The organism is Sphingobium sp. WTD-1 (assembly GCF_030128825.1).
Lineage (GTDB): Bacteria > Pseudomonadota > Alphaproteobacteria > Sphingomonadales > Sphingomonadaceae > Sphingobium.
In genome coordinates, this window is sequence record NZ_CP119127.1 from 4,658,403 (window position 1) to 4,715,349 (window position 56,947).

Annotated in this window: 51 protein-coding genes (1 of these 51 running past the window's edge); 19 read left to right on the forward strand and 32 right to left on the reverse strand. The window is 65.9% G+C overall.

The features are described from left to right. Nucleotides 1-1,283, reverse strand: the 5' portion of a protein-coding gene (locus tag N6H05_RS23145) for a leucyl aminopeptidase (RefSeq protein ID WP_284111844.1). The gene continues 163 nt to the left of window position 1, outside the view; only the first 1,283 of its 1,446 coding nucleotides appear in the window; it begins with the start codon at nt 1,281-1,283; its stop codon lies off the left edge, out of view. A gap of 179 nt (nt 1,284-1,462) precedes the next feature. On the opposite strand from N6H05_RS23145, the gene N6H05_RS23150 reads away from it, so the two are divergent. From N6H05_RS23150 to rsmA, 4 genes are all read left to right on the forward strand, one after another. Further along, the gene (locus N6H05_RS23150; RefSeq protein ID WP_284111846.1) at nt 1,463-3,727 is read left to right on the forward strand and encodes an LPS-assembly protein LptD; all 2,265 of its coding nucleotides are present in this window, start codon (nt 1,463-1,465) and stop codon (nt 3,725-3,727) included. Nucleotides 3,728-3,813: 86 nt separating this feature from the next. Further along, complete coding sequence (locus N6H05_RS23155) at nt 3,814-5,178, forward strand: peptidylprolyl isomerase (RefSeq protein WP_284111847.1); 1,365 nt, start codon at nt 3,814-3,816, stop codon at nt 5,176-5,178. Further along, nucleotides 5,156-6,181: a 4-hydroxythreonine-4-phosphate dehydrogenase PdxA gene (gene pdxA / locus N6H05_RS23160; RefSeq protein ID WP_284111848.1), complete on the forward strand. Its 1,026-nt coding sequence runs from the start codon at nt 5,156-5,158 to the stop codon at nt 6,179-6,181. Before N6H05_RS23155 ends, pdxA begins: the two co-directional genes overlap by 23 nt. After that, nucleotides 6,171-7,025 carry a 16S rRNA (adenine(1518)-N(6)/adenine(1519)-N(6))-dimethyltransferase RsmA gene (rsmA, locus tag N6H05_RS23165; protein ID WP_284111849.1) on the forward strand — a complete coding sequence of 285 codons (855 nt, stop codon included), beginning with the start codon at nt 6,171-6,173 and terminating at the stop codon, nt 7,023-7,025. The genes pdxA and rsmA overlap by 11 nt, the downstream gene beginning before the upstream one ends. Nucleotides 7,026-7,725: 700 nt before the next feature. On the opposite strand, the gene N6H05_RS23170 is transcribed toward rsmA, so the two are convergent. Beyond that, nucleotides 7,726-8,208 (reverse strand): hypothetical protein, encoded by a 483-nt coding sequence (locus N6H05_RS23170; RefSeq protein WP_284111850.1) that lies wholly within the window; start codon nt 8,206-8,208, stop codon nt 7,726-7,728. A gap of 171 nt (nt 8,209-8,379) precedes the next feature. Between N6H05_RS23170 and betI the strand changes: the two genes are divergently transcribed. From betI to ahpF, 3 genes are all read left to right on the forward strand, one after another. Next, on the forward strand, nt 8,380-8,982 hold the full coding sequence (betI, locus tag N6H05_RS23175; protein ID WP_284111851.1) for a transcriptional regulator BetI: 603 nt from the start codon (nt 8,380-8,382) through the stop codon (nt 8,980-8,982). 134 nt (nt 8,983-9,116) lie between these two features. Further along, complete coding sequence (ahpC, locus tag N6H05_RS23180; RefSeq protein ID WP_004210655.1) at nt 9,117-9,680, forward strand: alkyl hydroperoxide reductase subunit C; 564 nt, start codon at nt 9,117-9,119, stop codon at nt 9,678-9,680. 187 nt (nt 9,681-9,867) lie between these two features. After that, nucleotides 9,868-11,448, forward strand: coding sequence for an alkyl hydroperoxide reductase subunit F (gene ahpF / locus N6H05_RS23185; protein WP_284111853.1), 1,581 nt, complete (start codon nt 9,868-9,870; stop codon nt 11,446-11,448). An 88-nt stretch (nt 11,449-11,536) separates the two neighbouring features. On the opposite strand, the gene N6H05_RS23190 is transcribed toward ahpF, so the two are convergent. Beyond that, entirely contained in the window at nt 11,537-12,112 is a 576-nt protein-coding gene (locus N6H05_RS23190) for a hypothetical protein (protein ID WP_284114302.1), read from the reverse strand. A gap of 164 nt (nt 12,113-12,276) precedes the next feature. Between N6H05_RS23190 and N6H05_RS23195 the strand changes: the two genes are divergently transcribed. Beyond that, a complete protein-coding gene (locus N6H05_RS23195) occupies nt 12,277-13,698 on the forward strand; it encodes an APC family permease (RefSeq protein ID WP_284111854.1) in 1,422 nt (473 codons plus the stop codon). A 4-nt stretch (nt 13,699-13,702) separates the two neighbouring features. Here the strand turns inward: N6H05_RS23195 and N6H05_RS23200 are convergent, their stop codons facing one another. From N6H05_RS23200 to glmM, 5 genes are all read right to left on the reverse strand, one after another. Then, complete coding sequence (locus N6H05_RS23200; RefSeq protein ID WP_284111855.1) at nt 13,703-14,341, reverse strand: L,D-transpeptidase family protein; 639 nt, start codon at nt 14,339-14,341, stop codon at nt 13,703-13,705. A gap of 79 nt (nt 14,342-14,420) precedes the next feature. Next, nucleotides 14,421-15,020 carry a ribonuclease HII gene (gene rnhB / locus N6H05_RS23205; protein ID WP_284111856.1) on the reverse strand — a complete coding sequence of 200 codons (600 nt, stop codon included), beginning with the start codon at nt 15,018-15,020 and terminating at the stop codon, nt 14,421-14,423. Next, nucleotides 15,013-15,774: a bifunctional hydroxymethylpyrimidine kinase/phosphomethylpyrimidine kinase gene (gene thiD / locus N6H05_RS23210; RefSeq protein WP_284111857.1), complete on the reverse strand. Its 762-nt coding sequence runs from the start codon at nt 15,772-15,774 to the stop codon at nt 15,013-15,015. The genes rnhB and thiD overlap by 8 nt, the downstream gene beginning before the upstream one ends. Then, nucleotides 15,771-15,995, reverse strand: coding sequence for a DUF1272 domain-containing protein (locus tag N6H05_RS23215; RefSeq protein ID WP_004210980.1), 225 nt, complete (start codon nt 15,993-15,995; stop codon nt 15,771-15,773). Before N6H05_RS23215 ends, thiD begins: the two co-directional genes overlap by 4 nt. Nucleotides 15,996-16,121: 126 nt before the next feature. After that, nucleotides 16,122-17,462: a phosphoglucosamine mutase gene (gene glmM / locus N6H05_RS23220; protein WP_284111859.1), complete on the reverse strand. Its 1,341-nt coding sequence runs from the start codon at nt 17,460-17,462 to the stop codon at nt 16,122-16,124. Nucleotides 17,463-17,555: 93 nt separating this feature from the next. Here glmM and N6H05_RS23225 point away from each other — a divergent pair, with 93 nt between their 5' ends. Continuing rightward, nucleotides 17,556-18,923, forward strand: a complete 1,368-nt coding sequence (locus N6H05_RS23225; protein WP_159365475.1) for an alanine/glycine:cation symporter family protein — start codon at nt 17,556-17,558, stop codon at nt 18,921-18,923. A gap of 160 nt (nt 18,924-19,083) precedes the next feature. Here N6H05_RS23225 and N6H05_RS23230 read toward each other — a convergent pair whose 3' ends face one another. The 8 genes from N6H05_RS23230 to N6H05_RS23265 all read right to left on the reverse strand — a co-directional run bounded on the left by N6H05_RS23230 (nt 19,084) and on the right by N6H05_RS23265 (nt 25,601). Then, entirely contained in the window at nt 19,084-19,266 is a 183-nt protein-coding gene (locus N6H05_RS23230; protein ID WP_284111860.1) for a CsbD family protein, read from the reverse strand. A gap of 87 nt (nt 19,267-19,353) precedes the next feature. Beyond that, nucleotides 19,354-21,906 (reverse strand): DUF3857 domain-containing protein, encoded by a 2,553-nt coding sequence (locus N6H05_RS23235; RefSeq protein WP_284111861.1) that lies wholly within the window; start codon nt 21,904-21,906, stop codon nt 19,354-19,356. Between the two features lie 51 nt (nt 21,907-21,957). Then, on the reverse strand, nt 21,958-22,155 hold the full coding sequence (locus tag N6H05_RS23240) for a hypothetical protein (RefSeq protein WP_284111862.1): 198 nt from the start codon (nt 22,153-22,155) through the stop codon (nt 21,958-21,960). Between the two features lie 148 nt (nt 22,156-22,303). Beyond that, nucleotides 22,304-22,840 (reverse strand): 30S ribosomal protein S9, encoded by a 537-nt coding sequence (gene rpsI / locus N6H05_RS23245; RefSeq protein ID WP_004210975.1) that lies wholly within the window; start codon nt 22,838-22,840, stop codon nt 22,304-22,306. Continuing rightward, nucleotides 22,840-23,319, reverse strand: a complete 480-nt coding sequence (rplM, locus tag N6H05_RS23250; RefSeq protein ID WP_004210974.1) for a 50S ribosomal protein L13 — start codon at nt 23,317-23,319, stop codon at nt 22,840-22,842. Before rplM ends, rpsI begins: the two co-directional genes overlap by 1 nt. 130 nt (nt 23,320-23,449) lie before the next feature. Next, nucleotides 23,450-24,241 carry a hypothetical protein gene (locus tag N6H05_RS23255; protein WP_284111864.1) on the reverse strand — a complete coding sequence of 264 codons (792 nt, stop codon included), beginning with the start codon at nt 24,239-24,241 and terminating at the stop codon, nt 23,450-23,452. Beyond that, on the reverse strand, nt 24,238-24,561 hold the full coding sequence (gene cutA, locus N6H05_RS23260; protein WP_284111865.1) for a divalent-cation tolerance protein CutA: 324 nt from the start codon (nt 24,559-24,561) through the stop codon (nt 24,238-24,240). Before cutA ends, N6H05_RS23255 begins: the two co-directional genes overlap by 4 nt. Then, nucleotides 24,558-25,601 carry a COX15/CtaA family protein gene (locus N6H05_RS23265; protein ID WP_284111866.1) on the reverse strand — a complete coding sequence of 348 codons (1,044 nt, stop codon included), beginning with the start codon at nt 25,599-25,601 and terminating at the stop codon, nt 24,558-24,560. The genes cutA and N6H05_RS23265 overlap by 4 nt, the downstream gene beginning before the upstream one ends. Nucleotides 25,602-25,735: 134 nt before the next feature. Here N6H05_RS23265 and N6H05_RS23270 point away from each other — a divergent pair, with 134 nt between their 5' ends. After that, nucleotides 25,736-27,778, forward strand: a complete 2,043-nt coding sequence (locus tag N6H05_RS23270) for a hybrid sensor histidine kinase/response regulator (RefSeq protein WP_284111867.1) — start codon at nt 25,736-25,738, stop codon at nt 27,776-27,778. A gap of 7 nt (nt 27,779-27,785) precedes the next feature. On the opposite strand, the gene N6H05_RS23275 is transcribed toward N6H05_RS23270, so the two are convergent. Both N6H05_RS23275 and N6H05_RS23280 read right to left on the reverse strand, forming a co-directional pair. Then, the gene (locus tag N6H05_RS23275) at nt 27,786-28,418 is read right to left on the reverse strand and encodes a 2-dehydro-3-deoxy-6-phosphogalactonate aldolase (protein ID WP_284111868.1); all 633 of its coding nucleotides are present in this window, start codon (nt 28,416-28,418) and stop codon (nt 27,786-27,788) included. A 3-nt stretch (nt 28,419-28,421) separates the two neighbouring features. Further along, nucleotides 28,422-29,324 carry a 2-dehydro-3-deoxygalactonokinase gene (locus N6H05_RS23280; protein WP_284111870.1) on the reverse strand — a complete coding sequence of 301 codons (903 nt, stop codon included), beginning with the start codon at nt 29,322-29,324 and terminating at the stop codon, nt 28,422-28,424. Nucleotides 29,325-29,459: 135 nt separating this feature from the next. Between N6H05_RS23280 and N6H05_RS23285 the strand changes: the two genes are divergently transcribed. The 5 genes from N6H05_RS23285 to N6H05_RS23305 all read left to right on the forward strand — a co-directional run bounded on the left by N6H05_RS23285 (nt 29,460) and on the right by N6H05_RS23305 (nt 35,660). Next, nucleotides 29,460-31,262 (forward strand): IlvD/Edd family dehydratase, encoded by a 1,803-nt coding sequence (locus tag N6H05_RS23285; protein ID WP_284111871.1) that lies wholly within the window; start codon nt 29,460-29,462, stop codon nt 31,260-31,262. Between the two features lie 154 nt (nt 31,263-31,416). After that, the gene (locus N6H05_RS23290) at nt 31,417-32,994 is read left to right on the forward strand and encodes an aldehyde dehydrogenase (NADP(+)) (protein WP_284111872.1); all 1,578 of its coding nucleotides are present in this window, start codon (nt 31,417-31,419) and stop codon (nt 32,992-32,994) included. After that, nucleotides 32,991-33,971, forward strand: a complete 981-nt coding sequence (araD1, locus tag N6H05_RS23295) for an AraD1 family protein (protein WP_284111873.1) — start codon at nt 32,991-32,993, stop codon at nt 33,969-33,971. Before N6H05_RS23290 ends, araD1 begins: the two co-directional genes overlap by 4 nt. After that, entirely contained in the window at nt 33,968-34,891 is a 924-nt protein-coding gene (locus N6H05_RS23300) for a Gfo/Idh/MocA family protein (RefSeq protein WP_284111874.1), read from the forward strand. The genes araD1 and N6H05_RS23300 overlap by 4 nt, the downstream gene beginning before the upstream one ends. Before the next feature lie 16 nt (nt 34,892-34,907). Next, the gene (locus tag N6H05_RS23305) at nt 34,908-35,660 is read left to right on the forward strand and encodes a FadR/GntR family transcriptional regulator (RefSeq protein ID WP_284111875.1); all 753 of its coding nucleotides are present in this window, start codon (nt 34,908-34,910) and stop codon (nt 35,658-35,660) included. On the opposite strand, the gene qhpE is transcribed toward N6H05_RS23305, so the two are convergent. The 9 genes from qhpE to N6H05_RS23350 form a co-directional block, all read right to left on the reverse strand. Beyond that, complete coding sequence (qhpE, locus tag N6H05_RS23310) at nt 35,661-36,323, reverse strand: subtilisin-like serine protease QhpE (RefSeq protein WP_284111877.1); 663 nt, start codon at nt 36,321-36,323, stop codon at nt 35,661-35,663. It abuts the gene before it with no gap. Then, nucleotides 36,316-38,010 (reverse strand): ABC transporter ATP-binding protein, encoded by a 1,695-nt coding sequence (locus N6H05_RS23315; protein ID WP_284111878.1) that lies wholly within the window; start codon nt 38,008-38,010, stop codon nt 36,316-36,318. The genes qhpE and N6H05_RS23315 overlap by 8 nt, the downstream gene beginning before the upstream one ends. Further along, nucleotides 38,007-39,026, reverse strand: coding sequence for a hypothetical protein (locus N6H05_RS23320; protein WP_284111879.1), 1,020 nt, complete (start codon nt 39,024-39,026; stop codon nt 38,007-38,009). The genes N6H05_RS23315 and N6H05_RS23320 overlap by 4 nt, the downstream gene beginning before the upstream one ends. Beyond that, complete coding sequence (locus N6H05_RS23325) at nt 39,023-40,114, reverse strand: YncE family protein (protein ID WP_284111880.1); 1,092 nt, start codon at nt 40,112-40,114, stop codon at nt 39,023-39,025. Before N6H05_RS23325 ends, N6H05_RS23320 begins: the two co-directional genes overlap by 4 nt. Nucleotides 40,115-40,122: 8 nt before the next feature. Then, nucleotides 40,123-40,503, reverse strand: a complete 381-nt coding sequence (gene qhpC / locus N6H05_RS23330; protein WP_017501471.1) for a quinohemoprotein amine dehydrogenase subunit gamma — start codon at nt 40,501-40,503, stop codon at nt 40,123-40,125. After that, nucleotides 40,500-41,948 carry a quinohemoprotein amine dehydrogenase maturation protein gene (gene peaB / locus N6H05_RS23335; protein WP_284111881.1) on the reverse strand — a complete coding sequence of 483 codons (1,449 nt, stop codon included), beginning with the start codon at nt 41,946-41,948 and terminating at the stop codon, nt 40,500-40,502. Before peaB ends, qhpC begins: the two co-directional genes overlap by 4 nt. Continuing rightward, on the reverse strand, nt 41,945-43,681 hold the full coding sequence (gene peaA / locus N6H05_RS23340) for a quinohemoprotein amine dehydrogenase subunit alpha (protein WP_284111882.1): 1,737 nt from the start codon (nt 43,679-43,681) through the stop codon (nt 41,945-41,947). The genes peaB and peaA overlap by 4 nt, the downstream gene beginning before the upstream one ends. 176 nt (nt 43,682-43,857) lie before the next feature. Further along, on the reverse strand, nt 43,858-46,041 hold the full coding sequence (locus tag N6H05_RS23345; RefSeq protein WP_284111883.1) for a xanthine dehydrogenase family protein molybdopterin-binding subunit: 2,184 nt from the start codon (nt 46,039-46,041) through the stop codon (nt 43,858-43,860). After that, on the reverse strand, nt 46,038-46,505 hold the full coding sequence (locus N6H05_RS23350) for a (2Fe-2S)-binding protein (protein ID WP_284111884.1): 468 nt from the start codon (nt 46,503-46,505) through the stop codon (nt 46,038-46,040). The genes N6H05_RS23345 and N6H05_RS23350 overlap by 4 nt, the downstream gene beginning before the upstream one ends. A 187-nt stretch (nt 46,506-46,692) precedes the next feature. Between N6H05_RS23350 and N6H05_RS23355 the strand changes: the two genes are divergently transcribed. After that, nucleotides 46,693-48,519 (forward strand): DUF885 domain-containing protein, encoded by a 1,827-nt coding sequence (locus N6H05_RS23355; RefSeq protein WP_284111885.1) that lies wholly within the window; start codon nt 46,693-46,695, stop codon nt 48,517-48,519. Between the two features lie 85 nt (nt 48,520-48,604). Here N6H05_RS23355 and N6H05_RS23360 read toward each other — a convergent pair whose 3' ends face one another. The 3 genes from N6H05_RS23360 to N6H05_RS23370 form a co-directional block, all read right to left on the reverse strand. After that, nucleotides 48,605-49,012 carry a hypothetical protein gene (locus N6H05_RS23360; protein ID WP_284111886.1) on the reverse strand — a complete coding sequence of 136 codons (408 nt, stop codon included), beginning with the start codon at nt 49,010-49,012 and terminating at the stop codon, nt 48,605-48,607. Nucleotides 49,013-49,094: 82 nt separating this feature from the next. Continuing rightward, nucleotides 49,095-49,862: an energy transducer TonB gene (locus N6H05_RS23365; RefSeq protein ID WP_284111887.1), complete on the reverse strand. Its 768-nt coding sequence runs from the start codon at nt 49,860-49,862 to the stop codon at nt 49,095-49,097. Nucleotides 49,863-49,866: 4 nt separating this feature from the next. Next, on the reverse strand, nt 49,867-51,960 hold the full coding sequence (locus N6H05_RS23370; protein WP_284111888.1) for a TonB-dependent receptor domain-containing protein: 2,094 nt from the start codon (nt 51,958-51,960) through the stop codon (nt 49,867-49,869). Between the two features lie 135 nt (nt 51,961-52,095). Here N6H05_RS23370 and N6H05_RS23375 point away from each other — a divergent pair, with 135 nt between their 5' ends. Next, on the forward strand, nt 52,096-52,902 hold the full coding sequence (locus N6H05_RS23375; protein ID WP_284111889.1) for a DUF4198 domain-containing protein: 807 nt from the start codon (nt 52,096-52,098) through the stop codon (nt 52,900-52,902). 17 nt (nt 52,903-52,919) lie between these two features. Further along, entirely contained in the window at nt 52,920-53,411 is a 492-nt protein-coding gene (locus N6H05_RS23380) for an EF-hand domain-containing protein (protein WP_284111890.1), read from the forward strand. A gap of 84 nt (nt 53,412-53,495) precedes the next feature. Here the strand turns inward: N6H05_RS23380 and N6H05_RS23385 are convergent, their stop codons facing one another. Both N6H05_RS23385 and N6H05_RS23390 read right to left on the reverse strand, forming a co-directional pair. Beyond that, a complete protein-coding gene (locus N6H05_RS23385; RefSeq protein WP_284111893.1) occupies nt 53,496-53,774 on the reverse strand; it encodes a DUF2218 domain-containing protein in 279 nt (92 codons plus the stop codon). A 4-nt stretch (nt 53,775-53,778) separates the two neighbouring features. Then, nucleotides 53,779-54,447: a PadR family transcriptional regulator gene (locus tag N6H05_RS23390; protein WP_284111894.1), complete on the reverse strand. Its 669-nt coding sequence runs from the start codon at nt 54,445-54,447 to the stop codon at nt 53,779-53,781. 295 nt (nt 54,448-54,742) lie between these two features. Here N6H05_RS23390 and N6H05_RS23395 point away from each other — a divergent pair, with 295 nt between their 5' ends. Further along, a complete protein-coding gene (locus N6H05_RS23395) occupies nt 54,743-56,938 on the forward strand; it encodes a TonB-dependent receptor (protein ID WP_284111895.1) in 2,196 nt (731 codons plus the stop codon). Nucleotides 56,939-56,947 lie beyond the last annotated feature (9 nt).

The window sequence follows — 56,947 nt, forward strand, 5'->3', positions numbered from 1 at the left end:
GCAGCGGTGATCGAGCCAGCGAAGCGCGGGCCGATATTCTTCATGTCGGCGATCGGGCTGTCGATCAGCTTGTCATAGGCCTCCGACAGCGGGAAGCGCCACAGCTTCTCGCCGCTGGTCTTGCCCGCCGCCAGCAGATCGTCGGCCAGCGCATCGTCGTTGGCGAACAGGCCGCCATGCTCGCTGCCGAGCGCGATCATCATCGCGCCGGTCAGGGTGGCGAGGTCGATCACCACTTCGGGTTCATAGGTCTTCTGCGCCCAGGTCACCGCGTCGCACAGCACCAGCCGGCCTTCCGCGTCGGTGTTCAGCACCTCGATCGTCTGGCCCGACATCGACGTCACGATGTCGCCGGGGCGCTGGGCATTGGCGTCGGGCATATTCTCGACCAGGCCACAGATGCCGACGACACGGGCCTTGGCCTTGCGACCGGCCAGCGCCTTCATGGCACCAGCGACGGCGCCGGCGCCGCCCATGTCCCACTTCATGTCTTCCATGCCCGGCCCAGGCTTGAGCGAAATGCCGCCGGTGTCGAAGGTCACGCCCTTGCCGACGAACACCACGGGCTTATCGGCGGCGCCATCGGTGCCGTCCCATTCCATCGCCAGCAGCCGCGCCTCACGCGCAGACCCCTGCGCCACGCCCAGCAGCGCGCCCATGCCGAGGTCCGTCATCGCCGCACGGTCCAGCACGGTGATCTTGACGCCGAGGTCAGCCAGATGCTGGCAGCGCGCGACGAAGCTTTCGGGATAGAGGATGTTGGCCGGTTCCGACACCAGTTCGCGGGTGAAGGCGACACCGGCGGCGACCGCCGACAGCTTGGCCCATTCGGTCTCGGCGCCGGTCGCGACGATCGTCACGGTCGCCAGCGTCGGCTTGGCTTTTTCGGGCTGACGCGTGCGATAGGTGTCGATCCGCCAGCTGCGCAGCAGCGCGCCCAGGCCCAGCCGGGCGGCATCCTCGCCACTGACGCCGGCCGGGAATTCGACCGCTGCGTGGGTCGCGCCGCTGGTTGACAGCTTGGCGGTCAGCGCGCCGCCAGCCCGCTCCAGGTCGGCCGCGCTGCCATTGCCGATGCCCAGCAGCAGGACGCGCAGCACCGCGCCGCCTTCCTCGACGAAGCTCTCGACGCTGCCGCCCGCCTCACCGGCGAAGCGCGCGGCGGCGGCGCCGGCGACCAGCGTGGCCGATGCGGCGAGCGGCAGGCTGTCGACAGTCCCCTTCGCCACGGCAAGGACCAACGTGTCGACCTGGGGGCGCGTGGGGCTGAATTGGATGTCCATCTGGGGGCCTTTTCTCTGGAATGCCGTGTCGTTCTTGTTTCAGCCAGATAGTGCGGCTTTGCCGCTCTGCAAAGCCATTCGGCGGATTTCCGCCGTCCCGAATGCGAGCAGCGATTGCGGCGCGAGCCAAGCAGTGCGATAGGCAGGGACCAGAAGTGCCCACAAAGAGGCCCCTACGCTTGCAGATTTCCGTGTTTCCCCTGTCGTTCAAACAGGCGCTGCTTGCCGGCGCTGCCTCGTCCTGCCTGCTCGCGGCGCCGCTGGCCCATGCGCAACAGGCGCCCGAGCCCAAGCTGAACGAGCCCCAGACGCCGATCAGCGCGCCCGACGCGCCGGTGCCCGACAATGACCAGGAAATCGGCTTCGCCGCCGATACGCTGGAATATGACACCAACAGTCAGGTCGTGACCGCCACCGGCAATGTCCAGTTGCTGCGCGACGGCAACCGGCTGCGCGCCGACAAGATCGTGTGGGACCTCAACACCGGCAAGGTGGAGGCGCAGGGCGCCGTCTCGGTGATCGATCCGGACGGCAATGTCGCCTATGGTGATCGCTTCGATGTCACCGATACGCTGAAGGATGGCGCGGTCGACAATATATTGCTGGTCCTCCAGAAGGGCGGCCGCATGGCCGCGACCAAAGGCGAGCGGGTCAATGGCGTCTATACGCTGCACCACGCCGCCTATACCGGCTGTCCGGTGGAGGGCAGCGACGGCTGTCCCAAGGAACCGACCTGGCAGATCAACGCAGTCAAGGTCGTCTATGACCCGACCAAGCAGCGCGTCTCCTACACCCGCGCCAATGTCGAGCTGTTCGGCCTGCCGCTGATCCCGGTGCCGGGCCTGTCGCATCCGGTCGGCGACGATGGTGGCAGCGGCCTTCTGGTCCCCAATATCCGTTATGACCGGGTCAATGGCTTCGAGGTTGCGGTCCCCTATTATCTCAAGCTCGCACCCAATCGCGACCTGACCGTCACGCCGCACGTCTACAGCGATTCGCTGCCGATGATCGAAGGCAATTTCCGTCATCTCTACGATCGCGGCGCCTATCAGATCACCGGCTATGCCACCTATGGCAGCCGGTCGAGCGGCATCACGCCGACCGATTCGCAAAAGGATATTCGCGGCGCGATCGACGCCAGCGGCGGCATGCAGCTGTCGCCCGAATGGAGCGTCAACGGGTCGATCCGGGTCGCCACTGACCGCACCTTCCTGCGCCGCTACGACATCAGCCGCGACGACCGGCTGCGTTCGACCCTGGGCGTCCAGCGGATCGGCGAGAACAGCTATTTCTCGCTCGCCGGCTGGGCGGTGCAGACGCTGCGCGTCGATGACCCCCAGGGCCAGATGCCGATCGCGCTGCCGGTCATGGACTATCGGCTGCGGATGAAGGATCCGCTGCTCGGCGGTCAGATGCAGTTCCAGGCCAATACGCTGGCGATCACCCGGACCGACGGTCAGGACACCCAGCGCGCCTTTGCCGCGTTCGAATGGAATCTACGCAAGCTGACCGGCCTTGGCCAGGAGGTGAATTTCACCACCTATCTGCGCGGCGACGTCTATCACAGCAGCAACAATCTGCTGACCGACACGATCAGCTATGCCGGCGATCCGGGCTGGAAGGCGCGCGGCATCGCCGCCGCCGCGGTCGACATGCGCTGGCCCTTCATGGGCGAGGCCTTCGGCGGCGTGCAGCGCATCGCCCCGCGCGTCCAGATCGTCGCCTCGCCGCACCTCGCCAACCTGTCGGTGCCCAATGAGGATGCCCGGTCGGTCGATCTGGAGGACAGCAACCTTTTCGCGCTCAACCGCTTCGCGGGCTATGACCGGTTCGAGGATTCGAGCCGCATCACCTATGGCCTGGAATATAATCTGGCACTGCCCGACTTCACGCTCGACGCCAATGTCGGCCAGAGCTACCGGCTCGACAACCGCGCCAGCATCCTGCCCGACGGCACCGGCCTGTCCGACCGCATGTCCGACATCGTCGGCCGCTGGACCGTCCGCTACAAGGATTTCGTCAGCTTCACCCAGCGTTTCCGGGTCGACAAGGACAATCTGGCGGTCCGCCGGAACGAGGTCGACGCGACCGTGGGCAGCAAGAAGACCTATGCCCAGATCAGCTATCTGCGCCTCAACCGCAACGCCAATATCACGCTGGAGGATCTGCAGGACCGCGAGGAACTGCGCCTTGGCGGTCGCATCCAGTTCGCCCGCTTCTGGTCGGTGTTCGGTTCGACCGTCATCGATCTTACCGGCGCGCAGGAAGATCCGGGCACCACGGCCGATGGCTATGAGCCGGTGCGCCAGCGTCTGGGCGTTGCCTATGAGGATGATTGTTTGACGCTGGGCTTTACATGGCGGCGCGACTATCAGACCAACGGTGACGCGCGCGCCGGCAACAGCTTCCAGCTGCGGCTGGCTTTTCGCAATATTGGCATATAAGGAACTGCCTTCCCGCCGTCCGCTCAGGACCGGTTAAGGCGGAACGGGGCATTGGCTCCCGACCGTATTGGAGATTTTTGCCGACGATGCTTTCTGTCGTTTTCTCGCCCAAATCCGTTCGCTCGGGCCTGCGCACCCTGCTTCTGTCCACCGCCCTTCTGGGCATGGCGGCGCAGACCGTGTCGGCCCAGGCCGTCGACGATGACGCCGATCAGGGCCTGAACCTGCCCAAGGACGTCACCATCTTCGGCAAGAATGATCCCAATGTCCGCAAGGCGACGGCGATCGTGAACGGCCGCATCATCACCGGCACCGATGTCGATCAGCGCCTGGCTCTCATCATCACCGCCAATGGCGGCAAGGTGTCGGCCGAGGAAAAGGAACGGCTGCGCGTCCAGGTTTTGCGCAACCTGATCGACGAAACGCTGCAGATTCAGGAAGCGGCGGCCAACGACATCAAGATCGATCCGGCCGAAGTGAACCAGAGCTATGAGCGCGTCGCGGCCAATTTCCGCAAGTCGCCCGACCAGTTCAACCAGTATCTGCGCGAACAGGGCAGTTCGGCCAACAGCATCAAGCGCCAGATCGAGGGCGAACTGGCCTGGAGCCGCCTGCTCCGCCGCAACATCCAGCCCTTCGTCAACGTCTCCGAAGACGAAGTGAAGTCGGTGGTCGATCGCCTCAACGCCGCCAAGGGCAGCGACGAAGTGCGGATCAGCGAAATCTATCTGTCCTCGACGCCGGAAAACCGCGACCAGATCACGGCCAACGCGCGCAACATCATCGAACAGATCAAGCAGGGCGGCAGCTTCGCCGCCTATGCCCGCCAGTTCTCCGAAGCCTCGACCGCCGTCGTCGGCGGCGATCTCGGCTGGGTCCGCCCCAGCCAGCTGCCGACCGAACTGGCGCAGGCCGCCACCGAATTGCAGGTCGGCCAGCTCGCCGGCCCGATCGAGACGGTGGGCGGCATGTCGATCATCTATGTGATGGACAAGCGCAAGGTGCTGACCGCCGATCCGCGCGATTCGCTGCTCAGCCTCAAGCAGCTGTCGGTCCTCTTCCCGGCCGGCACCAGCAAGGAAGCCGCCAGCCAGAAAGCCGCGACCTTCGCCGCCGCGGTCAAGGAGATCAAGGGCTGCGGCCAGGCGAACGAGATCGGTGCCCGCATCGGCGCCGATGTGGTCGACAATGACAATGTGAAGCTGCGCGACCTCCCGCCGCAGCTGCAGGACATTCTCGTCAATCTGCAGGTCGGCGAATCCACCCCGCCCTTCGGTTCGATCAACGATGGCGTCCGCGTCCTGGTCGTCTGCGGCCGCGACGAACCCGCATCGGCCAACGCCCCCAATCCCGAACAGATCCAGGCCCAGCTGGAAGAGGAACGCGTCAACAAGCGCGCCCGCATCTATCTGCGCGATCTTCGCCGCGATGCCGTTATCGAATATAACTGATCCGGGCAGCCTGCCGCCCTTCGCCGTCTCGCTCGGCGACCCGGCGGGCATCGGACCGGAAATCGTCGCCAAGGCGTGGGTCATGCGCGAAGCGCGTGGCCTGCCCGCATTCTTCGCCGTCGGCGATGCCGCATCGTTGCGCGCGGTGTGGCTCGGCCCGATCGAGATCGTCGGATCGCCCGAGGAAGCCGCGCAGGTGTTCGAGCGCGCCCTGCCCTGCATGCAGGTGGCCGAAGCGGGCGAGATCGTGCCCGGCACGCCCAGCATCGACGGCGCCCGCACCGCTTTCCAGGCACTGGAAGTCGCGGTCGGTCTGGCCCGCACCGGATCGGCCGCCGGCATCGTTACCGCGCCGGTCGGCAAGGAACAGTTGTACGGCGTCGGTTTCACCCATCCGGGCCAGACCGAATTCGTCGCCGAACGCTGTGGCGTCTCGGCCCAGAACGCGGTCATGATGCTCGCCGGCCCGTCGCTCAAGGTGGTGCCGATCACCATCCATATCGCGCTGGCCGATGTGCCCTCGGCGCTGACCATCGACCTGATCCGCGCCCGCGCCCTCACCACGGTGAAGGGATTGCAGCGCAATTTCGGCATCGCCCGCCCCCGTCTCGCCGTGGCCGGCCTCAACCCGCATGCCGGGGAGAATGGCGCACTCGGCCGCGAGGAAATCGAAGTGATCCGCCCGGCGATCGAGGCGCTGCGCGCCGAAGGGATCGACATTGTCGGCCCGCTGGCGGCCGATGGCATGTTCCATGCCCGCGCCCGCGAAGCCTATGACGCGGCGCTCTGCATGTATCATGACCAGGCGCTGATCCCGATCAAGACGCTGAACTTCGACGATGGCGTCAACATCACCCTGGGCCTGCCGATCGTGCGCACCTCGCCCGATCATGGCACCGCCTTCGGCATTGCCGGCACCGACAGCGCCAATCCCGGCGCGATGATCGCCGCCCTCAAAATGGCGGCCGAAGCCGCCCGCGCACGGATTGCCTATGCCGGCTGACGCCCGCCCCACTCTGCCGCCGCTGCGCGACGTGATCGCCGCCCATGGTCTTCAGGCCAGCAAGGCGCTCGGCCAGAATTTCCTGCTCGACGAACAGTTGCTCGACCGGATCGCCGCCATTCCCGGCAGCATCCAGGATCAGCCCGCGTTCGAGGTCGGCCCCGGCCCCGGTGGCCTGACCCGTGCGATCCTGCGCGCCGGCGGCAAGCTGGTCGCGGTCGAGCGTGATCGTCGCTGCCTGCCTGCACTCGCCGAACTGGAACTGGCCTTCCCCGGTCAGTTGCGCGTCATTTCCGGCGACGCGATGGAGGTGGATGCCCGTGCCGAGGCCGGCGATGGCGCCCATATCATCGCCAACCTGCCCTATAATGTCGGCACCGCCCTGCTGGTCGGCTGGCTGTCGGCGCTATGGGCGCCGCTGCCCTGGTGGTCCAGCCTGACGCTCATGTTCCAGATGGAAGTGGCCGAACGCATCGTCGCGAAGCCGGGCACCGACCATTATGGCCGCCTCGCCGTGCTCGCCCAGTGGCGCAGCGACGCGCGCATCGCCATGAAGGTGCATCGCAGCGCCTTCACCCCGCCGCCCAAGGTGATGTCGGCCGTGGTCCACATCACCCCCAAGCCGGCGCCCGAAGGCGTGCAGCTCAAGATCCTCGAACGCCTGACCGCAGCCGCCTTCGGCCAGCGCCGCAAGATGCTGCGCCAGAGTCTCAAGTCTGTCCCCGGCGCGCTCGACGCACTGGAGGCGATCGGCATTGACCCGCAACGCCGCGCCGAAACCGTCAGCGTCGAAGAATTCGTCACCCTCGCCCGCCAGCTTGACCAGGCAGCGACCAGCGCCTGATCCCGCTGCCGCGCACTGCGAGCAAAGACCAGAGACGGAGCAGAAACTGAACGTCTCTGGCACAGTCACCCCTGCGGAGGCGTGAATGACGAAGTTGGGTAGGTAGCGGAATGGCCGCTGAAGATTACACGGACCCAAACACGTCTCCGATGAAGCCTGTCCATCCAAGAACAGCGATCGTAGCTATGGCGGGGAGTAGCCACGCCCACGCCCAAGCATAACGCCGCATACTTCCCTCGGGGGTTCGCCAGTAGGCAAGCGCGAAGACTGGCGACCAGACGATCAGCGCAGGAAGCACAAAGAGCAGCAAAAGCCAAAAGACGACCATCGAGCTACGCTGCCATCAATTTGGAATGTCCGCAAATGGTCGTCAGCCGTCAAACCCGACATCGTCAGCCAAGCGCAGTGAAGTCCTGTCCTACTCGCCCAATCTCTGATCTACCATGGGCGATGCACCAGCACCGCGCCCTTCCCTCGCCCCGACCGCAGCCCACAACAGGCGGGACCCATGTGTCGCCTCCCTGTCGCGTCGGCATGACCCGACAGGCGCGTCGGTGCAACGCTGTCCTGCCCAACTGTCGTGCGACCGTCGCGTCATGGGCGCGTGGCAGGCGCGTATCCGGTGCAGACGGCCCCAAATGCCGCACGACACTGTGAACTTCGGCGCTGTCGCGTCGGCATGACCTTTGCCGATCCCGGCTTATCGGCAATAGCCTTCCTCGCCCGGCTTCACGATCAGGCAATCCTGCTTGTCGGCGAGATATTTGAAGCCCGTCTCCGCCCCCGTGCCCGGTCGGATGGCAAGGTCGCGGCCATCGCGCGCGAAGCGGATCGTCGCGCCATCGGCCAGCCCGCTATAGGTCGCTTCCCGGTCGAGATTATCCTTGTTGGTCAGCGCATAATGGCCCGGCTTGCCGTTGGGGGCGAGCTGGATGTCGAGGAACAGCCCTTCCGGCCCGGTCCAGCGCCCGACCCACTCGTCGGTTGGCAGCGCCGCGCCCGCATTGTCGGGGGCCGCGACAGAGTCTGTATCGTCGATCGCTTCGGCATGGGCCGGCACGCTCGCATTGTTCGCCACCGCTTCATTGTCCACGCCCTTGGCGCAGCCACCCAGCAGCAATACCGCGCCCAGACCGGGCAGGATCAGGCGAAGGGCAGACGTGGTGGCGGGCTGTCGGATCATCCATGGTCTCCTTGCTGTCATGACGACACTATGCGGGGCAAACGGGCGAACCGGCCGGATCGATCCCCAATCGGGTCGAACGGCGCTTGCCAGCGCCCGTCATTTCCGCACAGTGAGCGACAACAGAATAGCATGTTCGGGGCGCCGGGTCGTCCCATGCCGGGGGGGCAAGTGAGAGCGAAATTCGTACGGGAGTCCGCCGATGTCCGGCGGCAGGCACTGATCGACGCAACGGCAAAATGTCTGGCGGAAAAGGGCGTGGCGGGCACGTCCGTCCGTGCCATCTGCGCCGCCGCGGGCGTATCGTCCGGCCTACTGACCCATTATTTCGAGGGCGTCGACGCGCTGATCCTCGCCACCTACCGCGATGTCGGACAGCGCGTATCCCAGGCTATGGATGCAGCGATCGCGGGCGCGGGCGACGATCCGCTGGACCGGCTGCGTGCCTTTCTCCAGGCCAATTTCCGCGCGCCCGTGCTCGACGCCGATCTGCTCGCCACCTGGATCGCCTTCTGGAGCCTGATCAAGTCCAACGCCGATGTCGCGGCCGCTCATGCCGACATCTATGCGGCCTCGCGCGCGCAGCTGGAGGGGCTGGTCACCGCCGCCGCGCCGGCCTTCTCCCCTGCGCAGGTACGGCTCAAGGCCATCGGCCTCACCGCGCTGGTCGACGGGCTGTGGCTGGAATATTGCCTCGACCCCACCAGTTTCAGCGCGGCGGAGGCACAGCAACTGGTCGAACGGGCCATGGTGCATGCCCTGCGGGATCAATGACCCGTTCGATTAATCGGATAGCGTGTGATCGCTTTTATCTATCAACATGTCCGAGAAAACCAATTTCCCCCGAATCATCCGCTTCCCTAAACAGGCTTCGCAACAGCAACCCTAATCAAGGAACTGGATAGCCCATGGCTCTCATCAACACCCCCCTGCAGCCTTTCAAGGCAACCGCTTTCAAGGAAGGCAAGTTCGTCGACGTCACCGATGCCGACGTCAAGGGCAAGTGGGCCGTCTTCTTCTTCTACCCGGCCGACTTCACCTTCGTCTGCCCGACCGAGCTGGAAGACCTGGCCGACATCTACCCCACCCTGCAGGGCATGGGCGTGGAAGTCTATTCGGTGTCGACCGACACCCATTTTTGCCACAAGGCCTGGCACGACACCTCGCCGGCCATCGGCAAGATCAACTATTACATGCTGGGTGACCAGAACCACGACATCTCGAACCAGTTCGGCGTGCTGCGCGAAGGCGTCGGCCTGGCCGACCGCGGCACCTTCGTGCTCGATCCGGAAGGCGTGATCCAGCTGGTTGAAATCACCCCCGAGGGCGTGGGTCGCAACGCGGCCGAACTGCTGCGCAAGATCAAGGCGCTGCAGTATTGGACCAGCCATCCGGGCGAAGTCTGCCCCGCCAAGTGGGAAGAAGGCGCGGAAACCCTCGCCCCCTCGCTCGACCTCGTCGGCAAGATCTAAGCATCTTTAGGTGCTGACAGGCCGCCGGGCTCGCCTCCGATGAGGGAGCCCGGCGGACCTTCAAAAAAATTTCTACAGACTTATCTCTATTTCAACGGGGCTTTTGGGTCGCACCAATTCCCCGGACGGGCCGTCACGTCCTCCCGATCGGGACGGCCCGCCATCTTTTCCACGGAGCCAGACAGACATGTTGGACACAAATCTCAAAGGGCAGTTGAAAGCCTATCTGGCGAACATCACCCAGCCGATCGAGCTGGTGGCTTCGCTGGATGAAAGTGCCAAGTCGCGCGAAATGAACGAATTGCTGGCGGAAATCGCCGAGCTTTCGGACAAGGTCAGCCTCGCCACCGGCAATGACAAGCGCAAGCCCAGCTTCATGATCCGCCGCGTCGGCACCGATATCGGTGTGACCTTCGCCGGTCTGCCGATGGGCCATGAATTCACGTCGCTGGTGCTCGCCCTGCTGCAGGTCGGCGGTCACCCGTCCAAGGCTGCGCAGGATCTGATCCAGCAGGTCAAGGATCTGGACGGCGACTATGCCTTCGAGACCTATTTCTCGCTGTCGTGCCAGAACTGCCCCGACGTGGTGCAGGCGCTGAACCTGATGAGCGTGCTCAACCCGCGGATCAGCCATGTCGCGATCGACGGCGGCCTGTTCAAGGATGAGGTCGACGCCCGCAAGGTCATGGCCGTGCCGACCATCTTCCTCAACGGCGAACCCTTCGGCCAGGGCCGGATGGAGCTGGAGCAGATCGTCGCCAAGATCGACAGCGGTGCCGAGGCGAAGGCGGCCGAGAAGATCCGCAAGCAGGATCCGTTCGAGGTGCTGGTGGTCGGCGGTGGTCCCGCTGGCGCGGCAGCCGCGATCTATTCGGCGCGCAAGGGCATCCGCACCGGTGTCGCGGCCGAACGCTTCGGCGGCCAGGTGCTCGACACCATGGATATCGAGAATTTCATCTCGGTCAGCCGTACCGAGGGGCCCAAGCTCGCCTCGGCGCTGGAGGCGCACGTCAAGGATTATGACGTCGAGATCATGAACCTGCAGAAGGCGGCGAAGCTGATCCCGGCCAAGACCGAAGGCGGCTATCATGAGATCGTGCTGGAAAATGGCGCGTCGCTGAAGGGCCGCACCATCATCCTGTCGACCGGTGCCCGCTGGCGCCAGATGGGCGTGCCGGGAGAGGACGAATATCGCAACAAGGGCGTGGCTTATTGCCCGCACTGCGATGGTCCGCTGTTCAAGGGCAAGCGCGTGGCTGTGATCGGCGGCGGCAATAGCGGCGTCGAAGCCGCGATCGACCTGGCCGGCATCGTCGCCCATGTCACCCTGATCGAGTTTGACAGCCAGCTGCGCGCCGACGCGGTGCTGCAGCGCAAGCTCGCCAGCCTGCCCAACGTCAAGATCATCACCTCGGCGCTGACCACCAAGGTGAACGGCAATGGCGAGCGGGTGACCGGCCTCAGCTACAAGGACCGCAACAGCGGCACCGAGCATGATGTCGAGCTGGAAGGCATTTTCGTCCAGATCGGCCTCGTGCCGAACACCGAATGGCTCAAGGACACGATCGCCCTCTCGCCCCGTGGCGAGATCGAGATCGACGCGCGCGGCGAAACCAGCCAGCCCGGCATCTTCGCCGCCGGCGACTGCACCACGGTGCCCTACAAGCAGATCGTCATCGCCATGGGTGCGGGGTCAACCGCAGCCCTGTCGGCCTTCGACTATCTGATCCGTCTGCCCACTGCCGAGGAAGCGGCCGAAGCAGCCTGAAAAATGCCCGCCTGAACCAGTCCCCCCCTTCTGGTTTTCAGGCCAGCGAAGGCCGGTCCGTTCCCCTGACGGACCGGCCTTTTTCCTGTCAGGGAACGCCGATCACCGTTTCGGGCTGCTCGGGATAGGCACGCAGCAGCGCGTTGCACAGCGCCGTGGCGGCGCTATCCCGCTTGTCGGCCGGGCGCACCGTCACCGCGCTGCCGCTCCAGATCACGGCCGCGTCGCCGCGCCGGTGCAGGCGCATCTCCAGCTCGGTGCGTTCGAGCGCGACATGGCGCGTCTTGCCGGACGGCACCGCCAGCGAGAGGCTCGATCCCACCGCGCCGGACACGCCGCCGGGCATCAGGTCGGAATTGCTCTTCTCGACCTTGCCGGTCCCCGTCCCGACCTCGGACGCGCGAATGACCAGTTCCATGACCAGCGCGGCATGGCCATCGTCCAGCAAGGTGAAGCCCTTGTCCGACAGGGCCAGGGTGGCCGCATCGACAAAGGCGTCCGCCGCGCCCGCCTGCCCGCTCGCATCCTCCCGCATGGACACCGATATGGTGCCACCGCTCGGCACATCCGCCGCCGATGCCATCGTCGGCAACAGCATCGCCGCCGCCACCATCAGCATGGACCGCGCCCATTTCCGCGCACCAGGCAATCGCTTCTGATCCATCAAGGCTCGATCATCCATCCCAAGCCGAACAGGTCGGCGGCCAACAACTATATGCCTAGCCGAGCGGCGGCCCGCCGACAATCGCGCGCCCTCACCGGTCCCGCCGCGCCATTCTCACACGATATTCATTTGCCTTCCCGCGCCCGGCATGACAGCGGCGGAGCATGACGAACCGATCGCCCCGCCATCCGCTCCTGATCGCGCTGCTGCGCTGCAAGCCGGTGCTCGACTTCATCGGCGACGATCCCGACGCGAAGCCCCTCGCCCGCAATATCGGTCTGTTCCAGCTGACCATGCTGGGCGTCGGCGCGACCATCGGCACCGGCATCTTCGTCGCCCTGACCACCGCCGTGCCCGAAGCGGGGCCGGCGGTAACCCTGTCCTTCGTCATCGCCGGCATCACCGCCGCGCTGACCGCGCTCTGCTATGCCGAAATGGCCTCGGCCGTGCCGGCGTCGGGCTCCTCCTATTCCTATGCCTATGCGACCATGGGCGAACTCGCCGCCTTCCTGATCGGCAGCTGCCTGCTGCTGGAATATGGCGTCTCCGCCTCCGCCATCGCCGTGGGATGGGGGCAGTATCTCAACGAACTTCTCTCGATCAGCACCGGCTGGCGCCTGCCCGACATCATCGCCCGGCCGCCGGGTGCAGGCGGCATCGTCAACCTGCCCGCCGTGCTGCTGGTGGGCCTGTGCCTCATCCTGCTGCTGCGCGGCACGCGGGAATCGACCACCGCCAACGCCATATTGGTGGTCGCCAAGCTCGCCGTGCTGGCGCTGTTCGTGGTGGTCGCGCTCGCCCATTTCCAGCCGACCAATTTCCACCCCTTCGCGCCCAAGGGCATGGTCGGCATCGGCGCTGCGGCCTCCTCCATCTTCTTTTCCTATATCGGCATCGACGCGGTCTCGACCGCGGGCGAGGAAGTGCGCAATCCGCGTCGCGACCTGCCGCTTGCCATCATCCTGTCGCTGCTGATCGTCACCGCCGCCTATATATTGGTCGCGGTCGCGGCGATCGGCGCCCAGCCCTGGACCGAATTTGCCGGGCAGGAAGCGGGCCTGGCCGTCATCCTCCACAACCTCACCGGCGCGGGCTGGCCGGCGGTGATCCTGTCACTGGGCGCCATCGCCTCGATCTTCAGCGTCACTTTGGTGGTGATCTACGGCCAGACCCGCATCCTCTATGCCATGGGCCGCGACGGGCTGCTGCCCGCCTTCTTCTGCCGGGTCGATCCGGTGCGCCATGTGCCGCGCCAGAATACATGGATCGTCGCGATCGGCGTCGCCCTGCTCGCCGCCTTCGTGCCATTGGACGTGCTGGTCAACCTTACCAGCATGGGCACGCTGATCGCCTTTGGCACCGTGTCGATCGGCGTCATCATCCTGCGCCGCACCCGGCCGGACCTGCCACGCGGCTACAAGGTGCCCTTCTATCCGATCCTGCCGATCGCCAGCACGCTCTTCTGCGCCTATCTGATCTTCGGCCTGCCGGCCGACACCTATGCGCTGTTCGCGGTCTGGGTTGGTGCGGCCGCCCTGCTCTATTTCGGCTATTCGATGCGGCGCTCGGCACTGGCCCAGCGCTGATCGGTCAGCGGCGCGATACGCGCGGCACGAAGATGATCGGGTCGATATCCAGCACCGGCTTTGCCGGCGCCGGCGCAGCGACCTTGGCCACGGCGTCCGCCGCCGCCATCTGCTCGATCGTCAGCGAGGGATGCAGCCGATCCCTGGTCACCGTTACCAGCCCACCCAGGCTGGTCATGCCGAACAGCTTCTGGGCAAAGGCATAGGGCAGGCGGATGCAGCCATGGCTGGCCGGATAGCCCGGATTATGCCCAGCATGCAGCGCAATGCCGTCCCAGGTCAGCCGCTGCATGAAGGGCATGGGCGCATTGCTGTAGAGATTGGACCGGTGCCACTGATTCTTCTGCAGGATCGGATAGTCGCCGGTCGGCGTGCTGTGCCCGGCCATGCCGGTCGACACGCTCGCCATGCCGACCAGCCGGTCGCCGCTATAGACATGGGCCATCTGCCGATCGATGCTGATGACCAGATGGATCGGCCCGTCGAGCGGCCCTTCTTCCAGCCAGCGATAGCCACCCGGCGCCAGCGCACCAGCCTTGGCCGCCGGCCGCGCGCGCTTGACCGGCGCAGCCGCCTGCACCGGCAGCGACAGCGCGCCGACAAGCAGGAACAGGCTGGAAAGGCCGGAACGGGCTAAGGACATGAATCCCTTCTTAAGCATGCGCCACACCCGCGCCAGCCCTCAAATCATGCCCATCCCGCCCCGCGACGGGACAGCATCGTCAGATCAGCAGCAGTTGCGCCACCGGCGAAAAACTGCGCCGGTGCAGCGGCGTCGGGCCATGCTCACGCAGCGCCGCCATATGCTTGGCACTGCCATAGCCCTTGTTGCTCTCCCAGCCATAATGCGGATGCTCGGCGGCGGCGGCGATCATGATCCGGTCGCGCTCTTCCTTGGCCAGGATCGATGCGGCGGCGATCGACAGGCATTTGGCGTCGCCCTCCACCACCGCGGTCGAGGGCCAGCGCCAGTTGGGACAGCGATTGCCATCCACCAACACATGGGCGCACTCCTGCCCCAGCGCCTCGACCGCGCGGGTCATGGCCAGCATCGTCGCCCATAATATGTTGAGTTCGTCGATCTCCGCGACACTGGCGATGCCCAGTCCCCAGCACAGCGCGCGGGCCTTGATCTCCCCCTCCAGCGCGGCGCGGCGCTTGGCGGTCAGCTTCTTGGAATCATTGAGGCCCTCGGGGCAATCCTCCTGTCGCAGGATCACGGCCGCCGCGACCACCGGCCCCGCCAGCGGCCCACGCCCGGCCTCGTCCACTCCGGCGACCAGGCCGGGATGATGGATCAGTTCATGCGCGAAATCAGGCATAGGCGTGGAAGCCGAAGGGATTGCCCATCGGGCCATGGCCTGCGCCCAGCCCCGGCGCCAGCGCCAGTGCCTCGCGCACATATTTGCGGCCACGCTCGACCGCTTCGATCAGGTCCAGCCCCTGCCCCAGGCCGGTCGCGATCGCGCTCGCCAGGGTGCAGCCGGTGCCATGGCTGTGTCGCGTGTCGATCCGCGCATTGCTCCATGCTTTGCGCACACCCCGCGGCCCGATCAGCCGGTCGGTCAGCATCGGCCCCTCGCCATGGCCGCCCTTGGCCAGCACATGGGTGGCAAAACGGATCGCGATTTCCTCGCCGCCCAGCGCCGCCAGTTCGGGGATATTGGGCGTCACCAGCGTGGCGATGGCCATCAGCCGCTCGAACGCCGCGATCGTAGCCTCGTCGGCCAACAGCGATCCGCTGGTCGCGACCATGACGGGATCGAAGACGATCGCCACATTGTCGAGCAGCGCCAGCCGCTCGGCCACCGCTGCCGCCGTCTGCGCCGAACCGATCATGCCGATCTTGACCGCGTCGACGCCGATGTCGCTGATCACGCTGTCTATCTGCGCCAGCACCATCTCGGTCGGCACCGGGTGGACGCCCTGCACGCCCAGCGTGTTCTGCGCGGTGATCGCGGTGATCGCGGTCATGGCATGGCCGCCCAGCAGCGTGACCGTCTTGATATCCGCCTGGATACCGGCGCCGCCGCCACTGTCCGACCCGGCAATGATTAGGATACGGGCCGGCGTCATCCCTTGAACTTGCGCTCCGTGGAGGCGGGGTTGTTCGCCAGCGCCTTGCCCATCCGGGTCGGCCGGTCCATCAGTTCGCCGCCGCAATTGGGGCAGCGATCGTCCAGCGCCTCGGCGCAGGGCGCGCACCAGGTGCATTCGAACGAGCAGATGAACGCGCCGGGCTCATCGGCCGGCAGGTCAGTGCCGCAGCGTTCGCAATCGGGGCGCATTTCAAGCATGGTTCATAACTCCGTTCGGGCTGAGCGAAGTCGAAGCCCTTGTCTGAGCGGAGGCGAAGACACCTCCCTGCGGTCGGCACTGCCCTTCGACTTCGCTCAGGGCGAACGGAATAATAGCGGCAAGCATCAGGCCGCCGCCTTCTCGACCGCGGCGCAGATGCGCTCGACCACGTCCTTGACCTGATCCTCGCGGTCGCCTTCCGCCATGACACGGATCACCGGTTCGGTGCCGGACGGGCGGATGACCAGCCGGCCCGATCCGTTCAGTTCCGCCTCGGCCTGGGCGATCACGCGCTGCACCGCTTCATCCTGCAGCGGCTTGCCACCGGCGAAGCGGACATTCTTCAGCAATTGCGGCACCGGATCGAACTGGTGCAGCGTCTCGCTCGCCGGCTTGCCCGACCGGACCAAGGCGGCCAGCACCTGCAGCGCCGCCACCGTGCCGTCGCCGGTCGTCGCATAGTCCGACAGGATCATATGACCGGACTGTTCGCCGCCGACATTGAAGCCGCCCTCGCGCATCCGCTCCAGCACATAGCGATCGCCGACCTTGGTGCGCTCCAGGCCGATGCCCTGCCCGGTCAGGAAACGTTCGAGGCCCAGGTTCGACATGATCGTCGCCACCAGCCCGCCGCCGCGCAGCGTGCCGGCGCGCGCGAAATTGGATGCGATCAGCGCCATGATCTGGTCGCCGTCGACAATCTGCCCTTTTTCATCGACCACGATCAGCCGGTCCGCGTCGCCGTCCAGCGCAATGCCGATGTCGGCGCCGGAGGAGACGACGGTTTCCTGGCACAGCAAGGGCGAGGTCGATCCGCAGCCGTCATTGATATTGGTGCCGTTGGGCGTGACGCCCACGGCGACCACTTCGGCGCCCAATTCCCAGAAGGCCGACGGCGCAACCTGATAGGCGGCGCCGTTGGCGCAATCGACCACGATCTTGAGGCCGTCGAGGCGCAGGTCGGCGGGGAAGCTCGACTTGACCGCATGGATATAGCGGCCACGCGCGTCCTCGACGCGGCGGGCGCGGCCGATATCCTTGGACGCAGCCAGCGGCACATCCTGGTTCAGCAGCGCCTCGATCTTCAGCTCATCCTCGTCCGACAGCTTGTAGCCATCCGGGCCGAACAGCTTGATGCCATTGTCATAATAGGGATTGTGGCTGGCCGAGATCATCACGCCCAGGTCGGCGCGCATCGAATGGGCGAGCATGGCGACGGCCGGCGTCGGGATCGGCCCGAACTGGACCACGTCCATGCCGACCGCGGTGAAGCCCGCGACCAGCGCATTTTCGACCATATAGCCCGACAGGCGGGTATCCTTGCCGATCACCACCCGGTGGCGATGGCTGCCGCGCTGGAAATGGGTGCCGGCCGCCATGCCGACCTTCATCGCCAGTTGCGGCGTCATCGGCCACTGGTTGGTGCGACCACGAATACCGTCAGTGCCGAAATATTGTCTGCTCATGCGATCCTGCCCCGGGGCGGCTATGGGTAAAACTCACCTCCCCCATAGCAATCTTTGATCGACTTTCCACCGCTGTCCCGGCATCGCCGCCGCATGGAAAATTTCAATGCCGCCGTCGATGCGCTGTCCAGCGCGGTCTTCTTCAAGGTTCCCCTGTTCGGCGCGCAGATCGAGCTGATCGTGCTCTATCTCGCGCTCCCCATGCTGTTCTTCACCATCTGGCTGGGGTTCCCCAATGTCACCCAGGTCGGCCGGGCGATCCGCATCCTGCGCAGCCAGCCGCATGAGGGCGAGGCGAAGGGCGATGTCAGCCAGTGGGGCGCGCTCTCGACGGCCCTGTCCGGGACCATTGGCCTGGGCAATATTGCCGGCGTCGCGGTGGCGCTGACCATGGGCGGGCCGGGCGCGATCTTGTGGATGTTCATCATCGGCTGGTTCGCGATGACGGTGAAGATGGCGGAGGTCACGCTGGGCCTCAAATATCGCGTCTTCGACGAACGCGGCCATGTCCATGGCGGGCCGATGTATGTGCTCAAAGCCGTCGGCGCAGCGCGCGGCTGGCCGAAGATCGGCCTGGTGCTCGGCGGCGCCTATGCCTTCTTTGCCCTGTTCGGCGCGATCCCGATGGTGCAGGTGAACCAGAGCTTCGCCCAGGTGAAGGTGGTCACCGGCATGACCAATGGCTGGGCCTATGGCGTGTTCATCGCGGCGGCCGTCGCGCTGGTGACGATGGGCGGCGCGGCCTGGCTGGGCGAGGTGTCGAAGCGCCTGACCCCGCTCAAGGTCACCGTCTATCTGGGCGGTGTCGCGGCGATCCTGATCCTCCATGCCGACGCTATTCCCGGCGCGCTCGCGCTGATCTGGCACGGCGCCTTTTCCAGCGATGCGGCCACCGGCGGGGCGATCGGCGCCTTTGTCGCGGGCATGCGTCGCGCGGTCTTCGCCAGCGAGGCGGGTGTCGGGTCCGCCGTCATGGCACACAGCCTGGCGCGGGCACGCCATCCGGTGTCCGAAGGCCTTGTCGCGCTGCTGGAGCCGCTGCTCGGCACGATGATCGTCTGCGCGCTGGGCGGGCTGGCGCTGGTCGTCGCCGGCACCTGGAACAATGGGCTGGAGGGCATCGCCATCACCTCGGCAGCCTTTGCCAAGGTGTCGCCCTGGTTCCCCTGGCTGCTCGCCGTCGTCGTCTTCCTCTTCGCCTATTCGACGCTGGTGGCCTGGGGCTTCTACGGCCTTCAGGCCTGGGGCTATCTGTTCGGCAATGGCCCCCGCGCCCAATGGGTCTACAAGATCCTCTATGTCGTCGCCCTGCCTCCGGCCGCCGCGATCGACCTTGGCCGGGTGGTCGGCATCGTCGATAGCAGCTTCTTCCTGATGGCGATTCCCAATGTCATCGCCCTCTATCTGTGCGCCGGCGAACTGCGCCGCGACGTGAAGGCCTATCTCGCCGATCAGGCTTAACTTCGCACATTTCCCGCACATTCTGACATAATCTTGCGGGGCCGCGATCCTATCGGAAAGCGGCCCCGTTCTTATAGCATGACCTTAACCAGATAGGACAGAAACGAAAAAGGCCCCGCCTGCCGGCGGAGCCTCTTCGTTCGTGCAGATGGTCGGGGCGTCAGATCTTGTCGCCGAGCGCACCCTTCACCGAGCCGGCCACATCCTGGGCCGTACCCTTAGCCTTCTGAATCTTGCCTTCGGCTTCCAGGCGTTCATTATCCGTGGCCTTGCCGATCGCTTCCTTCGTGGCACCGGCGGCCTTGTTGCCCGCAGCCTTCACCTTGTCGGTCATTTCACCCATATGGTTTCTCCTTGGAAGTGGCTTTCCCCCTGTCAACCATCGGACAGGGGGAAAGGTTTCCATCGAAACGCGGGCGTCATGACAAAATCAGGGCTTGATCCCGTAGCGGGCATAGACGGCGTCGATGCGCGGATCGATGCGGCGGGCGACCGCGATTTCCGCGTCCCCCTCGCTCGCCCGACCCAGCCGATGCAGCACGATGCCGCGCATGTATCGGCTCGGCTCCTTGCCCGGCTCCTGCGCGACGACGACATCCAGGTCGCGCAGCGCATCATCGAACCGGCCCATGCGGAACCACAGCATCGCCCGACTGTCGAGCGCGGCCATGCTACCCGAACTCAGCTCCACCGCCTTGGTGCAATCCTGCATCGCGCTGTCCAGCTCGACATTGCGCGATCCCTTGACCCAGCAACGCTCGTTGAACAGACCGGTCATGCCCGGCTTTTCCGCCAGTTGCGCATCGATGATCTCGATCGCCTTAGCCGGATCGCCATAGGTGCCGAGCAGCGTCGCCTTGAAGCTGCGATAGCTGTCGCGCGCCTCGCCACCGATCGCGATCTTTGCGTCGACCATGCCCAGTGCATCATCCAGCTTGCCGCTTTCCGCCAGATAGGTCGCGACCGTGCCGACCGCCGCGCCCGATGCCGGGTCGAGCTGGCGCGCCATCCGGCCATCGGCCAGCGCGCCGGTCACGTCGCCGGTCTGGAACCGGCGATAGGCACGCTGCAGATAGAGGTCGACGTCGGGCTTGATCCCGATCGCCTTGTCCAGATCGACCAGCGCATTCTTGTAATCGCCGATGCCCCAGCGGAAATTGCTGCGACTGGAATAGCCGGTCGCGTCCTCCGCATCGGCGGCGATCGCCTTGGCAAAGGTCGCCTCGACCGCCCTGGACTGCGGCCAGGCGGCGATGGTCGCCGGGCTGTAATCCCACAAATAGGTCGGTTTGGCCGGGCCGATCACATGCGGCGACATGGCCTGCACCGTGGCCAGCGCATCGCGCTCGTCGGGCAGGCGATCGGCCGCGATCTCGACGCCGGTGGCGTCGGTCCGCTCCTCGACGTCCAGCACCCCGTCCTTCAGCTGCACGGTCCGGCGCAGGTCATAGCCGGCCACCGTCTTGCTGAGGCCCTGCTCGCCCTCGATCGCATAGCCCTTGCCGCCCTGGGGCAGGCGCAGGCGCAGATGATAGCGGATGCCGATCGGTGCGCTCGTCGCCACCGGGATCGCCAGCCAGGCGGGGCGTGCCCGGTCCGGCGCGAAGCTGATCTCGTCGATCAGCTTGCCGGCGTCGCGGCGATAGCGCCGGTCGCTCAGCTTCCAGGGCGAACTGGTGACGCCATGGGCGGTGAAGGTGACGGTGGCCGAGGCCGCATCGGTGGTGACGCCGACCTGGCTATATTGGGCTGTGCCGACCTGCTCGCTGAAGAAGCCCTGCACCATCTCGTCGCGCCGCTTGGCATCCATCTGACCAAGGCCCGTGCTGATCATGGTGGCGATCTGCCCGCGCAGCACCGCCTTGGCATCGAACACGGTCGGCAGCTTCTCATGCCCACTCTCGTCCGCCTCGACACTGACGTCGATCGTCGGCCGGGCATTGGCATGGGTCTGGATCGGCATCAGCTCAGCGCCGGCGGCGCGCACCGGCAGCACCGATCCGAAGCGCGGCGTATCGCCGATATCCTCCAGCCGCGATCCCAGGCCGGTGCCGTCGAGCCAGTAGGACTGGCCATCGATCACCGCACGCACCAGCACATGGTCGAAGGCTGCGGCCGTGGGCAGCCGTTCCGGCACGGAATCGCCCAGGGTCGAACTGGCCAGCACCGGCTCCGCCTCGATCCCCAGCCCGCGCAGCAGCGACAGCAGCAGCAAGGTCTTCGCCTTGCAGTCGCCATAGCGCAGCGTCCAGGTCTCGGCCGGCTTCTGCGGGACATAATTGCCGCCGTTCATGCCGACCATCAGATAGCGGACATGGTCCTGCACCAGTTGCAGCGCCGCCGCCGCCTTTTCCTTGGGCGATCCCGGCAGCGCCTTGAGCTTGGCCAGTTCGCCCGCCAGCGGCGATCCATCGGCGATCAGTCCGTCGGTCGCATAGAGCGGCGCCATCGTCTTCGACACATCGGCCCAACTGGCGAAGGTCGACAGTTCGAACAGCGGCGGATGGGTGTAACGGGTCGGCGCGTCGGCCGGCATTTCCGGCTGCTTGGCCAGCGGCACGGCGAAGCTCAGCTCGGTGAGGCCACCCTTCTTGACCGGCTTGGCATCGACGCCGCTCGCCAGCAGCTTCCAGCGCGGCGCATCCGCGTCATCCCACAACAGGCGGACCCGGCCATAGCCCAGCCGCAACGGCGCGGCCGGCAGAGCCGAGACATTCTGGACATGACCGCCCAGCGCATCATCCTTGCTGGTGGTCGAATAGCGCAGCCGCACCACATCGCCCACCTGCACCCCCTCGACCGCCATGGTCGCGGTCAGGATACCGCTGATCTGCAGCGCTTCCAGCCCCTGCTCACGGCGCAGCACGGTGAATTTCTTGCCGCTGGCCAGCGCATCGATCACCTGATCGCCGCGCAGGATCGACAGTTCATGGATGATGAGGTCGCCCTTGTCCGGCGCCCAGGGCAGCGTCAGCGACGACAATTGGGTCAGCGCCTCGGCCGAACCGGCGCGGGTGGCGATGTCGGCATAGTTTTACAGCTGGCCCTTCTCGACCCGCTGCTGGCTGTCGAGGATCATCATCGAGGGCGGATCGCCATCGGCCGCGAGCTTGGGCATCGCCGCCTTGTCGATCCAGCCGGGCGCCGGCTGATACAGCGGCACCTCTCCGGCAAAGGCAGGCGCCACAACCGTCATGGCCGCCGAAGCCGCCAACCACCCGAAATGTCTCATTTCCCCCCGAACATCCTTTTGCACTAAGCCCCGTTTGACCGAAGGCTATGGCATCGCGACGAAGCGCTCAAGGGGAAGCATCACGCGCAAAGAAAAAGGGGCCGGAAAACCGGCCCCTTCTCGAAATTCGCGGCAGTCGCGAAGCGGATTAGCGCTTCGAGAACTGGAAGCTGCGGCGGGCCTTGGCCTTGCCGTACTTCTTACGCTCGACGACGCGGCTGTCGCGGGTCAGGAAGCCTTCGGCCTTGACCGCGCTGCGCAGCGCCGGCTCATACTTCGACAGAGCCTGGGCAATGCCGTGCTTGACCGCACCGGCCTGGCCCGACAGACCGCCGCCCTTGACGGTGGCGATCACGTCATACTGACCTTCACGGTCGGTGACGCCGAAGGGCTGGTTGATGACCAGACGCAGGGTCGGGCGAGCGAAATAGACTTCCTGGTCACGGCCGTTGACCGTGATCTTGCCGGTGCCGGGCTTCACCCACACGCGGGCCACGGCGTCCTTGCGGCGGCCGGTGGCATAGGCGCGGCCGAGGCCGTCGATTTCCTGGGCGCGCAGCGGAGCCGAGGGCTGGACCGGCGCGGCAGCGACGGGCGCTTCGCCTTCGACGGCAGCCGGGGCAGCGGCAGGAGCGGCAGTGGCCAGCGACGCGAGGTCGGACAGGGACTGACGGTTATCGGACATTATGCACCCACCTTGTTCTTGCGGTTGCGCGACGCGAAGTCGAGCACTTCGGGGTTCTGGGCTTCATGCGGATGCTCGGTGCCGGCGAAGATGCGCAGGTTGCGCATCTGCTGGCGGCCCAGCGGACCACGGGGGATCATACGCTCGACGGCCTTTTCCAGGACGCGCTCGGGGAAACGACCTTCCAGGATCTTCTGGGGGGTGGTTTCCTTGATGCCGCCGGCATAACCGGTGTGCTTGTAGTAAACCTTGTCGGTCAGCTTGCGGCCGGTGAACTTGACCTTGCCCGCGTTGATGATGATGACATTGTCACCGCAATCGACATGGGGGGTGAAGCTCGGCTTGTGCTTGCCGCGCAGGATATTCGCTACAGTCGAAGCGAGACGACCCACGACCAGCCCTTCGGCGTCGATCAGGATCCACTTCTTTTCGACCGTCGCCGGGGTTGCCGGCTTGGTGGTCTTCATCAGCGCCTTCATGGTGCCAATTCTCCAAGAATGAACAGTGAACCAGCCACCCGAGGGTCGCTGGAAGATGGGCGCTAATGACGTTTGGGGGCCGACAAGTCAAGAGATTCGGCGGCTTTCACGACGGGTAAAATAATACCACTCACTTGCCGGCGACGGTCAGGCTCCGCTTTTCGGTCAGCATCTGGGCGCCCAGCGTCAGCGTGCGTTCCTGCGCATCGACCAGCCCCGTCTGCGCCGACACCATATAATGCATCGCGACATGGGCGCCCTCCCCCTGCAGATCCTCCTGCAAGGTCAGGCGGTTGCCGTCATGTGCGGCAACGACAGACTCGCCCTCCACCGCGACGGCGCGGCCCAGTGGCGGGCCCGCCAAGGTGCGCACGCCACGCGGCTTTACATCGTCAACTTCGCTGTCAACGAACAGCAGCAACGGCTGCACCTCACCCGACAGCAGGGCCAGCCGTCCCTCGGGCGTGAGACCATCCAGCAGGGCCAGGACATTCTTCGCCGTGCGCTGCCCCGCACTGCCCTCCGGCGCCTTGGCGACCATGGCATTGAGCGCCTTTTCCATCGTCGCCCGAACATCATCGACATTGTCGAGGCCGACAATCTTGCCATGGGTATCGAGGCGGAAGCGATGCTCCACCCCGATCAGCGGCGACAGGGCGGCACGATAGGCATCGCCCCCCGCACCGGGCGCATCGCTGTCCAGACTGCGCAGCGTGACATGCAGAATATAACCATCCCCTGCCTTTTCGAAACGCAATATCCGGTCGGCCCGGAACAGGCTGTCGCGCCCGTCGACCGGGCGATGCTGGTCGATGCGATAAAGTAGATCCTGCCCGGTCGGCGGCGCGAAGCCGATCGCGACCGGGGCGGCCAGCGCCGGTGAGGCGAGCGCCAGCGACAGGAAGGCAATCACCCGCTTCATGCCAGTTGCTCCGCGACCCAGGCGGCAAAAGGCGGATGGGCGGCATCGACCGGCAGCGCCAGGATCGCCGGCACATCATAATCGTGCAACTGCGCGATCCGCGCCATCAGCGCGTCGCGCCGGTCGGCGTTGGCCTTGAATAGCACCGGGACTTCGGCGCCTTCCTCCACCTTGCCCTGCCATTCATAGATGGAGGTGCAGGGACCAAGGATATTGGCGCAGGCGACCAGCCTCTCTTCGACCAGCGTGCGGGCGACGGCACGCGCCTGCTCGGCCGATCCGAACAGGCTGTAGACCAGCGCCACTCGCTCCCCGCTCATGCCCGGTGCGATCCCACGGCATGGGCGCCCCAGGCAGCCGAGGCCACCACCAGCGCGCCGACCGCCTGGTGCAGCACGGCCAGCGGCAGGGCGATGCCGCTGATGACGGTGGCGATGCCCAGCAGCACCTGTGTGCCGACCGCCGCATTGATCGCGATCGACGCGCCGCGATGGCCCGCCGCCTTGGCCTTGCGCGCCAGCAGGATCAGCATCGCCGCCGCAACCCAAGCCCACCAGCGGTGGATGAAATGGACCAGATAGGGATCGCTGGAGACGGTCGCCCAGAGCGAGCCGAGCCATTGGATGCCTTCGGGTACCAGATGGTCGTTCATCAGCGGCCAGGTGCTGGAGACATAGCCGGCATCGAGGCCCGCCGTGAACGCGCCGAACATGAGCTGGACCAGCAGCACCAGCAGGGTCGCCAATGCAAAGGGCTGCAACGCGGCGGGCCGGGCATAGGGGTTGCGCACCAGCGCCAGCAGGTCGAGCGCGGTCCAGATCAACCCGCCGATGATGAAGAGCGCGGTCAGCAGATGCACCGCCAGCCGATAATGGCTGACATCGGTGCGCACCGACAGGCCCGACTTCACCATCCACCAGCCGATCGCGCCCTGAAGCCCGCCCAGCGCCAGCAGCGCAACCAGGCGCCAGCCATAGCCGGCCGGGATCGCCCGCCGCGCCGCGAACCAGATCAACGGCAGGGCAAATGCGACGCCGATCAGGCGACCGAGCAGCCGGTGCAACCATTCCCAGAAGAAGATGAACTGGAAGGCGGCCAGGCTCATGCCCTTGTTGATCTCCTTATATTCGGGGATCTGCTGATAATCGCGGAACGCCTCCATCCACTGGTCGTGGGTCAAGGGCGGGATCGCGCCGGTGATCGGCTTCCACTGGGTGATGGACAGGCCGGATTCGGTGAGGCGCGTGATGCCGCCGACCACCACCATGCAGAAGACCAGCGCCGCCACGATGAGCAGCCAGCGGGCAATGGCAACGGGACGCGGAGCCGCGCTGAACGCGGTCGGGGAAGAACGTGTCATGCCCGGTCCATGCGCCCATGGCGAAAGCTCCGCAAGAGGGGCGGACATGGACAAATGGTCATGGGGACGCCATCGCGACGGGATACAAATGCGTCCACGGGCGTCTCCCACCAACGCATTGCAACGACAGGGTTATGATGAGCCAGCAGAGGGACATTGCCGACATGATCGCCGAACAGGGGCCGATGGGCGCCCTGACCGCGACGATCGACGCGTCCTCGCCGCTGGGGCCGGCGTCGGACTGGTCGCCATCGCTCGTCTCGACAGTGCGGCTGATGCTGTCGTCGCGCGCGGAGATCGTGCTGTTCTGGGGGCCGGATTATTGCGCCCTCTATAATGAAGCCTATGCCCCCACGATCGGCGACAAGCATCCCCGCGTGCTTGGCCGCCCGGCCCGCGAAGGCTGGGCCGAGCTGTGGGATGATCTTGGCCCGCTGCTGCAATCGGTCCGGGACACGGGCGAAACCTTCCATGCCAAGGACCGCCCCTTCTATATCGAGCGCGACGGCGGCCGGGGCGAGGAGGTCTTTTTCGACATTTCCTATTCGCCGGTGTTCGAACTGGATGGGTCGATCGGCGGCGTGCTGTGCATCGTCAGCGAAACCACCGTCCGCGTGCTGGCCGAGCGCGAGGCGCGGGCCGACCGCAACCGCCTCTGGGCGCTGGCGCGCGACCCCTTCCTGATCGCCGACAGCAATGGCATCTGGCTGTCCGCCAGCCCTGCCTGGACCGAAATATTGGGCTGGTCGCAGGAGGAACTGATCGGCCGCACATCGGAATGGATGGAGCATCCCGACGATGTGAAGCGGACGCGCGGCGAGGTGCAGGATCTGGCCGACGGCCATCCGACCATGCGGTTCGAAAACCGGTTCCGCACCAAGCGGGGCGATTATCGCATCTTTAGCTGGACGGCCGTGCCCGAGGGTGACCTCATCTATTGCGTCGCCCGCGACGTGACCCGGCATCGCACCGATGCCCAGACCCTGGCTGAAACCGAAGCCGCGCTGCGCCAGGCGCAGAAGATGGAGACGCTGGGCCAACTCACCGGCGGCGTCGCGCATGACTTCAACAATCTGCTGCAGATCGTCACCGGCAATCTGGACCTGCTGCAACGCGCTCTGCCCGACGACCAGCCGCGCCTGCGCCGCGCGGCTGACAATGCCATGGCCGGGGCCGAACGGGCGGCGATACTGACCCAGCGGCTGCTCGCCTTTTCCCGTCGCCAGCCCCTGGCCCCCGACCGGGTCGACCCCAACAGGCTGATCGCCGGCATGTCGGACCTGCTTCATCGGACGCTGGGCGAGATGATCGAGGTGGAAACGGTGCAGAGCCCGCGGGTCTGGCCGGTCGAGATCGACGTCAACCAGATGGAAAATGCGCTGCTCAACCTCGCGGTCAATGCGCGCGACGCGATGCCGCAGGGCGGCAAGCTGACGATCGAGGTCGCCAACACCCATCTCGACAGCCATTATGCCGCGACGGAGCAGGAAATCACGCCCGGCCAATATGTGCTGATCTGCGTGTCGGACACCGGCATGGGCATGGATGCCGACACGCTGTCCCACGCGATCGAACCCTTCTTCACCACCAAGGAGGTGGGACGCGGCACCGGCCTTGGCCTGTCGATGGTCTATGGCTTCGTCAAGCAGTCGGGCGGCCATGTCCGGGTCTATTCGGAGGCCGGCCATGGCACGACGGTGAAAATCTACCTGCCGCGCTATCATGGCCTGCTGCCCGTTCCTGCCGAGGAGATCGTGCAGGCCCCGCCCCCGCCCTGTCCGCAGGCCGGGCAGGAGGTCATCCTGGTGTGCGAGGATGACGAGAATGTCCGCGCCTATTCGGTCGAAGTGCTGCGCGACCTGGGCTATCGCGTGATCGAAGCGGGCGATGGCCCGACCGCCCTCGCGGCGCTGGATGCCGCGGCCGAGCCGATCGACCTGCTGTTCACCGACGTGGTGCTGCCCGGTGGCATGACCGGGGCCGACATTGCCCGCGCCGCCAAGGCGAAGCAGCCGGGCCTGCGCGTGCTGTTCACCACCGGCTATGCCCGCAACGCGATCATCCATCATGGCCGGCTCGATCCGGGGGTCGAACTGCTGACCAAGCCCTTCACCTACAGGGCGCTGGGCGAGAAGATCCGCGACATGCTGGACCGGGTGGAAAGCCCGGTCCAGTAGGAAGCGCTCAGCCCTTCGCGCGCTGCCAGGCGGCGACCAGATCGACCGCGCGTTCGCGCACGGTGAGCGCATCGTCGCCCGGACGATAGAGCGCGCCGCCCACGCCGATCCCCTCGCAGCCACCGGCGAGCCAGTCACCGATCGTGTCCGCGCCGGTGCCGCCCACGGCCCAGACGCCGACATGCTTGGGCAGCACATCCTTGACCGCCTTGACATAGGCCGGGCCAAGTTGGGCGGCGGGGAACAGCTTCACCCGGCGTGCGCCGGCTTCCACCGCGCGGAACGCCTCGCTCGGCGTCATGAAGCCGGGCAGCAGTTCAAGACCGAGTTCGGCGCCGCGTGCGATCACGTCGGGCACCGTGTTGGGCGTCACCATGATGCGGCCGGCCGCACCTGCCAGCGCTTCAACCGCCTGGATCGTCAGCACCGTGCCGCCACCGATCAGCGCGCGGTCGCCAAACGCATTCTGCATTGCGGCGATACTGACCAGGGGATCGGGCGAATTGAACGGCACCTCGATCACGCGGATACCGGCTTCCACCAGGGCGGCGGCGATATCGAGCGCCTCTTCGGGCTTCACGCCACGCAGAATGGCGGCGATCGGCGGCGCGCCGTCGGCCAGCAGGTCGTCGAGGATCATGGGTCAGTTCTCCAGAAAGCCAAGGCCAGCCCGCGCACAGGCGTCGCCGTCCAGCGATTGCGAAGCGATGCCCTGCGCATCGAGGGCACGGGCATAGCGATCCGAAAGCCGCGCGTCACCAATCAAGACGACGCCGGTGTCGCCGGCCAGCGCGGCGCGCGCCTCGGCTATCTCGCAGCCGATGACGAGGCCCGACAGATAGCCCAGCGCCCAGTCGGCCGAGCGCCCGGCACGCAGCCGCATCGCCCGCGCCGCGAACAGCGAGGCAAGCAGCCGGCCCGCGCCGGCCCGCGCCAGCCCCTCGGCAAAACCGGCCGCTTCTTCCGCCGGATCGGCGTCAGCGGCAGCGATATTGGGACTGAGCGTCGAGCGATCGCGCAGCAGCGCGAACAGTTCGCCGGTCGGCACGGTGCGGAAGCGGATCACCCGGCCATCCTCCACCAGCGTCCATTTGCTGTGGGTGCCGGGCAGCACGATCAGATGGCGGCCGGTGGCGAGCCGGGGATCGAGCGCCATCGCGCCGAAAATCTGCGCCTCCTCGCCGCGCATCACATCGGCAATGCCGTCGGCGTCGGTGCAGGCCAGGCCCGCCATGATCGCCAGCGGCGCGCCGCGCCAATCGAAGCGCACGGCAACCTCTGCCCAGCTATCGGCATCGGCGGGACAATCGGCATAGGGCGCCTCGACCCAGCCGTCGCGCGCGCCGACCATGCCGCACAGGCGGATCGATGTCGGCAGGCCATCCTCCAGCCAGGGAGCGATCGTCTCGGCAAAGGCGGCTTCCGCCTCGCGGCCGACCACGCCGATGCCCGGCCCGTCGCGGCGCGCCACGATCCGCCCCGCTTCCACCCGGAACAGTCGCAGATTGCTGGTGCCCCAGTCACCGATCACTGCATATTCGCTCATCGATGACCCGTCCGATTTTTCGCGTTCAACCGCACTTTCCTTCTCTTTGCATCCTTGAAAAGTTATTTGTCTGAGTATATCGGAGAGACAAGCGCGTCAACGTGCCAAGCCTTTTCAAAGTGTCAGGATGCCCACATGAGCGATTCGTCCAAGCCTACTCCCAAGCTGCGTAGCCGCGCCTGGTTCGACAACCCAGACAATATCGACATGACCTCGCTCTATCTGGAGCGCTACCTGAACTTCGGCCTCAGCCTTGAGGAACTGCGCAGCGGCAAGCCGATCATCGGCATCGCCCAGACCGGCAGCGACCTGTCGCCCTGCAACCGCCATCACCTCGTGCTCGCCGAGCGCATGCGCGAAGGCATTCGCGAAATGGGCGGCATCGCCCTCGAATTTCCGGTCCATCCGATCCAGGAAACCGGCAAGCGCCCGACCGCCGGCCTTGACCGCAACCTCGCCTATCTGGGCCTGGTCGAAGCCATGTACGGCTATCCGCTCGACGGCGTGATCCTGACCAGCGGCTGTGACAAAACCACCCCGGCGCTGCTGATGGCCGCCGCCACCGTCAACATCCCGGCGATCGCTTTGTCGGTCGGCCCGATGCTCAACGGCTGGCACAAGGGCGAGCGTACCGGTTCGGGTACGATCGTCTGGCATGGCCGCCAGCTGCTGGCCGCCGGCAAGATCGACGATGAAGGCTTCATCAAGCTGGTGGCGTCGTCGGCGCCGTCGACCGGCTTCTGCAACACTATGGGCACCGCCAGCACCATGAATGCGCTCGCCGAAGCGCTGGGCATGATGCTGCCGGGCAGCGCGGCGATCCCCGCCCCCTATCGCGACCGTCAGGAAGCCGCCTATCGCACCGGCAAGCGCATCGTCGAAATGGTGCATGAAGATCTCAAGCCCTCCGACATCATGACGCTCGACGCCTTCCACAACGCCATCGTCGCCAACTCGGCAATCGGCGGTTCGACCAACGCGCCGATCCACCTGGCCGCCATCGCCCGCCACATGGGCGTCGACCTGCCGCTCAAGGATTGGGAAACCGTCGGTCACAAGGTGCCGCTGCTGGTCAACATGCAGCCGGCCGGCGAATATCTGGGCGAGGATTATTACCGCGCCGGCGGCCTGCCCGCCGTCATCAGCCAGCTGATCGACCAGGGCCTGATCAAGGAAGGCGCAATGACCGTCAATGGCAAGACCATGGGCGAGAATTGCAAGGGCGTGGAGATCGAGGATGAAAAGGTCATCCGTCCGTTCGGCCAGCCGCTCAAGCAGGAAGCCGGCTTCCTGGTGCTGACCGGCAACCTGTTCGACGAAGCGGTCATGAAGACCAGCGTCATCAGCGAAGAATTCCGCATGCGCTATCTGTCGAACCCCGACGATCCCGAAGCCTTTGAAGGCCCGGCGGTCGTGTTCGATGGTCCGGAAGATTATCACCACCGCATCGACGATCCGTCGGTCGGCATCACCGCCGACACGCTGCTGTTCATGCGTGGCGCCGGCCCGATCGGCTATCCGGGCGCGGCCGAGGTCGTGAACATGCGTCCGCCTGCCTATCTGATCACCGAAGGCGTGTCGGCCCTGCCCTGCATCGGCGATGGCCGTCAGTCGGGCACCTCGGGCAGCCCGTCGATCCTCAACGCCTCGCCCGAAGCGGCGGCGATGGGGGGCCTCGCGCTGCTGGAAACCGGCGACCGCGTCCGCATGGACCTGAAGAAGGGCGTGGTGAACGTGCTGATTTCCGACGAGGAACTGGAAGCCCGCCGCGCCAAGCTGATCGCCGAAGGTGGTTACAAATATCCCGCCTCGCAGACCCCCTGGCAGGAAATCCAGCGGTCTGTCGTCGGCCAGATGAACACCGGCGCAATCCTGGAAGGCGCGGAGAAATATCAGCGCATCGCCCAGACCAAGGGCCTGCCGCGCGACAACCATTAATCATCAGAGCCGTCAACGGCGCGTCATTCAAAGGAGGCAACAGGACGTAATTTCCCTGCAGCGATGCTCGAAATTGCGTCCCCTCGTCCCCATCTGACAGACGCGCCGTTCCGGCAAATATTACCCCCTTTCCACGACATTTCGGGAGATATCCATGTTCAACGGAGCCATTCTGGTCGGTGCTGCCGAGCGCACCGGTGGTGAGCCCTTCTTCGCGGTCGATCCGTCGACCGGCGCCAAGGGCGACGTCGCCTTCCACAACGCCTCGACCGCCGATGTCGCCGATGCCTGCGCGCTGGCCGACAGCGCGTTCGAGGGCTTCTCGACCCTGTCTCCCGAAACCCGCGCTTCCTTCCTGGAAGCCGTGGCCGACCAGATCATGGAAATCGGCGATCTGCTGATCACCACCGCCATGAGCGAAACCGGCCTGCCGCGTGGCCGCCTGGAGGGCGAGCGTGGCCGCACCGTCGGCCAGCTGCGCCTGTTCGCTTCCTATGTCCGCCAGGGCGACTGGCTCGACGTCACCATCGACAAGGCGCTGCCGGAACGCACCCCGCTGCCCCGCAGCGACCTGCGCCGCGTCAACCATGCCGTCGGCCCGGTCGCCGTGTTCGGCGCGTCCAACTTCCCGCTCGCCTTCTCGGTCGCGGGCGGTGACACCGCATCGGCCTTCGCCGCCGGCTGCCCGGTCGTCGTGAAGGGACACCCGGCCCACCCCGGCACCGGCGAACTGGTCGCCCGCGCCATTGCCGCCGCGGTCAAGGCCAGCGGCCTGCATGAAGGCGTCTTCTCCTACCTGCCCGGCACCACCAACGACCTGGGCGGCGCGCTGGTCGCCGATCCCCGCATCAAGGCGGTCGGCTTCACCGGTTCGCGCGGCGGCGGCATTGCGCTGATGAAGATCGCCGCCAACCGCGCAGAGCCGATCCCGGTCTATTCGGAAATGTCGTCGATCAACCCGGTCGTGCTGCTGCCGGGCGCGCTCGCGGCCCGCGCCGAAGCGCTGGGCACCGCCTTCGTCGGTTCGCTCAGCCTGTTCGCTGGCCAGTTCTGCACCAACCCCGGCATGGTGATCGCGCTCGACAGCCCCGATCTCGACCGCTTCGTCGCCTCGGCGGCGACGGCCCTGTCGGCCAACCAGCCCCATGTCATGCTGACGCCGGGCATCCACGCCGCCTATGAGAAGGGCGTCGAGGCGCTGGCCGGTGCGGAAGGCGTCACCACCGTGGCGCGCGGCGCTGAGGCCGAAGGCGTGAACCTGGCCCAGTCGGCCCTGTTCGCCACCAGCGGCGAGCAGTTCCGCGCCAACCCGGCGCTGTCGCATGAAGTGTTCGGTTCCTCGTCGATCCTGGTGAAGTGCGCCACGATCGAGGAAGTGATCGCCACCATCGCCCAGATGGAAGGTCAGCTGACCGCCACGCTGCAGATGGACGAAAGCGACACCGACAATGCCGCCAAGCTGCTGCCGACGCTGTCGCGCAAGGTCGGCCGCGTGCTCGCCAATGGCTGGCCGACCGGCGTCGAAGTGACCCATGCCATGGTCCATGGCGGTCCCTTCCCGTCGACCTCGGACGGCCGCACCACCTCGGTCGGCACGCTGGCGATGATGCGCTTCCTGCGTCCGGTCTGCTATCAGGACGTCGTCGACGCCGTGCTGCCGCCGGCGCTGCAGGCGGCCAACCCCTGGAAGCTCAACCGCCGCATGGAAGGCAAGCTGGAGCTGGCGCAGTGACCGTCATTTCGCTGGTTCAGTTCAACGAGGGTGGCGCGCGCGGCGTCGCTGCCCTCGACCAGACCGGCGCGGCGAAGCGGGTGACGGGCGCAAGCTCCACCCGCCAGCTGGCGCTGGACGCGATCGCGGCGGGCCAGGGCCTGGCTGCCTTTGCGGCAGGCAAGCTGGGCGACGCGGTGGACCTGTCCACCGTCACCCTGCTGTCGCCGATCGACCATGAGGATGCCGCGCATCTGCTGGTCGCCGGCACCGGGCTGACCCATCTCGGCTCGGCCGAAGGCCGCGACAAGATGCACAAGGCCGCCGCCTCGGGCGACCTGACCGATAGCATGCGCATGTTCCTGATGGGCGTCGAGGGCGGCAAGCCCGCCGATGACGGCATCGGCGCGCAGCCCGAATGGTTCTACAAGGGCGACGGCCAGATCCTGGTCGATCCGGGCCAGGACTTCACCATGCCGGCCTTTGCCGAGGATGGTGGCGAGGAACCCGAAGTCGCCGGCATCTACCTGATCGACGCCGACGGCACGCCGGTGCGTCTGGGCTTTGCGATCGGCAATGAATTTTCCGATCACATCACCGAACGCGGCAATTATCTGTGGCTCGCCCACTCCAAGCTGCGCCAGGCATCGCTCGGCCCGGAACTGCTGCTGGGCGACCTGCCGCAGGATCTGCGCGGCACCAGCCGCATCGTCCGCAATGGCGAGACGGTGTGGGAAAAGCCGTTCCTGTCGGGTGAGACCAACATGTCGCACACGATCGCGAACCTGGAACATCATCATTTCAAATATGGTCTGTTCCGCCGCCCCGGCGACATTCATGTCCATTTCTTCGGCACCGCCACCCTCTCCTTCTCCGATGGCTTCGCTACCCAGGAAGGCGATGTGTTCGAAGTCGAGGCCAAGCCCTTCACCCTGCCGGTCCGCAATGGACTCACGCGCGCAGCGGACGAGGGCAAGACCAAGGTAAAGGCGCTATGAGCATCAAGGCCGGCCTCGTAGGCCTGGGCAAGATTGCCCGCGACCAGCATCTGCCCGCGATCGCCAAGATCGAAGGCATCGACCTGGTCGCCGTCGCCAGCCGCAACGCGCAGGGTGAAGGGGTGAACAATTATCCCGATCTCGGCGCGATGCTGGCGGGCGAGCCCGACATGGACGCCGTCATCCTGTGCCAGCCGCCGCAGGTCCGCTATCAGGCGGCCCGTCAGGCGATCCTGGCCGGCAAGCATGTCTTCCTGGAAAAGCCGCCCGGCGCGACCGTGTCGGAAGTCGACGCGCTGATCGCGCTGGCCAAGGCCAATGGCGTCACCCTCTATGCCAGCTGGCACAGCCGCTATGCTGCCGCCGTCGCCCAGGCCAAGGACTGGATGGCGTCGCGCACGGTCGAGCGCATCTCGATCCAGTGGCGCGAAGATGTCCGTCACTGGCATCCGGGCCAGCCCTGGATCTGGGAAGCGGGCGGTTTCGGCGTGTTCGATCCGGGCATCAACGCCCTGTCGATCCTGACCGAAATCGTTGCCGAGCCGATCACCCTGCTGTCGGCCGAACTGGAAGTGCCGTCCAACAAGCAGGCGCCGATCGGCGCGACGCTGGCAATGGCGACCGCTTCGGGCGCAAAGATCGACACCGTGTTCGACTGGCGCCAGACCGGTCCCCAGACCTGGGACATTGTGGTCGAAACCAGCAAGGGCAAGCTGCTCCTGTCCGAAGGCGGCAACACGCTGACCCTGGACGGCGAAGTCCAGTTGAAGGCGCCGGACGAGGAATATCCGACCATGTATCGGCGCTTCGTCGGGCTGGTGGCGGACAAGGCGATCGACGCCGACACCGCGCCGCTGCGCCTGGTGGCCGATGCCTTCCTTTGTGGCCGGCATTGCCCTACGGCTGATTTTGAGGACTAAATTCAACGGAGGTAGAATGGGGAGCGAGCGCAAGGACGGACCGGAACGCAAGTTCGCGTCGGACGAAGGCTCGCTCCGCATTCATCAGGCGATCGCCCGCGACATGGGCACCGCCATCCTGACCGGCAGGCACAAGCCCGGCGACCTGTTCGAGGGCGAGATCGAGGCGTCGGAACGCCTCGGCGTATCGCGCACCGCCTATCGCGAGGCGATCCGCATCCTGATCGCCAAGGGCATGCTGGAAAGCCGCCCCAAGGCCGGCACCCGCGTCCTGCCGCGCGCGCGCTGGAACGTGCTTGATCCCGAAATGCTCGCCTGGATGTTCGCCGGCGAACCCGACCGCGCCTTCATCCGCGACCTGTTCGAGCTGCGCGGCGTGATCGAGCCGGCGGCGGCCGAATTTGCCGCGCGCCGCCGCACCGACGATCAACTGGCGATCATGGACGCGGCGCTCGCCGAGATGGAACGCTATGGCCTGTCCACGCCGGAGGGACGCGCCGCCGACCAGCGTTTCCACAATGCCATCCTGGCCGCGACCCATAATGACGCGCTGGAGGCACTGGCCAGCTCGGTCGGCGCCGCGGTCAGCTGGACCACCACCTTCAAGCATCGCAAGAAGCTGTTGCCGCGCGATCCCCTGCCCGATCATCAGGCGGTGCATCGCGCCATCGCCTCACGCGACACGGCGGCCGCGCGCAACGCCATGGCCGAACTGCTGCGCCTGGCCTTTGCCGACATGGATATTGCGCTCAGCGAACCGGGCGCCTGATCAACCTACCTGTGCGCGGGCGCCGGCCGGCATCCAGAGAGCCAGCCCCGCCCGCCCCTGCCGCGCGATCAGGCCGGTCATGTTGGCGACAGCGAAACTGACACCATGGAGGTTGCGGCGCTGGGGCACGCCGGGGATCGGCCGGGGATGACCGGAGGCAAAGGCCAGCCCCGCCCGCAGCCGAAAATCGTCGCGCGGACAATCCCAGTCGAGGCTGACGCCCAGCACCATATCCAGACTGCCGGGATAGCAGGGCGTGCCGTCATTATCGCGTGCCGCCACGATCAGGATGCCGGCCGCCAGCGCACGATCCGCCGCTGCCGCGAACGCCTCGCCATGGGCCGGATTGATCGTGCCGAGGCTGAGGTTGATGAGGTCCACCCGTGCCGCCACCGCGCGGTCGATCGCCGTGACCAGCGCCCGCGCCGTGGTGCTGAGCGCATCATGAAACACCCGGATCGGCAGGCAGAGCGCATCGGGCGCCTGATCCTGGATCGCGGCGGTCACGGCGGTGCCATGGCCAAGCAGGTCGCCTGTGTCAGCTTCGCTGTCACCCCCATCCCTGGCGATGGCAAAGCCGGGCAATAGCCGGGTGGCATCGATATGGGGATGATCGGGATGGACGCCGCTGTCGATCACGGCGATGCGCAACGGATCAGGCATGAACCAGCTCGGACTGCTGCACCATATGCGCCTGCCCGTCGGTGACCGTCACGATCCGGTCGGCGATCCGCGCCAGCGCCGGCTTATGGGTGATGAGGATGATGGTCGCATCGGGCAGCGCACCGCGCAGGCGCTGCGCCACCAGCGCCTCGGTCTCGCCATCCAGCGCAGATGTCGGCTCGTCCAGGATCAACACCGATGGCCGGCGCAGCAGCGCGCGGGCGATGACGATACGCTGCCGCTCGCCCGCCGACAGCGCCAGCCCTCGCTCGCCCGTGCGGGTGTCCAGCCCCTCGGGCAGGCGCGCCAGGAACGCATCCAGCCCGGCGGCATGGGCGGCGGCCTCGATATCCGCGGTCCGCACATCCGGCAGGGCAAAGCCGATATTGGCGGCGATACTGTCGTTGAACAGCCAGGGCGACTGGTCGACCAGCATCACCTCGCGCCGCAGATCGTCGAGCCGCAGATCGCGCAGATCATGGCCGTCGAGCAGGATGCGCCCGTCGGTCGGATCGGCATGGCGCACCATCAGGTCGGCCATGGTCGACTTGCCGACGCCGCTCGGCCCCAGGATCGCGCAGATGCTGCCGGCGGGGATGGCCAGGTCCATGTCGCGCAGCACCGGATCGCGATCATAGCGCATCGCCACCTGTTCGAAGCGGATGTCGCCGCGCACCCGGCCGATCGGCACGGCATCGGCGCGCTCCTCGACATCGGGCCGGGTGCCGAACAGTTCGAAGATGCGGCCCAGCGACACCCGCGCCGATGCCAGCCCCGACGTCAGCCCCATCAGCGTCTGGATCGGCGACAGCAGCCGCATATGATAGGTCATGAAGGCGACGAGCGTGCCGATGCTCATGTCGCCCTCGATGATCCGCCAGCCACCATAGAGGATGACGGCGGAGGTCGCCCCGGTCATCAGCGTGCCCGGCAACGCCCCGGTCATGTAGGAGGCGAGCTGCATCCGCAGCATCGCGCTGACAAAGGCGTCATTCTTCGCCTTGAAGCGCCCAACCTCATGCTCGCCCGCCCGCAACGCGGTGACGACCCGCATGCCCATCACCGTATCGACCAGCAGGCTGCCCAGATCCGCGCCCCGCTCGCGCATGTCGCGGGTCAGCGCGGTCAGCCGGCGCTGATAATAGGTAAAGGCGGCAAGGCTGGCGGGCACCAGCAGCACACCGACCAGGAACAGCCGCCAGTCAAGCCAGAGCATCATCGCGACGCAGCCGATGAAGAAGAGCAGGTTGCTGACCACCGAGAGCAAGCTGTCGGACGCGATCCGCTGCACGTCGCTTACATCGCTGTTCATCCGCGAAACGAGATCGCCCAGCCGGAAGCTGGCATAGAAGCGCGGCGAGAGCGTCTGGAGATGGCGCAACAGCGCGGCGCGCATGTCATAGAGCATCGCCGCCGACAGCCGGACATAGCGATAGCTTGCGAGGATATTGACGCCAAAGCCGAGTATCGTGACCGTAATCATGATCCCGGCAACCCGCCACAGCGCGCTCATGTCCCGCCGCAGCAGCGCCTGGTCGATCATCAGCTTGGACAGATAGGGCTGCGCCAGTCCCAGCGCGGTCGACAGGATGCTGATCGCCAGCACCAGCAACAGCCCGCGCCGATAGGGGCGGATATAGGGGAGCAGCCGGCGATAGCTCCCCCAGCCGGCAACAGGCGCGCTCATGCCGCCACCCGCCGTGGCACCAGCCGCAGGCCATGCAGCGCATATTGCGGCTCGGGCAGCTTAGCCAGCAGCCCGGTACACCAGCGATGCCCCTGCATCAGCGCCTCATGCTGGGTGCGCCACCAGTCGCCCCGGCCGCCATCGGCATAAAATTGGGCGCAGAGCAGCAGGTGCCGGCGCATCGCCGCGATCAGCATCGCCTGGTAATGGCCGAGCAGCGCGGCCCGATCGCCGCCTTGCGCGATGCCGGTCAGCACCGCGCTCGCCAATATCGCCTCGCGCACCGACTGGGCGGTGCCGTCGCCGCAGATCGGATCGAAGCCGATAGCCGACGTGCCGCAGGCCAGCCAGTCGTCGCCCACCAGCGGCAGATGCAGCCGCGGCGCGGCGAGAAAGAGGCGCGACGATCCCCCGATCGGATCGACAACCGGCGCGATCAGCCGACTCTGTGCCAGCAGCGCGTCGATTTCGCCACCGACGCCCAGCAGCCAGCCCTCGCCCCCGTTCGCCGGCACCAGGAACAGCCAGCCGCTCTCGACCGCCTCGACCCGCCCTTCCTCGCGGCAGGCAGGGTCGCGCAGCCGCGCACGGGCGGCGACGGCATGGCGCTCGCCAAAAACATGCAGCTCGCCCATCGGCAGCGGCGGCGCGGCATGGATGGTGAAATGGGGCGCGGCCATTGGCGCCCCATCGGGCACGGCCAGCGCCGCCTGCACCATTGTTTCCGACGCCAGCACCGCCTCATGCGGCACCATCACCGGCGCCCCGCCCCAGGCCACCAGCCGGCGACGCACGCGTGGCGCGTCGGCGAACAGGTCCGGCCGGGCGAACAGGTCGCGCATCAGTGCCAGCGCCGCCTCGCTCAGCAACAGGCTGGGCACCGGTGGGCGATGGACGAGCTCCTGTCCGACGCGGAGCCCCGCCCCTTTCAGCAGATGCGCGCAGGCATTGGCGGCCATCCCGCTGCCCCGGATGGCCACGGCCATCGGAGTGTCGGGACAGCCGGCACGGGTCACGGCACCGCCACCATGCCGGCTCCGGTCGCGTCATTGCCCAGATCCCAGGTGGCTTCGAGTTTCAGCGTCTTGGCGTCATAGACTTCGATGTCGAAGCTGGCGCCGTAGATATAGAGCTTCGCCCCATCCATCGACATGCCGAAGCGGAAGCGCGAGCGGCAGGGGAATTCCGCCTTGTCGACCACCGCGTTGGTGGAAAGGTCCATGTGCCAGAACTCGCACCGCTTCGACCCCAGCGTGCCGTTGGTCACCACCGTATAGGCCTGCTTGCCATCGGGCGTGATTTCCAGGCCCGCCATGGCGGCCGGCGCCGGGCCGATCGGGGTGAAGTCGAACTGGCGGCTGTTGAGGTCGAACCGGGCGAGGCCGAACATCTTGCTGTGGATATAGGGGTCGGCCGCGTTGAACAGCGAGACATATTGGCCGGGCGTCCGCAGCGTTTCGAGCGATCCGCCAAAGCCGACATTCTCCAGCCCCGTGCCTTCGGGCCGGGCCAGGTCGATGCGGTCGGTGGCCTTCAGCGTCGCGGTGTCGATGACGATCACCTTCTCGCCAAAGGCGTAGAGATATTTGCCGTCGCTCGAGACCTTGAAAGCGACGCGAAAGCCGCCGATCGCCTTTTCATCCTCCTTCTCGATCTCGGCGGTGCGCACCAGTTTGCCGAGCTTCAGGTCAATGACGCCATAGAGCGGCTTGCTGACCTTGTAGCGGTCCATTTCCTTGTCGATCCTGGTGATGATCGTGTAGAAATAGCGGCCCGCAGGGTCCGCCACGCCGCCATAGAAGCGCACTCGGTTGGGGCCGTCATTCAGGCTGAACTTGCTCACCACCTGCCGGCTCGCGGCGTCGATCACCTCGATCCCGCTGGTGGTGATGGTCGACACATAGATGCGCTTGCCATCGTCCGACAGGCTCATGGCGGTCGGCAGGCCGGTATCCAGCTTGATCTTCTGCGTCACCGCGCCCTTGCCCTCGTCAAAGACCAGCAGGACGTCGGGATAGGCGCCCATGAACAGGGTCGCCGCGTGGGTGGGGATGGTCGCCAGCGCGGCGAGGCCCGCCGCCAGGACAAAGCGGATTTTCTGCATCGCGCGCCTCATGGGAATACCAGGTCGAGATTGCGCCAGTCCTTGGTCGCGGTGGCGCAGTTGCTGGCCCAGTCGGGCGAATAATTCACATGATCGGGCACCTGCACCGGCCAGAAGCAGGTGACGTAGCAGTCATAGATGTCGCGCTCGACCGGCTGGCACAGGCCCGCGGTGCCGCCGCCCGCATCCACTTCCCAGCCGGGCGAGAAGGACAGGGTGCAGCCCATCGGCACATGCGGACGCGGCGCCTGTTGCAGGGCGACGACATCCTCCTCCATATCGGACGGCGTAGCGCCCGACGCAGCAGCGGCCTCGATCGCCGCCTCCATCTGCGTCACGGCGTCGTCGATCCGCCGCGCCTTTTTGTTGATGGCACGAAGATGCTTCATGACAGCCCCTTTCGTTCAGCGAAATGCTCGAGGAAGCCGGGGTTCTTCACCGCCAGCTCGCCATAAATATGCAGGCAGGTATCGGTCCATTGCCGGATCCAGTCGCAATAATGGAGATTGGCGTGGCCGGTGTCGCCATAGCGGACGAACGCCTCATGGTGGCAGCCGCCGGCGCAGAGCGGCCGCGCCCAGCAGCTCTGGCAATCATATTTGGCGCCGACATGGCCGCGGCTCAGGAAATCGCCCTGCTTGACCCGGTCGATGCCGCTCGACACATGGCCCATCACATGGGTGTCGGCGTCGGTGAAGCGATGACAGGGCGACAGGTCGCCCGACGGGCTGACCCCCATCAGCCCCATGCCCGCGCCGCAGGGATGCGATTTGTTGACGCCCGAAATCAGCTCGCTGATCGTCTCGCTGACATTGGTGAAACCATGAACCTGCCCACGCAGCGCATATTCCAGCCATTCCTGTGCCAGCAGGTTGAACTGCGCCAGCACGCTGTCCATGCCATCGACATCGATCGAATAGGCCCGCGTTTCCCCCGTCGTCACTGGCGCGAAACCGACTTCGTGGAAACCCAGATCATCCTTCAGATGCCGGAAGATGCGCACGACATCGGTCACGCCCTCGGTCAGGGTGACGCGCGCGGTGACGGCGCGGGTGCGGTGATGGGCGATCAGCGTGCGCAGCCGCGGCTCGATCACCGCATAGCTGCCCTTGCCATTCTTGTAGACGCGATGCTTGTCCTGCAACTCCGGCGGCCCGTCCATCGACACGGTGACGCCGACCCGATTGTCCGACAGGAAGGTGACGATCTCCGGGGTCAGCAGCGTGGCATTGGTGGTGAGGCTATAGGTGATCCCCTTGCCTGCCGCCGCCGTCGCGCCATTGGCATACTCCACCACATCGCGCAAAAGCTTGAAATTCATCAAGGTTTCACCACCGAAGAAGGTGATATGCACCGACGGGCGATGGGCCGCCTCGGCGATCAGCAGGTCGACCGACGCCCTGGCCGTTTCCAGCGTCATATATTTGGGCTTGCCGGCCGGCGTGGCGATCTTGTCCGCGCCAAATTCATAGCAATAGGTGCAGGCAAGGTTGCACTGGTTGGTGATGTTGAGCACCAGCGCCTGCAACGGGAAATCGGCCGGCGGCGCTTCGGGCACGGATACCGGCGCCGCGCCCAGATGGATGAGCTGCGCCGCGCGCAATTCCCGCACCAGCGACTCGGCTTCGGCCAGGTCGCCCTCCTCGCCCGCCAGTTCGCGGACCAGGGCGGCATGGCTCAGTTCCTGTCCATCGAGCCGGTCCAGCACGGCCTGCACCTGCGCATCGATCTCGAAGATCGCGCCGGCACTCACCAGATAGACGAAATCGCTGCCGCCGGCGGCAAAGCCATGATATTCGGCGCGACGATAGGCGGGGGCCTGCATGACGGTCATCGCGACACCTCCGGCTGGTCGAAGCGCTGATACATGGGCACGGTCACGACCAGATAGGACCGCGCGCTCAGGGGCTTGCCGAACTTGTCCCTCTCGCCCTTCGCCGTGGCGACGACCCAGACCTCGCCATAATTGTTGCGGCTGAACCGGCGTTCGGGATTGGGGCCTTCCAGCCCCGGCGTGAAGAAGGCGGTGGGGCTCAGCGCGCCCACATATTTCATGTCGTCATCATAATAGACCGACATGAATTCCTGCATCGACCAGGTCGCGTCGACCGGGCCGATCGCGACATCGTCGACAGTGTTCGGCTTGCCATCCAGACCATTGTCATAACCGATCGCCTCATACTGCTGATATCCCTTGGCGAACTTGGTGCCGCCCAGCCGGGCCAGGCTCGTTTCCGGCGTGACCTTGAGATAATCGACCTTGCGATAGACCGGGAATGCCTTTTCCAGCACCGCGCCGCCAATGCCGACATCGCGCTGACCGGCGGGCGCGCTGGCCGCGACATCGACGCTCAGCACCGCCTTGCCCGGCGTCGCCGACACGACCCTGGCGACGGTGACGCCCGCGCCCAGATCGACGTCCGCCACCGTCAGCGACGCGGGCAGATTATGGCCCCAGATGGTGACATCGACGCTCTTCGCCCCGGCCTTCACCGCGCCCGGCGTCACCGCCAGGATCGCGGGCGCAGCAGTCGCGCGGACCAGTTTCACATCATAGCCGAATTCCTGATATTCGCCCCAGAACCAGCGCCCTTCGGCGCGCTGCTGGTCGGGCGCGAACCACATCGTCTCACGCGCCGGACTGCCCAGATCATCGGGCTTCCCCGGCACCGCGCCGCCCTTCGACGAGCCGCGCCAGCTATAGCCGGAATAGACGAGGCCGGTGCCGCTGCGACTGATGGTCGCGCCGTTGGTGAGCGAGGTGAGCGACGCGCTGGTCTTGAACTCGTCCGCCGCCGCGCCCGGCGCCACCGTCATCGTGCCGACGAAGCGGCCCTGCCCCGGCACCGACGCCACCACCAGCCAGTCGCCCGCCAGCCGCGGCGCGCGCAGGCGTGAACTCCAGGCGGCCCATTCGGGCGTATGCAGCCCCGCCACCTTGGGCAGGTAGGTCAGCGCATATTCGCCGCGCGTCATCTTGTCCTTGGGGTCGCGGCCGGCGGGCTGCTCGCTATCCTCGGCCGGGCGGCGATATTGGGCGTCGGCCTGCGAATAAAGCGCGACATGCAGATCCTGCAGCGTCTTCCATTCCAGCTTCGACCGGCGCCAGGACAGGGGCTGGGCAAAGGCATGGCAGCTGGCGCAGGCGCCGCGCATAGTCTCATTGGGCAGCACTTCATCGACGATCCGCTTTTCGGGCAGATACATGACCGGCCGCGCCTCCTCCGGCGCCAGCCCGTGCGAGGCGGACAGCGACTTGATGACCGCGCGCGATTCCTCGGGGGTGATCCCCAGACCGTTCAAGCGCACCATCCGCTTGATCGCCTGCGCCCAGCCCTCCGGCGTGGTACGCACCCAGCTGATGCGGGACAGGTTGCCCTTGGCATCGGGCGCGTGACAGCTGCCGCATTTTTCCTGGACCAGCGGATCGGTGACGGGGATGCCCTCCTCCGTCTCCTTCATCGTCGCGCCGTCGGGACCGCCATCGGCCCCGCTCCCCCCTTGGGCCAGCACGACCGACGCAGAGAGCAACGCCAACAGACCGAACTTCACCGGAAGCTGCTTCACCCTGATGTCCCCCTTTGGCGTCCGGTCTTTTGCCCTGGACGCGGCCCAATCTCAGGCGGGGGCTTTTTTGCCCCTCTGACCGGCATGACGGATGACGCCATGTCGATCCGCCATCAAATTCTTGACGATCATCAAGATTTTTCAGGCCAAGTAAAGAGGGGGTCGAAAAACAAGGTTCAGGCGAACATTTCCGGTACGATCGGCAGAGTGCGGATGCGCTTGCCGGTCGCGGCGTGCAGCGCGTTGACCAGCGCCGGGATCACCGGCGGCAACGCCGGCTCGCCCATGCCGGTCGGCGGATAATCGGTCTTCACGAACTCGACGATGATGTGCGGCGTATCGGGGATGCGCTGCAGCGGATGGGTGTCGAAATTGGCCTGCTCGACAGCCCCCGCCACCTGGGTGATTTTCTGCCCGGCCAGCGCCTGGCCCAGCCCTTCGATCACCGATCCCTGCGCCTGGTGCAGCGCGTTCATCGGGTTGATGATCTGGCTGCCGACATCGCCCGCGACCCACACGGTCGCGACCTTCGGCATGCCATCGACCAGCGCCACCTCCAGCACCTCGGCGAAATAGCCCATATGGCTGTAGTAAAAGGCAAAGCCCTTGCCCCGCCCCTTGGGCAATTTCCCGCGATCGGCCCAGCCGCTCATCGCCACCACCTTCTCGATCACGCCCCTGGCGCGGCCGGTGATGAAGGGCGGCGCATTGGGACCGCGCGGCAATTCGCGCGGTTCGCCCAGCAGTTCAAGCATCAGCGTCGGCAGATCCTTGCCCGCCGCCTGCGCCACTTCGTCCAGGAAGGCCTGGGTGACGAAGGCCAGCGCGTTGGAGCCGGGCGCGCGCAGCCAGCCGGTCGGCATGTTGGTGGCAAGGAAACTCTGTTCGAGCAGCACCGTGTCGATCAGGCCGGCGGGGATTTCGCTCGCCGGCATCTCTGCCGAGCGCACCGGCTTGCCGTCCTTGCCGAAGGTCACGAAATGATCGTGGAAGGCGGTCAGCTTGCCGCCCTTGTCCAGCGCTGCCCGGAAGCCGTGCCAGCCGGCCGGGCGATAGAAATCGCGCTGGATATCCTGCTGGCGGTTGAACAGCAGCTTCACCGGTACGCCCGGCACTTGCGCCGCGATCGCCGCCGCCTGCACCATATAGTCGTTCATCAGCCGCCGGCCGAAGCCGCCACCGATGCGGGTGAAGTTGATGCGGATTTTCTCCGGCGGCAGGTTCAGCGCCTTGGCCACCAGCCCGCGCCCGCTTTCTGGATTCTGCGTCGGCGCCCAGATTTCGATCGCGCCATCCTTGAACAGGGCGGTGCAGTTTTGCGGCTCCAGCGTGCCATGCGCCAGGAACGGATAATCATATTGCGCGCTGACCGTCTTCGCCGCCCCGGCAAAGGCGGCCTCCACGTCACCGGCACGGACGATGTCGCCATCCGCTTTCCTCTTCAGCCGTTCGGCCGCCTGCGCGGCGTAGCCCTCCGTCGAAAAGCCGCTGACCGCGCTCATGTCCCATTCGACCTTCAGCGTTTCGCGCGCCTGGTTGGCGCTCCACCAACTGGTCGACAGGATGGCGACGCCGTCGAACAGCGATTCTGGCGTGCCGTCGCCCTTGATCGTGAGCACATGGGCCACGCCCGGCAGCGCCTTGACCGCGTCCAGATTGGCCGTCTTGAACGTGCCGCCAAAGGCCGGGCAGGTTTCCAGCACGGCATAGAGCATGCCGGGCAGCTTGAAATCGATCCCGAACAAGGGCTTGCCGGCGACGATCGCGGGCGTATCCACCCCGCCGATCGACTGGCCGATGATGCGGAAATCCCTGGGGTCTTTCAGCGTCAATGTCGCCGGATCGGGCGCCGGCTGCTGCGCGGCGGCAGCGGCGAGCGCCGCGTAAGTCATGCTCCTGCCCGATGCGGGATCGCTCACCTTGCCGCTGCCGGTCTTCAATGTCGCGGGCGCCACGCCCCATATCTGCGCCGCCGCTGCGACCAGCATCGCGCGCGCGGCGGCACCGGCCTTGCGCGTCGGCAGCCATTCGCGCGGCGTCGTGCGACTGCCCCCGGCCGTCTGTCCGCCGAATATCTTCTGGTCGGCATGGGTCTGCTCGATCGTCACCTGCGCCCAGTCGACGTCCAGTTCCTCGGCGATCAACATCGGCAGCATCGTCTTGGCGCCCTGCCCGATCTCGGCATTTTTCGCGCCGATGATGACACGATTGTCGGGCAGGATGCGCACGAAGGCGGTCAATATCTGCGGCGCGCCCTCGGCCGCGCCGGCCAGCGGGATGTTGAGGTCGAACAGCAAACCACCGCCCGCAACCAGCGAGGCGCTGAGGAAGCAGCGGCGCGACAGGATCGGCGCGTTCATGCCTTCGCTCCCGCCCTGGCCGCATCCTTGATCGCGGCGCGGATGCGGACATAGGTGGAGCAGCGGCAGAGATTGCCCATCATCGCCGCATCGATGTCCTCGTCACTGGGGTCAGGCGTGGTCGCCAGCAGCGCGGTCGCGCTCATGATCTGCCCCGCCTGGCAGTAGCCGCATTGCGGCACGTCCAGCTTGACCCAGGCATCGGATATCCGCTTGCCCGCATCGCTCTGCGCCACCGCCTCGATCGTGGTGATCGCCATGCCCTGCGCCTCGCCGATCGGCGTCTGGCAGGCGCGCGCCGGGCTGCCGTCGATATGCACGGTGCAGGCGCCGCACAGCCCCGCGCCACAGCCGAACTTGGTGCCGACCATGTCCAGATCCTCGCGCAACGCCCACAGCAAAGGCTTGGCCGGATCGGCCTCCACCGTGCGCGTCTGTCCATTGACCTTGAGACTGATCGTCATCGCCCTACCCCCGCTCAACCTTTGATTGTCGCACGCAAAATAGATGGCAGAAAGGCACGGCCTGTCCAGAGGCTTCAGGGACGGTCGTCCAAGTCCCGGAAAAGCGATCGCTTTCGCAAGGCCCGGCTTGACTTGGCGCCCGCGCGCCTGTCTCTCCTCCGCATCCCCATTCGCGACAGGAATTGCCATGACCGTCCGTATCTCGCTCGCGCTGCTCCTTGCCCTCGGCGCCCCCGCACCGATCCTGGCCCAGGCGCCTACCGCTGCGCCCGCATCGGCGACCGCGCAGGAAGACAAGGCGCTGCTCGCCTTCCTCGATCAGGCGTTCGACCAGCAACTAGCGCTCAGCCCGGAATCTATGACCAGCCTTGGCCTCAAGACCGACTATGGCAAGCTCGACGATTATAGCGAACGGGCCGACGCCCGCAGCCTGGCGCTGCAGGAACAACAGCTTGCGCAGCTGCATCGCCGCTTCTCGCCCGAACGGCTCGGCCCCTCGGCGCGCCTCAGCTATCGCCTGTTCGAAGCGCAGGTGGCGACGTCGAAGCAGCAGGCGCCCTTCGCCAAATATGCCTTCCCCGTGTCCACCAATGGCAGCCCCGCGGGCAACATCCCGGTCTTCCTGATCAACGAGCATCGCGTCGACAGCGTAGCGGATGCCCAGGCCTATATCGCCCGCCTGCGTGATAGCGAACGGGTGATGAACGAGGTCGCGACCAAGATGCGCGACCAGGCGGCACAGGGTATCGTCCCGCCCAAGATGGTGTTCGCCCCTGCCCGTGCCGACGCGAAGAAGGTGATCAGCGGCGCGCCCTTCGATCAGGGGCCGGACTCGACCCTGTTCGCCGATTTCAAGAAGAAGGTCGGCGCGCTCAAGGCATCGGATGCGGAGAAGGCCAAGCTGATCGCGAACGCACAGGCCGCGCTCACCGGCCCCTTCGCCAAGGGCTTCCAGACCCTTTTCGCCGCGCTCGATGCGATCGAGCCCAAGGCCAAGGGCAATGACGGTGCCTGGAGCCTGCCGGGCGGCGAGGCCTATTATAACGCCCGCCTTGCCTTCTACACCACCACCAGCCTCAACGCCGACCAGATCCACCAGATCGGCCTCGATCAGGTCAAGGCGATCCGGGCGGAGATGGAGGCGGTGAAGGCGCGGATCGGCTTTGCCGGATCGCTGACCGATTTCTTCCAGGCGCTGCGCACCGATCCCAAGTTCAAATATCCCAATGACGCTGCCGGCCGCGAAGCCTATCTGGCGGACGCCCGCGCCGCCATCGCCCAGACCATGGACGCCGCGCCGCGCTTCTTCCGCGTCCTGCCCAAGGCGAAGCTGGAGGTGCGCGCGGTCGAGGCCTGGCGGCAGGAAACCGCCTCGGTCGCCTTCTACAACCAGCCCGCGCCCGACGGATCGCGCCCCGGCATCTTCTACGTCAATCTCGCCGACATGAATCAGGTGCAGAAGCCGCAGGTCGCGGCGATCGCCCATCATGAAGGCGCGCCGGGCCATCATTTCCAGATCGCCCGCGCGCAGGAACTGCCCGACCTGCCCAAATTCCGCCGCTTCGGCTATTATGGCGCCTATACCGAAGGCTGGGGCCTCTATAGCGAGCGCCTGGCCAAGGAAATGGGCGCCTATCAGGATCCCTATTCGGAATTCGGCATGCTCTCGCTCCAGATGTGGCGCGCGATCCGCCTGGTCACCGACACCGGCCTGCACGCCAAGCGCTGGACGCGCGAACAGGCGATCCAGTATTTCCGCGACAATGCGCCCCTGTCGGAACGCGACATCGTCAAGGAAGTCGATCGCTACATCAACAATCCGGGCCAGGCGACCAGCTACATGATCGGCCAGATCCGCATCGCCCAGCTGCGCAAGGAAGCCGAACAGGCGCTGGGCGCGAAGTTCGACATTCGCGACTTCCATGAAGTGGTGCTGGCCAACGGCGCCCTGCCGCTCGACGTGCTGGGCGAACAGGTCCAGGCCTATATCGCGGCCACCAAGGCCAAGGGTTGAACCGCCCTACCCACCCGGCTTGCCCCGCCAGCAGGGGGCAAGCCGGGTGAAGGCATCCGTTAAAACTTTGAACCGCCCGACGCCTTTACGGCAATTCATCAATAATGTGCGGAAGCACCGAGGCAATCTGACTATACGCTCTGAGTGAGAATTGCATCTCAAGGCGTTGCAGGCTGCTCTGTCGAGTGATCCCCATTATCAACAATCTACTTTGATCATTTCTCGGTAGAAGATCATGATTTTTGGGCAGCAGTTCTCGAAGCGGAACAAGGTGGAGGACTTTCACCTGATCATATCTGCATTCAAAGGCGGCTGGGGCACCATCGTACGCAAAGCCTAGCTCCGATAGCACAAGCCTTACGGGGCCGTCGTGCATTTGGTAAATTGGCTTACCGAGGACCGATATTTCCGAAGCATCCGCCCACCCGCCTAGCCCGGCATCGACGGCGGCGATCGATTTTCGTCTAATCCATTGCTCGATCGCAAGTGCCATAGCCCCTCCACTAAGACATATTGTAGGCGATCCATTTCAGGTTGGGAATGTCGACAAATGGCCGTCCCCAGACCATCCCCAGCTACACCGGCAGCACGAACTCCACCGGCGCGGTGAATTCGATGCGGTCGCCGGATATGTCAGACGGGGCCTTGGGATAGGGCGAGGCGCGGTGCAGCATGGCGGCGGCTTCTTCGTCGAGCGAGGCGCGGCCGGAACTGCTGATCACACGCCCTTCGATCAGCATGCCGGCGCGGTCGATCACGAAGCGGACCTTCACCACCCCTTCCTCATGCCGCATCTTGGCGCGGCGGGGATAAATCTTGTGGGCATAGAGCCAGGAGCGGACCCGCGCGGCATAGGCGCGGCTGTTGCCGGCCGGGGCGTTGGCGTCCAGGCCGTCGGAGATCCCGCGCCGGGCCGGCGGCGCGCCGGCGCTGGCGGCCATGACCGGCGCCGCCCTGGCCGCGGGCTGTGATGACGGCGCCGCCGCGGCCACTGGCGTTGACGGAGCAGCCGGCGCCACCGCGACGGGCAGCGACAATGCGGAAGGGATCGCCACCATCGGCGGCGGCACCGGCTGCGGCGGGCTGACCGGCGTGGGGGGCGGCGCCTGCGTCGGCACCGGGGCTTCGGGCTGCGCCGTCGCCTCCGCCGCCTCGGCCTGCTCCACCCCCTGCTCCACGCCCTTCAGCGCCGCCAGCGACATGACGGTCAGTGCAGCCCCCTCCTCGCGCTTCGGCGCGCGGCCCATGCCCAGGTTCAGCAGCGCCGCGATCAGCAGCGCGTTTATCCCAAGCGAGGCCGCCGCCGGCCCCGTGACGCGAAAGGGACGCCGCACGCCCGTCATGGCGTCAGAAGCTATTCGCCACGGTGAAGCGGAAGCTCTGTCCCTCGGCGGCGAGCGACGACAGATGGCGGCGATATTGCTTGTCGAAGATATTATCCATGGCGATGCGGAATTCAAAGCCCTTGGCCAGGCCACCCTGCGGCTTGAAGGCGAAGAACAGGTTGTGGACGCTGTAGCCCGGCGTCGCCAGGCCCGACCCGGCCGAGGCGAAGCTGCCCGGCGTCACCTTGTCCTGGCGCTCGGCAAATTCGCCGGTCCAGCCGCCCGACAGGCCGCTCGCCACATCATTATAGCCCAGCGTCAGGCGATAGTCGTTCGCCGGGATGGTGTTGAGATAATCGCCGGTCAACCGGTTCTTGCCATCGATGAAGCTGGCATTGCCGCGCGCATAGAAGCCGCCAATGCCATATTCGGCTTCCAGCTCGATGCCCTTGAAGCGCGACCGGTTGATATTCTGGAAATAGGGCGTGCCCGCCGCTGCCGAGACGTTGACGATCAGATCCTTGACGTCGTTCTGGAACAGGGTGGTCTTCGCGCGGAAGCGGTCATTCTTGCCCAGCATATCGTCGAAGGACAAAGTGAAGCCGGCTTCATAATTGTCCGATTTCTCGGGCTTCAGATCCGGATTGTTCGGCCGGGTCGCGCTGCGGGTGAAGATTTCGTCGATATTGGGCATGCGCACGGTGCGCGCGACCGACCCGAACAGGCCGAACCAGGGCGTAATATTGTAGAGCGCGGCAAGCTTGGGCGACACGCCGCTATCCTTCACCTTGTCGGTGAGGACGGTGCCGCCGACCACCGTGTCACCCGGCGTCAGGCGGGTCCAGTCGACGCGCACGCCCGGCATGATGGTCAGCGTGTCGGACCAGACAATCTCCAACTGACCGAACAGACCGTAACGGTCCATGTCGCCTTCGGGATGGGTGCCCGCGCCGGGCGTCACCGTACCGTCGAAATTGACGCGCGGGTTGCGCCGTTCCTGCGTGCTCCACTGGCCGCCCAAGATCAGGAAGGTCGTCCAGTCGCCGCCCATGGCGAACTCGCTGGTATTCTGGACCTTGGCCTGCCAGCTTTCATAGGAGAAATCGGAATATTCCAGGTTCGCGCCCAGGAAGGTCGTCTCAGTCTGGTGGACCTTGGACAGCGAATAGGCGACCTGCGCCTCGACATTGAAGAATTTGCTGCCGTCAAAGTCGTTCACATAGCCCAGCACGGCGGTCTTGTCGTGGACCCGGCGGCGCATCAGCGAGCTGCCGGTGGCGGCCGAAATCTGGTCATAGACCTGCGGCGCGTCGCTGATCCAGTCCTGGTAGGACGCCCAGATCGCATGCTTCTTGTTGCCGCCGATCGCGACCCGGCCCTTGACCAGCCAGCTGTCGGATTCGGTGGCGGAGGCAGCAACGGTGTCGCCATTGCCGCTCTTGTAATCGTCGGTGCGGCGATAATTATAGCTGCCCAGCAGCTCGACGCCGTCGACCGGCTCGGTCGCGACGATGCCCGACAGGGTATGGCCCTGCGCATTGGTTTCGGTCGCGCCCTTCAACCGCACGGCCAGCTTGTCGCCGTCGCGCAGGAAGTCCGACGCATCCTTGGTGGTGAAGTTGATCACGCCCGCCAGCGCGCCCGCGCCATAGAGGGTGGAGGATGCCGGGCCGCGCAGCACCTCGACCCGCTTGTAGAGTTCGGGCTCGCTGAAAAAGGCACCCATGCGATATTGTTCGTAGAATTTGGTGACGCCATCGACCGTCATCAGGATGCGGTTGTCGCTGTCGCCGATCACCGTGCCCATGCCGCGAATGTTGAAGCCCTGGCCGAGCTGGCCGACGCCGCCCTGCACATTGACGCCCGGCATGCCTTCCAGCAGGTCGCCGATCGTCGTCGCCTGCAACTGGTCGATATCCTCCTGATCCAGCGCGGTCACCGCCTGCGGCGTGTCCAGCGCGACCTTCTCGACGCCAGCGGAGATGATCATCCGGTCGAGTGCGAACTGCGAATCGCTCGCCAACGCAATGTCGTCACTCTGCTCCTGCGCCATCACCGGCAGTGGCAGCGCGATCAGCGCGGTGCCCAGCAGTAGCAGGGTCTTGGACTTGGTCATGAAAAATGCCCCCATATCATTGTTGCGGCGCATCAGGCGCCGGGTCGGGCCGCTCTCTACTCCGATTAAATGCTATTGCAAGTGATTCTCACTATACACTATAAAGAGGCGTAACGAAACCAAGGGGGAACCCCATTGTCCAACCATCGCCGCCCGGTGAACGCCCTGTTCGCCGCCGCCTTGCCTGTGCTGTTATTGGCCGGCGCCACTGCCGCCCAGGCGCATATGCCCTATGTGCTGCCGACCCTGTTCGATGCCGCAAAGGCTGACCATGTCACCGTCACCTCGGCCTTTGCCGAGGACGCCTTCGTCCCCGAAGTCGCGATGCGCGACGCGCCCTTCCACCTGGTCGCGCCGGATGGCAGCCAGGCGACCACCGGCCCGGTCACCTATCTGCGTGACCTGTCAGTGTTCGAGGCCGATCTGAAGGCGGACGGCACCTATCGCATCACCACCGGCCAGCGCGCCGGACGCAAGGGCAAGATGTTCCGCGTCGGCGATGTCTGGGTGATGCGCGGCGAGGGCGGCGATCCCAAGCCCGGCGCGCAGGAGGTCGAAGTGCAGAGCATGACGCTGGCAGACGCCTATGTCACCCGCGGCCAGACGACGCAGGCCGCGCTCAAGCCGGTCGGCATGGGCCTCGAAATCCAGCCGGTCACCCATCCCAACGCCATCGTGTCGGGCAGCGATGCCAGCTTCGTGCTGCTGTTCGACGGCAAGCCCCTGCCCGCCACGCAGGTCACCCTGTTCCGCAGCGCCGGCGTGCATGACGGCCGCAAGGTCGCGACCGAGACCAAGAGCGACGCGCAGGGCCGCTTCAGCCTGAAGCCCGACGATGCCGGCACCTATCTGATCCTGGTCCGCCATCGCGGCGCCGCACCCACCGGGTCAGAAACACCCTATCGCAGCTACACCTACACGCTGGCCTTCGACGCCGCCTGATATCCCGGAGACACGCCATGAACACCCGTTCCATCCTGATCGCCGCCGTCGTTGCCACCGCCGGCACGCCCGCCTTCGCCGCCCCGCATGAAGGCGGCGCCTTCGTCCACGACTATGACAGCGACCATGACGGCCAGGTCACCCGCGCCGAGTTCGACGCGGTGCGCGTCACCCGCTTCAAGGCGACCGATGTCAATGGCGATGGCTGGGTGTCGGAGGAGGAATATGTCGGCGAATATGCCGCCCGGCTCGAAAAGCAGCTCGCGGAATCGAGCCTGACCGAAGACAAGAAGACCGAGGAGCGCCAGCGCCAGATCCGCCAGGCCCATGTCCGCTTCAACGTCCTCGACAAGGACAAGGACGGCAAGATGGCCCAGGCCGAATATGACGCATCGGGTGCGCGTGCCTTTGCCGAGCAGGACGCCGACAAGGACGGCATCGTCACCGCCGCCGACGTGCAGGCGACCAACGCCCGCATGGCCGCCATGCGCGCCAAGACCGACAGCTGATACAAAGAAGGACCGGAATTGCCGGTCCTCATCGAGCTTACCAGGGAAGGGCCCGGGCCGTGCAGACCCGGCTCCTTTCGCGTGTCAGGCCCAGTGGAAGGGCAAGGGTGCCTCGCGGAAGGCGAAGCGGTCGAGATGGTCGGCGACGACCTTTTTGAACGTCTCGACATCCGCGTCCGCATTGGGTTCCAGCACCACGGTCAGCAACTCGGTATCGGCACTCAGGTGGATCGGCCCCATCGGAAAGGCGATCTCGCCCTTGTCCGCGTCGAAGCTGGTCTCGAACTTGTGGCTCCAATGCTTGCAGAGCTGCTGCAGGTAACGGCTGCCATGGGTGGTCGGCACGGTGGCGGTCAGCGTCATGGGGTCAGAGCCTTTCGATCTTGCTGGCGGCCTCGTCGATCAGGGCCGCGACGTCGAACATGGTTTGGGAATCGGCGCCTTCCTTTTCAAGCCGATGCTGGATCGCCACCCGCATATTCTGCAGCGCGCGGCGCACCGGCGCAGCATCATTACGTTCGGCCTTGCGGGCCAGATGCGCCAGCTTCTCCATCACCTCGGCAACGCCGGCCTCATGCTCGGCCAGATGGGCGGTGCCCGCCTCGGTAATGGCGAACAGCTTGCGGCTGCCTTCGCCGGGCTGCTCGGCGATCAGGTCCATGTCGGCCAGCAGCGTCAGGGTCGGATAGACGACGCCCGGACTGGGCGCATAGACCGCCCCCGACAGGCTCTCGATCTCGCGGATCAGGTCATAGCCGTGGCGCGGCGCATCGGCGATCAGCTTGAGCAAGATGAGCTTGAGCGCATCATTGCCGAACAGCCGCCGACGCCCGCCGCCACGCCCGCCCCGGCCACCGCCGAAAGGACCGTCACCAAAGCCGTCTTCACCGAACGGACCGCCCCGGCCACCTGCCCGGCCACCGCCGAAACCGCGCCCGAAGCCCTCGGGACCAAAGCCGCCCGGTCCGAAGAAGCGGCCATGGCCGCGTCCGCCACGCTGGCCCAAGCCGCGCGGGTCGAAACCGCGATCGGCCATGGCGTCATCCATGTGCCGGCCCGGCCGGCAACCCCGGCGTCCAGCGCCGCGATCAGAATGGGAAAAATGCATATTCTCTCTTTCAAAATGCTTCATGATGCATTGTGATATATCTTACAAATCATCGACGTCAATGAATGAGATATATCTTTATGCATCTTATGATAGAGACACCCACCCGAAACGCCCGAAAATCGGACTTATCGCCTCATCGCATAAGCATTATGCAGAATGTGATTGTTCTTGCGATCGATTGTCGTTAGCAGCCCTGCCCAACATAGATCAGGGGATCGCGATGATGCGTCATATCGAAATTCGTCACTCTGCAATCGCGCTGGCGGCGCTGACCATCGCCCTCGCATCGCCAGCCATGGCGCAGCAGGCCGAGGCCGAAGCCGACGCTGACACCAAGGGCGCCGAATCGATCGTCGTCACCGCCGCCCGCTCGATCCTGCCGCCCAATGCGTTGCCGCTAACGATCGACCTGATCGACAAGCAGATGCTGGACCAGCAAGTCGCGATTTCCGGCTCGGTCACCGATGCCATCTCCACCCTCACCCCCAGCTTCTCCCCCACGCGCGGCAAGCTGTCGGGTGCTGGGGAAACGCTGCGCGGCCGCTCGCCGCTCTACGCCATCAACGGCATCCCCCAATCGACCCCGCTGCGCGACGGCAGCCGCGACGGCTTCACCATCGACGGCTTCTTCATCGACCGGGTGGAACTCATCTATGGCTCCAACGCGCTGCAGGGCATTGGCGGCACCGGCGGCATCGTCAACCAGGTGACGGTCGGCGCGCCCAAGGAAGAAGGCATCAGCGGCCGGGTGCTGCTGCAGGGGTCGGCGAGCGACGATTTCGACGGTGATGGCTTCGGCGGCAAGGCGGCGGGACTCGTCCAGTATAAGGCCGGCGCTTTCGACGCCACCGTCGGCGCCTCCTATGAGAAGCGGGGCGCCTTCTACGACGCGCGCAACCGCCGCATCGGCATCAACATGACCCAGGGCGAGACCCAGGCGTCGCAGGCCACCGATATCTTCGCGCGGCTGGGCTATGCCGTGGGCGATACCGGCCGGCTCGACCTGATCCTCAATCGCTATGAGCTGAAGGGCGATGGCGATTATGTCCCGCTCGCCGGCAGCCGCGCCAGCGGCCTCCCCACCACCGCGGTCAAGGGCGACGCCCCCGGCACGCCGGGATCGAACCGCACCGAAAGCGCGTCCCTCTCCTACACCGACAGCGATGTCGCCGGCGGCAACCTCGTCACCCAGCTTTTCTTCAACCGCAGCCGCGACATTTTCGGCGGCGAGTTCGCCGCAATCGCGACCTTCCAGGATCCCGCCATCGCGCCGGTCGGCACATTGTTCGACCAGTCGCAAAACCGGTCGCGCAAGATCGGCGGCAAGATCAGCTATGAACGCGCCCTGCCCGGCTTCGAGGCGCTGACCACCACGGTTGGCCTCGACGTCCTGTTCGACAAGACGGAACAGCGACTGATGGTCACCGGCCGCACCTGGGTGCCGCCCAGCGACTTCCGTTCCATCGCCCCCTTCGCCCAGGCCAATCTCAAGATCGCCGACGGGCTGGTCCGCGTCGCCGGCGGGGTGCGCTGGGAAAATGTGCAGGTGAAGATCGACGATTTCCACACCCTCGCCTCCACCACCGCGCCCAATTATGGCGGCGTCGACGTCGATGGCGGCAAGCCCAAATTCTCCGACGCGCTGCTGAACGGCGGCCTGATCTTCGAACCGCTTGAGGGCATTCGTGCCTATGCCAGCTATGCCGAGGGCTTCACCATGCCCGATGTCGGCCGCGTCACCCGGTCGATCGGCGTCGCGGGCATCGACCTCGACGATTATCTCGACATCAGCCCGATCGTCTCCAACAACCGCGAGATCGGGCTGGAGGTGAAGCGCGGCCCGATCGACGCCAGCGCCACCTATTTCTGGTCGTCCAGCGACAAGGGCCAGATATTGATCGCGCAGGGCGACGGCATCTTCACCGTGCAGCGCCAGCGGGTCGAGATCGAAGGGCTGGAAATCAACCTCGGCGTGCAGACGCCGCTGCCGGGGCTCAAGCTCTCCACCGGCTATGCCCATCTCAAGGGCCGCTATGACAGCGACAGCGCCAATCCCGACGGCATCGTCGATACCGATCTGGACGGCACCAACATCTCGCCCGATCGCCTGAACGTCGCCGCCGACTATCGCCATGGCGCCATCTCGGCGCGGCTGCAGACCCAATATTATCTGTCGCGCAATTTCCATGGCAAGGCGAACCCGGACCGGCGCAACAATTTCGGCGGCTATGCGGTCACCGACGCCTATCTGCGCTATGACACCGCATCACTGGGCGGCGTCTATCTCAGCGTCCAGAATCTGTTCGATAAATTCTATATCGACTATAATAGCGACACGCGCCTGCCCAACGACAATCTGGCCTTCTTCGCCGGTCGCGGGCGTCTCTTCACCCTGGGCTGGGATTATCGCTTCTAAGGGTGAACG

What these genes read in the sequence shown, in the direction of transcription:
- N6H05_RS23350 (WP_284111884.1), bottom strand. Translation starts at nt 46,505, where the DNA reads ATGACGATCAGTCTCAAGGTCAATGGACAGACGCGCACGGTGGAGGCC.
- qhpC (WP_017501471.1), bottom strand. Translation starts at nt 40,503, where the DNA reads ATGAAGCATCTTCGTGCCATCAACAAAAAGGCGCGGCGGATCGACGAC.
- N6H05_RS23355 (WP_284111885.1), top strand. Translation starts at nt 46,693, where the DNA reads ATGACCGTCCGTATCTCGCTCGCGCTGCTCCTTGCCCTCGGCGCCCCC.
- cutA (WP_284111865.1), bottom strand. Translation starts at nt 24,561, where the DNA reads ATGAGCGGGGAGCGAGTGGCGCTGGTCTACAGCCTGTTCGGATCGGCC.
- N6H05_RS23170 (WP_284111850.1), bottom strand. Translation starts at nt 8,208, where the DNA reads ATGATCCGACAGCCCGCCACCACGTCTGCCCTTCGCCTGATCCTGCCC.
- N6H05_RS23265 (WP_284111866.1), bottom strand. Translation starts at nt 25,601, where the DNA reads ATGACACGTTCTTCCCCGACCGCGTTCAGCGCGGCTCCGCGTCCCGTT.
- N6H05_RS23190 (WP_284114302.1), bottom strand. Translation starts at nt 12,112, where the DNA reads ATGGATCAGAAGCGATTGCCTGGTGCGCGGAAATGGGCGCGGTCCATG.
- N6H05_RS23195 (WP_284111854.1), top strand. Translation starts at nt 12,277, where the DNA reads ATGACGAACCGATCGCCCCGCCATCCGCTCCTGATCGCGCTGCTGCGC.
- N6H05_RS23370 (WP_284111888.1), bottom strand. Translation starts at nt 51,960, where the DNA reads ATGACCAAGTCCAAGACCCTGCTACTGCTGGGCACCGCGCTGATCGCG.
- N6H05_RS23285 (WP_284111871.1), top strand. Translation starts at nt 29,460, where the DNA reads ATGAGCGATTCGTCCAAGCCTACTCCCAAGCTGCGTAGCCGCGCCTGG.
- N6H05_RS23345 (WP_284111883.1), bottom strand. Translation starts at nt 46,041, where the DNA reads ATGAACGCGCCGATCCTGTCGCGCCGCTGCTTCCTCAGCGCCTCGCTG.
- N6H05_RS23200 (WP_284111855.1), bottom strand. Translation starts at nt 14,341, where the DNA reads ATGTCCTTAGCCCGTTCCGGCCTTTCCAGCCTGTTCCTGCTTGTCGGC.
- N6H05_RS23305 (WP_284111875.1), top strand. Translation starts at nt 34,908, where the DNA reads ATGGGGAGCGAGCGCAAGGACGGACCGGAACGCAAGTTCGCGTCGGAC.
- N6H05_RS23155 (WP_284111847.1), top strand. Translation starts at nt 3,814, where the DNA reads ATGCTTTCTGTCGTTTTCTCGCCCAAATCCGTTCGCTCGGGCCTGCGC.
- ahpC (WP_004210655.1), top strand. Translation starts at nt 9,117, where the DNA reads ATGGCTCTCATCAACACCCCCCTGCAGCCTTTCAAGGCAACCGCTTTC.
- rpsI (WP_004210975.1), bottom strand. Translation starts at nt 22,840, where the DNA reads ATGTCCGATAACCGTCAGTCCCTGTCCGACCTCGCGTCGCTGGCCACT.
- thiD (WP_284111857.1), bottom strand. Translation starts at nt 15,774, where the DNA reads ATGACGCCGGCCCGTATCCTAATCATTGCCGGGTCGGACAGTGGCGGC.
- N6H05_RS23280 (WP_284111870.1), bottom strand. Translation starts at nt 29,324, where the DNA reads ATGAGCGAATATGCAGTGATCGGTGACTGGGGCACCAGCAATCTGCGA.
- N6H05_RS23395 (WP_284111895.1), top strand. Translation starts at nt 54,743, where the DNA reads ATGATGCGTCATATCGAAATTCGTCACTCTGCAATCGCGCTGGCGGCG.
- N6H05_RS23325 (WP_284111880.1), bottom strand. Translation starts at nt 40,114, where the DNA reads ATGCAGAAAATCCGCTTTGTCCTGGCGGCGGGCCTCGCCGCGCTGGCG.
- N6H05_RS23225 (WP_159365475.1), top strand. Translation starts at nt 17,556, where the DNA reads ATGGAAAATTTCAATGCCGCCGTCGATGCGCTGTCCAGCGCGGTCTTC.
- N6H05_RS23290 (WP_284111872.1), top strand. Translation starts at nt 31,417, where the DNA reads ATGTTCAACGGAGCCATTCTGGTCGGTGCTGCCGAGCGCACCGGTGGT.
- ahpF (WP_284111853.1), top strand. Translation starts at nt 9,868, where the DNA reads ATGTTGGACACAAATCTCAAAGGGCAGTTGAAAGCCTATCTGGCGAAC.
- N6H05_RS23230 (WP_284111860.1), bottom strand. Translation starts at nt 19,266, where the DNA reads ATGGGTGAAATGACCGACAAGGTGAAGGCTGCGGGCAACAAGGCCGCC.
- N6H05_RS23390 (WP_284111894.1), bottom strand. Translation starts at nt 54,447, where the DNA reads ATGGCCGATCGCGGTTTCGACCCGCGCGGCTTGGGCCAGCGTGGCGGA.
- N6H05_RS23385 (WP_284111893.1), bottom strand. Translation starts at nt 53,774, where the DNA reads ATGACGCTGACCGCCACCGTGCCGACCACCCATGGCAGCCGTTACCTG.
- rplM (WP_004210974.1), bottom strand. Translation starts at nt 23,319, where the DNA reads ATGAAGGCGCTGATGAAGACCACCAAGCCGGCAACCCCGGCGACGGTC.
- rnhB (WP_284111856.1), bottom strand. Translation starts at nt 15,020, where the DNA reads ATGCCTGATTTCGCGCATGAACTGATCCATCATCCCGGCCTGGTCGCC.
- peaB (WP_284111881.1), bottom strand. Translation starts at nt 41,948, where the DNA reads ATGACCGTCATGCAGGCCCCCGCCTATCGTCGCGCCGAATATCATGGC.
- glmM (WP_284111859.1), bottom strand. Translation starts at nt 17,462, where the DNA reads ATGAGCAGACAATATTTCGGCACTGACGGTATTCGTGGTCGCACCAAC.
- N6H05_RS23365 (WP_284111887.1), bottom strand. Translation starts at nt 49,862, where the DNA reads ATGACGGGCGTGCGGCGTCCCTTTCGCGTCACGGGGCCGGCGGCGGCC.
- qhpE (WP_284111877.1), bottom strand. Translation starts at nt 36,323, where the DNA reads ATGCCTGATCCGTTGCGCATCGCCGTGATCGACAGCGGCGTCCATCCC.
- N6H05_RS23275 (WP_284111868.1), bottom strand. Translation starts at nt 28,418, where the DNA reads ATGATCCTCGACGACCTGCTGGCCGACGGCGCGCCGCCGATCGCCGCC.
- N6H05_RS23215 (WP_004210980.1), bottom strand. Translation starts at nt 15,995, where the DNA reads ATGCTTGAAATGCGCCCCGATTGCGAACGCTGCGGCACTGACCTGCCG.
- N6H05_RS23240 (WP_284111862.1), bottom strand. Translation starts at nt 22,155, where the DNA reads ATGAGACATTTCGGGTGGTTGGCGGCTTCGGCGGCCATGACGGTTGTG.
- N6H05_RS23315 (WP_284111878.1), bottom strand. Translation starts at nt 38,010, where the DNA reads ATGAGCGCGCCTGTTGCCGGCTGGGGGAGCTATCGCCGGCTGCTCCCC.
- rsmA (WP_284111849.1), top strand. Translation starts at nt 6,171, where the DNA reads ATGCCGGCTGACGCCCGCCCCACTCTGCCGCCGCTGCGCGACGTGATC.
- N6H05_RS23270 (WP_284111867.1), top strand. Translation starts at nt 25,736, where the DNA reads ATGATGAGCCAGCAGAGGGACATTGCCGACATGATCGCCGAACAGGGG.
- N6H05_RS23300 (WP_284111874.1), top strand. Translation starts at nt 33,968, where the DNA reads ATGAGCATCAAGGCCGGCCTCGTAGGCCTGGGCAAGATTGCCCGCGAC.
- N6H05_RS23380 (WP_284111890.1), top strand. Translation starts at nt 52,920, where the DNA reads ATGAACACCCGTTCCATCCTGATCGCCGCCGTCGTTGCCACCGCCGGC.
- N6H05_RS23255 (WP_284111864.1), bottom strand. Translation starts at nt 24,241, where the DNA reads ATGAAGCGGGTGATTGCCTTCCTGTCGCTGGCGCTCGCCTCACCGGCG.
- N6H05_RS23360 (WP_284111886.1), bottom strand. Translation starts at nt 49,012, where the DNA reads ATGGCACTTGCGATCGAGCAATGGATTAGACGAAAATCGATCGCCGCC.
- pdxA (WP_284111848.1), top strand. Translation starts at nt 5,156, where the DNA reads ATGCCGTTATCGAATATAACTGATCCGGGCAGCCTGCCGCCCTTCGCC.